The organism is Pseudomonas sp. 1152_12 (assembly GCF_052850675.1).
Genome location: NZ_VXCW01000015.1, coordinates 1 through 57,671, shown reverse-complemented (window position 1 = coordinate 57,671; position 57,671 = coordinate 1). Strand labels below are relative to the sequence as shown.

Here is a 57,671-nt window from a genome sequence, read left to right as displayed (position 1 = left end):
TGGGCGGAAAATGCACATGAATACCGCCTCACACCATGGCACAACGACCCTGTCACCGACCTGAGCGGCGAAGTTATTTATGTGCGTGATGAAGAGACCGGGCATTTCTGGTCCGCCACACCCAAGCCTTGCCCCGGGACGGGTAACTACCAGACGCGCCACGGTTTTGGCTATAGCGTTTTCGAGCATGAAGGAGATGGCATCAAGACCGAGTTGTGGGTTTACGTAGCGCTGGATGCGCCGATCAAGTTCTCACGGCTGATTCTGCGCAACCTGTCCGGCCGCAGCCGAAAACTCACTGTGACGGGCTACATCGAATGGGTGTTGGGCGATTTGCGCAGCAAGTCAGCGATGCACGTCGTGACCCAATCCGACCCGGCCAGTGGTGCACTGTTTGCCCGTAATGCTCACTCAGTCGAATTCGGTGAGCGTGTGGCATTTTTCGATACCGACGGCATTGACCACACCGTCACCGGTGATCGTAGCGAGTTCATCGGCCGCAGTGGCACGCTTCAATCCCCCGCCGCTATGCAGCATGCGGGGCTGTCCGGACGCCTCGGCGGCGGCATGGACCCTTGTGCGGCGATCCAGGTAGCGGTGGCACTTGCATCAGGAGAAAGCACGGAAGTGATTCTGCGCATGGGTGCTGAAAAAACCGGTCTCACAGCCACCCAATTGGTACAAAACTACCGGGGTGCGCAGGTCGCAGCCACGCAATTGCAGAAAGTTCGAGAACACTGGCGTTCGTTGCTTTCGGTGATCCAAGTGAAAACGCCGTCAGCCGGTTTGAATGTCATGCTCAACGGCTGGTTGATGTACCAGGTCATCGCCTGCCGGTTCCTGGCCCGAAGCGGCTACTACCAATCGGGGGGCGCCATCGGGTTTCGCGATCAGCTCCAGGACAGCATGGCAATGATTCATGCCGACCCTGCAACCGTACGTGCCCATTTACTGTTGTGCGCCAACCATCAATTTCAGGAAGGCGATGTTCAGCACTGGTGGCACCCGCCGCTGAATCGCGGCGTGCGCACAGCCTGCTCAGACGATTTCCTGTGGTTGGTGGCGGCCACCAACCGCTATGTGGAAGTCACCCATGATCTGTCGGTGCTCGCAGAGCCTGCTGGCTATCTGGCGGGACGCGCACTGAACAGTGGAGAAGAGTCGTACTACGACCTGCCGGGTATCTCGGACTTGCGCGAGCCCCTTTATCAGCATTGTGTACGGGCCATCGAACACAGTCTGCGTCGGGGCGAGCATGGACTGCCGTTGATCGGCAGCGGTGACTGGAATGATGGCATGAACCGCGTCGGTTATTTGGGACAGGGAGAAAGCGTTTGGCTGGGATTTTTCTCTTGTCATGTACTCAGAGGCTTCTCCAATGTCGCGCAACAGTTCGGCGATGAAGAATTCGCGCGACGCTGTGACGAACACGTCAAGCGGCTAAGCGACAGCCTGGAAAAATCGGCGTGGGACGGAGCCTGGTACCGGCGTGCATGGTTTGACGACGGCCAGCCCCTAGGCTCATCGGTCAACGACGACTGCCGCATTGACGCCATTGCCCAGAGCTGGTCAGTCCTGTCCGGCGTTGGCTCGCTAAAACGCCAGCACTTGGCAATGCAGGCGCTTGACCGGTATCTGGTAAAACCTGAAATTCGGGCCATTCTGCTACTCGACCCGCCGTTCGACAACGGCGTACAAGACCCTGGTTACATCAAGGGCTACGTGCCAGGTGTGCGAGAGAACGGTGGGCAGTACACCCACGCCGCAGTCTGGGCAGCCATGGCGTTTGCTCAATTGGGCGATGCTGCGAAGGCCTGGGAATTGATCAACTTGATCAACCCTGCGACCCCTCTTAACAGTGCAAGGATTGACACCTATAAAGTCGAGCCCTATGTGATGGCCGCCGACGTTTATGGTCTGGCGCCCCACGCCGGGCGCGGTGGCTGGACGTGGTATACAGGCTCGGCCGGCTGGATGTATCGCCTCGGTATGGAGTCGCTGCTAGGCCTGCAGCGCAATGGCAACCGGCTCAAAATAGAGCCATTGATCCCGCAGGACTGGCCCGGTTTCACACTGACTTACCGATTCGGCCAGACCGAGTACCATTTTGAAATAACCCAAGGCACCACCCACTCCACTTCAATGACGCTTGATGGCACACCAGTTGAAGGAGATGCACTCTTGCTAATCGATGACGCTGTTGAACACCGGGTTAACGTTGAGTGTCGTCGTTTCGCGAGGGGCGCATGAGCTAGAAAATGCGAAGGCGGGCGATCACTAGATGCCCGCCACGCGGGCGAGTGCCATGGCGGGCATCAAGCAATCACGGCAATAGGGCAAAACAGTTAAGCCCCCATGCCGATAGCTCGGCGCAAGCACCAACGGGCATGTTTGTTGCGCGTCTCGCTAAGGCCGAAAGGTTAACTGCTGGGTCGGCCTGTTCACCCCGACACCGGCTTTCGCCACACCCGCTAAACCGCCGTAGCTGAACCGACCCTGGCGCGCTTCGATCTGCGTTCCAACTGGCGGAGCTTCAAGAGCCAGAGCTCGCGTCCATCGACAAACCGGCGTGATGCCTCGATCGGGCCAAACATCCCGACGGGGAACTCGACACCAACGGCATAGCGCAGATCGCGACCTATGACGAAACCTGGACGCGGGGGTTGTCGCCCGGATGCTGATGATCCTACGCACAGCTAACCTCCATCGAAAATGTTGGCCCGCTCCGTGGGCACCTCAAAAAAGCATGAGGCTCGGAGGACGTCATTTGAGGCTACTGAATTGATATCATGGTGCCCACGTCGATGTCGCTCGGAAGTGTGCACGCTTATCCGGAAGCTGCGGGCTAGCAGATGTGGTGCGGACGGTGAGTCCATCAGTCCTGACGTGGCTAATCGTCTGAAATCAGGTTTGTAAAGTTTCTGAGGGAGAAATGACCATTTTCAACTGAAACTTTACTGATTTTTTTACACTACCTGCTGGTTGTCTTCTTCGGTAGAAGCTATCGCTCAATGGTACTGCTGGTTTACTTACTCGCTTGGTCGGCTTGATAGGCTTCGTGGTGAGTACAACCGTTCTGAGCATGCATGGGCAGATGCCGACAGTAATGACAATGCCGCTTGTAAATGTCACGCACAAAAAAGCGCCACTCATTGAGTGGCGCTTTTTTCTGAATCTTGGAGCGGGAAACGAGACTCGAACTCGCGACCCCGACCTTGGCAAGGTCGTGCTCTACCAACTGAGCTATTCCCGCGTCTTGGTGATGCGCATTCTATAGAATTATCAGAACCCGTCAACCCCTTGATTCAAAAAAGTTTTATTTCTTTTCAACGGTGGTGCGCAGATGTGGCCAGGCGGCGCGCAAATACTGGAGCATGGACCACAACGTCAGGCCGGCGGCGATGAGCAGCAGGGCGTAGCCGGTAAGGACCCAGAAGGAGAAGTCCGAAGGGTTCGCCAACAAAATCACCAGCGCGAGCATTTGCGCAGCGGTTTTCCATTTGCCCATGTTGGAGACGGCAACATGCGCGCGGGCGCCAATTTCCGACATCCATTCGCGCAGGGCCGAAACGACGATCTCACGACCGATGATCACAGCGGCCGGCAGCGTCAACCACAAGTTGCCGTGTTCCTGCACCAGCAGGACCAGGGCGACGGCCACCATGAGTTTGTCGGCTACCGGGTCCAGGAACGCGCCGAACGGCGTGCTCTGCTCCAGTCGACGTGCCAGGTAGCCGTCGAGCCAGTCGGTCGCGGCGGCAAATGCAAACACCGAGCTGGAGGCGGCATAGCTCCATTCGTACGGCAAATAGAACAACAAAATGAAAATTGGAATGAGTAGGACGCGTAGAACGGTGATCAGATTAGGGATATTCATCGGCACAACTGGCTACGAGGTGAGAAGGCATTCTACTCGCTGTGCAGATTTGCATAAATCAGCTCAGCGAGCTTTTTACTGATACCGGGAGCTTTGGCTATTTCGTCAATGCTGGCACGGGATAGCTCCTGCAAGCCACCAAAATGTTTAAGCAAGTCGCGACGACGGGTCGGACCAACGCCCGCCACCCCTTCCAGCGTTGAGGTTCGCCGGGTTTTACCGCGACGGGCGCGGTGGCCGGTGATGGCAAAACGGTGAGCTTCGTCGCGGATCTGTTGAATCAGGTGCAGCGCGGGTGAGTCCCCCTTCAACGTGAACTCATGGGCGGCATCATTCAAGTACAAAGTTTCGAAACCCGCCTTGCGCGTGGCGCCCTTGGCCACCCCAAGCAGGATCAGGTCGGGCACCGCTAGCTCGTTGAGCACGTCACGGGCCATCGACAGCTGCCCCTTGCCGCCGTCCACCAGCAAGATATCCGGCAGCTTGCCCTCGCCGTCCTTCAATTTGCTGAAGCGGCGCGTCAGAGCCTGGTGCATGGCAGCATAGTCATCGCCGGCGGTGACGCCTTCGATGTTGTAGCGTCGGTAATCGGACTTGATCGGCCCCTCCGGCCCGAACACCACGCAGGAGGCCACAGTGGCCTCGCCGCTGGAGTGGCTGATGTCGTAGCACTCCAGGCGCTGTGGCGGCTCGTCCAGGTTGAGGACTTCCGCCAGGGCGTCGAAGCGTGCAGCGACGTGCTGTCGATTGGCCAGGCGCGCGCTCAGGGCCTGCTCAGCGTTGGTTACCGCCAGTTGCTGCCAGCGGGCGCGGGTGCCGCGTACGCGGTGGCTGATGTCCAATTCGCGGCCACGCAGCTCATGAATTGCCTCGATCAGTGTGGGAAAATCTTCGTGCACCACGTTGACGATCAGTTCCGAGGGCAAGTCGCGTTCTGGGCTACTAACATAGTACTGGCCAAGGAAAGCGGCCATGACTTCGGCCACTTCCTCGTCGATCCCCGTCTGCGGGAAGAAATTCTTGCTGCCCAGCACGCGCCCACCGCGCACGCTGATCAGGTGCACACAGGCGCCGCCCGGGTTGACGAAGGCGGCGATCACATCGACATCACCGGTACCGCCTTCCATGCTTTGCTGGTCCTGTACGCGACGCAGCAGCGAGATCTGGTCACGCAACTCAGCGGCTCGCTCGAAATCCAAAGTGCTGGCGGCCTGCTCCATGGCACTGGAGAGTTCATCGGTGAGTGCATTGCTGCGCCCCTCGAGAAACATCACCGAATGGCGCACATCCTCGGCGTATTCCGCCTGTTCAACCAGGCCCACACAGGGCGCCTTGCAGCGCTTGATCTGGTATTGCAGGCACGGCCGCGTGCGGTTCTTGTAGAAGCTGTCTTCGCACTGGCGCACAAAAAAGGTCTTTTGCAGCAGACTCAAACTCTCCCGGATCGCGCCGGCGCTGGGGTACGGACCGAAATACTTGCCCTTCTGCTTCTTCGCGCCACGGTGAATGCTCAGCCGTGGGAAGTTGCCGTCGGATAAAAACACGTAGGGGTAGGATTTATCGTCGCGCAGCAGGATGTTGTAGGGAGGCCGCCACTCCTTGATCAGCGTCTGCTCAAGCAGCAGCGCCTCGGTTTCATTGGCGGTGATGGTGGTTTCGACCTGGGCGATACGCGCCACCAGCGCGGCGGTTTTCGGCGCCAAGCCGGTCTTGCGAAAGTAGCTCGCCAGGCGGTTCTTCAGGTTCTTGGCTTTGCCCACGTAAAGCAGGCGCGCCTCGCTGTCGAACATGCGGTACACGCCGGGGCGGCCACTGCAGGTTGAGAGAAAGGCACTCGGATCAAACGGTGTGGTCATGTCAGGCGCTGGCGTCCACCATGCCGTGGCGCACCGCGAGCAGGGTCAATTCAACATCACTGCTGATGGCGAGCTTCTCGAAAATGCGATAGCGGTAGGTGTTGACGGTTTTGGGCGACAGGCACAGCTTGTCGGAGATCGTCTGCACCTTCTGGCAGCCAACGATCATCAAGGCGATCTGGATTTCCCGCTCCGACAGCGCGTCAAACGGCGAGTCACTGGTGGGCTGGAACGACTTGATAGCCAACTGTTGAGCAATCTGCGGGCTGATATAACGCTGGCCGGCAAACACCAGGCGAATGGCTTGCACCATCTCCGCCAGGCCCGCGCCCTTGGTCAGGTAACCGGCCGCGCCAGCCTGCAGCAGGCGAGTCGGAAAAGGGTCTTCCTCGCACACCGTGACCACCACGACTTTAATGTCCGGATGGCTGCGCAACAATTTAGTAGTGGCGCCAAGACCGCCGATCCCAGGCATCTTGACGTCCATCAAAACCACATCGGGTTTCAACTCCCGGGCCTTGATCAGGGATTCCTCCCCCGACTCGGCCTGACCGACTACTTGCAGGCCATCGATGTCAGCCAGCATTCGTGTAATGCCTGTACGAACGAGATCATGGTCATCGACTACTAGCACCCTAATCAAGCAGACACCTCGCGATATGGTCTTATAGGTTGCTGAACACCTTAGCAAAAAACCAATGCGCAGACCTAGCTGCAAGTGTCATATATATAGAGTTTGCTCAGGATATAGGCCTACGCAGAGGGCCAGCCTGCGGATTATGCTGAGCAAAAGGTCAGGTTTGCGGAAACGCCGGCTTGGATTTCCCGTTCTGCGTCGCTGAATATTCCGCCAAGGTGGTGGTCAATCTGCGGATAGCGTCCTGGTCTTCCTTGAACATGGCGCGATAATTTTCGAGGATCTTTTCTTCAAGCTGACTCAGGTTTTCCAATTGAATCGGCGTCGGGCTCCCCGTGAGCACATATAGAAGGTCTACACCACGCTCAGCTACGCGTGACAGATAGTCCGCCTTGGGCGCGCGCCCCCCGTTCTCGTACTTGCCTTGGGCGTTTGCTTCAACGCCGCCGATTTCACCAAATATTTTCTGCGACAGGCCAAGACGTTCTCTTTCCTGTCTTAAGCGCGAACCGATTCCACTCATTTGGATGTATGATCCTGTCTGGCACACCCCAAGAGGTGACATACTCATCTCGTCTTTATACAAACTTGAACGGTTTTGAACTATGCCCGGTATTCGCACTGCTGCACAAGCCAAGGCTTGGTTGGAACATCAAGGAAAGTCAGTTCAAGCGTTCGCTCGTGAGCACGGCGTCGATCCGGCCACGACGTATCAAGTGCTCGCTGGGCGTAAAAAAGGACGGCGTGGGGAAGCCCATAAGGTGGCTGTCCTGCTGGGCATGAAAGAAGGGATAATCGTGGATGAGCCCGTTGCTCAACACCGCGATACGCAAGCGCTTTCCTGACAGTAGTATGCGCTTGTTCGTACAGCGCTCCTGTTTTAGTCCGATGGTGTTTCGTGACACTCACGCTCCATGCACCAGAAGCACCCCTCCTCCCCAGCGATGCTCAAACCCTGGCGCTGATAAAGCCTTCTAGCCGGATTAGTCTTGAACACGGTCAAGCGTAAAAGCCCCAACCCCTGTGCGCGCGCCTTGATTACCATTTGCTCCAGCACCCAACCGCCTGCGCCTTGCTTACGGCAGCTTTCCAGCAAGTGCAACTCGCGAATATAGAGCGACTCGCTGTCGCGATTCACGCTGACAAACCCCATCACGCTCTCATCCTTACAGATCAGCCAATTTTCCCGTCCCGCCCAGGCGGCGTCAAAGCACCGGTCAGACCACAATAAATCGTATTGCTGGTAGTAACCGCCCATGGCCTCAAGGGTCAGCGCTCGCGCAAATGGCAGATCCTCGCTTGTCGCTGCGCGCAGGTGAAATGTCATTTACAGCACCACCACGTGGCCAGCCCAATGCCCGTCAACGCGGCGGGCAATGACCAACATGTCGCCGATACCCGGCGCAGCGGCAAGTAAACCGCCATCCGCGGCCCAGATGGCACTGCGCCCCGCACAGGCCCAGCCACCCGAGGGGCCGCCATGATTGGCCATCAGCACCAGCAAGCGGTGCTCGGCGGCATAGCCTTGTAGCAACGCACTGTCGGTGGCGTAACCGCCCTCGCTAATCAGCACACCGGCCGCGTACACATTGGCGCCCGCTTGAGCCGCCTGACGCGGATGGCTGGCGTGGGAAAAGTCGGCGCAGACGGCCAGCGCAATGCGATCATCCCCATACTCGAGGGCTGCGCCGCCCTGCCCCGCGATAAACGCCGCATCTTCGCCCGGGTGCAAATGCTGCTTGGTATAGACCGCCAGCGAACCGTCCGCGCCCAACACCAGTGCGCCGATCAACACGCCCGCCTGCGGCGCCAAACGAATCGGCATGCCCACCACTGCCGTCAGCCGCAGCTCCCGCGCCATATCGCGCAGGGGTGCGAGCAGTGCATCCTCGGGGGCAATCGCCAACCCGGCTGCCAGCGTCGGCTCATACCCAGTCAATGACAGCTCTGGAAACACCAGCAACTGCACGCCGTGTTCCGCTGCTGCCTGCATAAATGCCAGGTGTCGCTGGATGTTGGCTGGCACATCACCTGCAATGGCGATGGTTTGAGCAGCAGCAAGGGTCAAAGCCGTCATGGTCGCGTCCCAGCAATCAATATAGAAGTATTACCAGCATATCGGCACTCACCCCATAGCCGTAAGTACCTCCCTCGATAGAAATTACTGATTGAATCCACCCCTGCCCCTCTAGTAAGCTCCTTGCATCATTTGGAGACATACCATGTTGCCACTCACCCACACTCAGGTTTGCCCTACTGCCAGCGCCTCGCGTTTGGTTTCGGCTACCCGCGTGAACGGTTTGAGCGCACTGGTCAGCTTTTATTTTGGGTATTGGTTTAGCCACTGGCGCGCCTGATACCTGAAATCGGCGCCCACTACTCAAGGGGTCGCCTGCCAGAGAAATCTAACCCCCGGTCGGCTCCCCGACCGGGGGTTTTGTTTTTCCGCCCCCTACATTTTGAAGAATACTGAGAGGAATAAAGACATGAACTACGCCACCTATTACCGCTACGACACGTGCACTGCATGGCGATTTAGCAAGCTCCGTTCGGGACAGCCTGCCGCCTCCGATCGGTCACCTATCGGTGGCATGCCAACACACGTAGCCAATACGGCCAATTGTCGAACACCCCAGTAGGGCAGAGCGTGCGGGAATCGCCCGCCGCTTGCCCAGGAAGCCTTGAATATGAACTCCTCCGTCGTCGCCTTGCCTGTGTCCAACCTGTCCAGCGCCAATGAAGCCCTGACCCAGCGCCTGCCCAGCTCCCTTGATTTGAAACACCAACTGCCGCTTAGCCCGTTCCTCAACGAACAGATCCACGCCCATCGCCAAGCCGTGCGCGCCATTCTTAATGGCGAAGACTCACGTTTGCTGGTGATTGTCGGCCCGTGCTCGATCCACGACCCGGAATCGGCCATGGAATACGCACGCAACCTGAAGAAACTGGCGCTTGAAGTCAGCGACCAGATGTTGCTGGTGATCCGCGCCTACGTTGAAAAACCACGCACCACCATCGGTTGGAAAGGCCTGGCCTACGACCCGCACCTGGATGGCAGCGATGACATGGCCGCAGGCCTCACGCTGTCCCGTGAACTGATGCGCGAAATGCTGCGCCTGGGTCTACCGGTGGCCACCGAGCTGCTGCAACCCATGGCCGCTGGCTACTTCGACGACTTGCTCAGTTGGGTCGCCATCGGCGCACGCACCACCGAATCGCAAATCCACCGCGAAATGGCCAGCGGCCTGGGCATGCCCGTCGGCTTCAAGAACGGCACCGACGGCGGCGTCGCGATTGCCTGTGACGCGATGCGCTCGGCCTCTCACCCGCATCGTCACTTCGGCGTCGACAGCCAGGGCCACCCGGCGATCATCCAGACCCCAGGCAACCCCGACACGCACTTGGTGCTGCGCGGCGGTCACCGTGGGCCTAACTACGATGCGCAAAGCGTGGCGCAGGTCAAGCACGACTTGGCCAAGTCCAAGGTGGCGGCGCGGATCATGATCGATTGCAGCCACGCCAACAGTGGCAAGGACCCGCTGCGTCAACCAGCAGTGTTCAACGACGTGCTGGAACAACGCCTGCGAGGCGACACCTCGCTGATCGGCATGATGCTTGAGAGTCATCTGTTCGAAGGTTGCCAGCCGTTGAGCGCGTCGATGAAATACGGCGTGTCGGTGACCGATGGCTGCCTGGGTTGGAAAGGGACTGAGCAACTGTTGCGCAGTGCGGCCGAACGTTTGCGCCAGCAACACTGAAGAAACTGTTCCATGCAGATCAACCATGTGAGAGGGGGCTTGCTCCCGATAGCAGCGTGTCAGTCACTGAATAGAATGACTGATCCATCGCTATCGAGAGCCCCTTCCCACATTTGAACAGTGCTCAGTTCAGGACAGTGGATACAGCGCCTCATCAAACTGCTCAAGCTTGGGAAACACCAAGGGCAGCTCATCCGCCAGCCCTTGCAGCCGCAGCTCGTATTCCAACAAAAATGCCTGGCGCGCCTCTGCGCTGATGTACGGCACATGCCACGCCACAAACGGCGCCAGCACGTCATAACCCACATATGCCAACGTACCGCGCAGAATCGGTCGCAGCATATCCTCCAGCGGCCCGTGAATTGCGCCCTCGCCGAACATGTGCTCACGCCCGCCCAAGGTCACCGTGACCAGCGCTCGCTTGCCGGCCAGGCCGCCCTGATCGTAAAAACGCTTGCCGCCGTAACACACCCCCGACACCAACACCCGGTCGATCCAGCCCTTGAGCATGGCCGGTGCCGAGAACCAGAAAACCGGGAAATTGAGGATCAGCAAGTCGGCCCACAACAGCTTGTCCAACTCGCCTTGGATATCCGCCGCGATTGACTGTGTCTTCACCCCCAGGCGTTGCTCCACGGCATACACCAGATACTCGGGATTCTCCCGCGTTGAAAAATCCGCAGCCGAGGCCACCGGGTTCCACTGCATGGCGTACAAGTCACTCACCTGTACCTCGTGCCCTTGGGCTTGCAGCGCGACGACAGCCTGGTTGCGCAAGGCGGCGGTAAAAGACTGCGGCTCAGGATGAGCGTGAACAATCAAAACGTTCATGTGAATTCCTCAAACGGTGTGCGCCGCCCGTTGGGCGAGTAAATGATCGAGCCAGTCCGGGTCCATTTCCGGCTCCGATGAAAACAGCAGGCCGGTGCAGTCCTGCTACGGCGGGGTAAAAATCGCGCCGCGGCTGCCCGGCTCGACCACCCCGCTCGGCTGCATCACCACCACTTGATCGGCCATCGCGCGCAGGGTGGCGACGTTGCGCATGCTGCCACCGGCCAGGCCCAGCACCCGGCTTGGGCGCTGTGCTTGAGGAAGGCTCGTCGGTGCATTGTTGGAGTCATCTTGTTGTTGTTTTCGCTCATGGCCTTGCTCCACTAAGGGTCAACAGGCATAGGCATGCTTCAGCTCGATCAAGGTCACGCCATTACGTTTGAAGCCGTTGCGCAAGTCCGTCTGCAATTCATCCAGGCTCTTTGGCTGGTTCACGGTGCACCCGAACGCCTGAGCCAACAACGCGAAGTCCGGGTTGCGCGGCAGCACGCCGATAGGCTCGATGTCCAGGCTGAGCATGTCGTCGCGGATCTGGCCGAGGGCGTCGTTGTTCCACAGCAGCACCACCAACGGGCTGTGCAACTCCTCTACGGCGGTAGCCAGCTCCTGGGCGGTGTAGAGAAACCCGCCGTCGCCCACCAGCACCAGCCCCGGCCGCTGCGGTGCGCCGAACTTGGCGCCGATGCCCGCTGGCAGGCCGTAACCCAAGGTGCCGTAGCCGGTGGGGTGCAGCCAACTGCGCGGGGCCCGGCTTCGGTAGGCATAGTTGCCGGTGTAGGCCAGTTGGGTCATGTCACTGCTGATAAAGGCGTTGGCGGGCAGTTCAGCCTCGATACGGTCGAGAATCGCTTGATGGATCGACTGCAATGGGCCGTGCCCCAGCTCAACGGCCTGGAGCAATGTGGCGACCGCTTTGATCGCCGTTTCAGGGTTACGCGGCACTGTCGGCAAGCGCTCCAGCAACGCCAAAACCGTTTGATTGGCATCGCCTTGCAACGCCACCGCGCACGGGTAAAAATCATTGAATTTTCGCGGGTCGATATCCACCCGCAGCAGCGGCGCGTTGATGGGCAAGCGCTCGCACCAATAATCAGTGTCGGCCATTTCCGTGCCGACCGCGAGCACCACATCCGCCTCGCTGATCAGTTGCCAACCAGGCTCGACGCAGAGGGTTGAACCGGCGTTCAGCGGGTCATCCATCGGCAACAACCCCTTGCCCGCGACACTGGTGAAAAACGGTGCCGCCAGTTGCGTACTCAACCGCTGCAAGGCCTCCCCCGCCGCCACCGCACCACCGCCGGCAATGATCATCGGGCGCTTGGCCGAGGCGAGCTGGGTGGCTGCCTGATCCAGTACCTCAGCCGCTGGCAAGCCACGCCCGGGTGCGCGCACCACGTCATTGCTCCAGTCGCTTTCAATCGGTGCTGCCAGCACATCCAACGGCACCGAAATATGCACCGGCCGTGGCCGCTCGCTGTCGAACACCGCATAGGCACGGGCGACCAGCTCGGGCAAATCCTCGGTACTCAAGGCCACGGCCGAAAACGCGGTGATGGGTGCAGTAATCGAGCGCTGATCCTGAGTCTCATGCAGGCTGCCCCAGCCCATTCCGAGGCTGGCCAGGTGATTGACGCTGGAGATCACCAGCATCGGGATCGAGTCGGCATACGCCTGGCCGATGGCGGTGGCGGCGTTGGTCACACCGGGGCCGGTGATCACAAAGCACACGCCCGGTTTGCCGCTGACCCGCGCATAGCCGTCGGCCATAAACCCGGCGCCCTGTTCGTGGCGCGTGAGCACATGGCGAATGCCGCTGGCCGGCAAGCCGCGATACAGCTCCAGGGTGTGCACGCCGGGAATGCCGAACACTGTGTCGACGCCATAATTGGCGAGCAACCGCACCAGGGCCTGGCCGCCCGTCATTGTTTTATCCTGCATAGCCATCTCCTAGACGAATCAATGCATCGACCGCCGTGGCGCCCCGGGCATTAACCAATAATGGGTTCACATCCAATTCCAGCAACTGCTCGGCATGGGCACAGGCGTAGTCCGCCACGGCGCGGATCGCCGCGACCAACGCGTCCATATCCGCCACTTCACGCCCGCGAAAGCCTTGCAGTAAGGCGACGCTGCGCAGGCTGAGCACGGCGTTGCGAATCGCAGCGTCGGTGGTCGGCAGCAACAGGCTGCGGCTGTCCTTGAGCAATTCCACGAGGATGCCGCCAGCGCCAATCACCAAGGCCAGGCCGAAGTCGTTTTCACGCTTGATGCCCACGATCAACTCGGCCAAGGGCGGTGCGGCCATGGACTCCAACAGCAATTGATCAAAGGCAACACCCGGGGCATGCTCCGCGATTTTGCGGCGCATATGCTCAAGCGCGGCCGTCAGGGCGAAGTCATCTTGCAGGTTCAATACCACTGCACCGGCTTCAGTTTTATGCGGCAAGTCAGCGCTGACGGCCTTGAGCACCAACGGGTAACCCAGCCGCTTGGCGTCCGCAACCGCCCGCCCCGGCGTACTCAAGACGCCCGCAGGCGTGCTCAGGCCAAAGGCACGCAAGGCTTGTTTGGATGCCCACTCATCCAGGGCCAGGACTTGATCCCCAAGGATCTTGGGGCAGAATGGTTCAAGCACCGACTCGCCCCGCTCAAGCAACACGCGACGATTGTTTTGGTAATCGGCAATCCGCCCCCATGCCGCCAGCGCATCTTCCACGCCTTGCAATGCGGCAATACCTTGGGCGTGCAGATACTCGCGGGCATGGCGCGGCAGTAATTCGGGAAAGGCGCAGGTGACAAAACCGGTCTTGCCGTGGCGGCTGAGCGCGCCGCAGAACAGCTCCAACAACAAGTCGCACTCTTTGCGCTCGCCGGTAAATTCAGCCGGGTAATCAAGCACCAGCATGGCCGCATTCGCGTCGGTGCGCAGGGCCGTGTCGAGCATGCGGTTGAGCGCGTCGCGGTCGCCCCAGATGGCGGTGGTGAAGTCCAGCGGGTTGACCAGGTTGGCGTAGCTGGGCAGAACCTGTGCCAGTTCACCACGCCGGTCGTTATCCAGTTTCGGCAGGGCCAGATGGTTGCGTTCGGCGTAGTCGGCAATCAACCCTGCATCACCACCCGAGCAGGCCAAGGCGATAAGGCTGTTGCCGGCTGGGAGATTGCCGCAGGCAGCGGCTTTCAGGGTTTCGACAAAACTCACTGGACCGCTGACCCGGATCACACCCAAGCGTGCAAACAGGCTGTCGTAGAGCGCATCGGAGCCCGAGAGCGAACTGGTGTGACTCAACGCCAGCTCGGCACCGATCTGCGACACACCGGTTTTCAACGCGATAATCGGGATGCCTTTTTCCAGGGCTTTGTGCGCTGCGCGGGCGAACCCCGGCACATTCTTCAAGCCTTCCAAGTGCAGGCCGATGGCGGTGACACGCGGCTCATCGAGCAACACGTCCATCAATTCGGCAACGCCCAGTTGCGCCTGGTTGCCGACCGATGCCATGTAGGCCACCGCAAGCGAGCGGTCGCTCATCGACAAGTTGTAGGCGAAATTGCCGCTCTGGGTCAGTACTGCAACGCCCTTATCCACCGTTTTACCGCCATGGGCCACCGGCCACAGGGCCGAGCTGTGCAGGTAATCGAGCAGGCCGTAGCAGTTAGGGCCGAGCAAGGCCATATCGCCTGCGGCGTTCAGCAACTGCTGTTGCAAGGCGGCACCAGTGGCACCGGTTTCGGCAAACCCCGAGGCGTAGCAAATCGCGCCGCCGGTGCCGATGGCGGCGAGTTCCGCCACGCAGGTCAGCGTCAGTTCACGGTGGATGGCGATAAACACCGCATCCGGGCCACACGGTAAATCGGCGATGCGGCGCACACACGGGATGCCGTCGAGGCTGTCGTGCTGCGGGTTGATTAACCACATCTGCCCTTCAAAGCCGCCGTCTGCGCAGCGCTTGAGCGCGCGCGCCATGCTGCGCCCGCCGACGAAGGCCAGGTGCCGGGGCGCCAGCAGGCGCTTGAGGTTGTCGCGAATTGCCTGAGACATAAGCGTTCTCCGCGCCGATCAGCGCAACAGCGGCCGCAACAGTTCGCGGGCGATGATATGGCGCTGGATTTCTGAGGTGCCTTCCCAGATGCGTTCGATCCGCGCGTTGCGCCAGATGCGCTCCACCGGCCCCTCGTCCATCAAGCCCATACCGCCAAATATCTGCACGGCTTCATCAGCAACTTTGCCCAGGGTTTCACTGGCAAACAGCTTGGCCATGCCGGCCTCGCCGTCGGTCATGCTGCCTTGGTCCATCTTCCAGGCGGTGTGCAAGGTCAGCAGCTCAGCGGCGCGAATCTGCGTGGCCATGTCCGCGAGTTTGAAACTCACGCCTTGGTAGGTGCCGATGGGCTGGCCGAACTGCTTGCGGTCCGCCGCCCATTGCAGCGACACATCCAGCGCGCGCTGGGCCTGGCCGACGCAGTTGGCGGCGACCATCACACGCCCGGCAGTCAGCCAGGCATTGGCAACATCCCAACCTTTACCGACTTCGCCAAGCACCTTGGACGCGGGCACGCGACAGTCGTCAAAGAACATTTCATAAGTGTGATAACCACGGTTGCTCACGCACTTGGGGCCACGGCGGATGGTCAGGCCCGGCGTGCCGCGATCGACCAGGAACGAGGTCACGGCATTGCGCTGGCGGCCGTTGTGTTCGTAGGTGTCGGTCACCGCAAACACGATGGCGAAATCGGCGTGGCCGGCATGGCTGATGAAATGCTTGCTGCCGTTGATCACAAAGTCATCGCCGTTGCGCATCGCGCGGGTCTTGATCGCATTCGCGTCAGAACCGGCGCCCGGTTCGGTCAGGGCGAAGCAGTCAATTTTCTTCCCCTGAACGCACGGCAACAGGTAGTCATCAATCTGCGCGCCGGTGCAGGCCATGAGGATCTTGGACGGGCGTGCGACGAACACATGCAGCGCCCACGAAACCTTGGACAGCTCGCGTTCGATCAGTGCCTGGGACAGGTAATCCAGGCCGCCACCGCCCACCTCTTCGGGCATGTTGAAGGCATAAAACCCCGCAGCGATAGCCTTGTCACGAATCTGCGCGGCAAGCTCGGGCGAGACCTCATCGACACGGTCCACCGCCGCTTCATGGGGCAGTAATTGCTTGGCGACAAAACTGCGTACCGCGTCCACCAGCATGTCTTGCTCTTGGCTGAGTTGGAAATTCATGGCGCTACCTGCTCGGGGGTGTTGTTGTTATTGGCCGCAGAAATTCGGTGAGCGTTTTTCCGTGGATGCGCGCAGGGCCTCGATACCATCGGCACTGCGCCCGCACAACAGCCCGGCGGCCAGTTCGGCCTGCAGTTGCTCGGGTAGGCTGCGGGCGCCGCCTTCGCGGATTAGGGTCTTGGTCTGGGCGAAAGCGAAGGTCGGGCCGTTGGCCAGGCGGCTGGCCAGCTCGGTGGCGTGGATGTGCAATTGCTCATCGGCGACCACCTCGCCCACCAGGCCAGCGGCCAATGCGCGGTCGGCGTTCCACAGTTCGTCGAGGAACAGCAGGCGCTTGGCCTGTTCGCTACCGATCAGGCGCGGCAAGTGCCAGCTGGCGCCGGCATCCGGCGAGTACGCCATGCTGGTGTAGCCGGCCTTGAAGCGCGCCGACTGGGCGGCGATGCGCAGGTCGCAGCACAGCGTCAGGTCCATGCCGGCACCCACAGCAGTACCGTTGATCGCGGCAATCGTGGGTTTGTTGAGGGTGTGCAGACGGCTCATCAGGGCGTGGGCGGTTTCGGTCCAGCCATAGGTTTGCAGGGCGCCGCGGGCTTCGGCTTCGGCCCATTCAGCCAAGTCGGCACCGGCGCAGAAACTGCGGCCGCTGCCGGTCAACACCACTGCGCGCACAGCAGGGTTGCTGTTGAACGTGTCGAGCACGGCATGCAAGTGCTTGAGCGTCGGAATGTCCAATGCATTGCGCTGCGGGCCACGGTTGAGCGTGATCCAGGCAACGCCTGCATGCACCTCGGTGAGCACGGAAGAATCGGCAGTCATGGCTTCCTCGAATTATTTTAATTGGCGTGAGGGGTGCGACATGGCGAGATACTAAACGAGTGTTCAGCAAGGAGGCAATCGGTAAGCAGCAAATAGTTTCAGAGGAGAATTACCGGCCTGAACATTGCGTCCAGGCGGTGAGAAAGGCTCAGGGTTTCAGCTGATAACGCTGGCGCCCACCACTCTGCAAGCCGTCGACCCAGGCCTCGCAGATCTGAACGCCCTGCTCCGGCGTGAAGGTGCCGGGGTTGAGCCCCGACTCCAGCCACAACCCGTCGAGCAAGGCGCTCAAGCCAATGGCGGCGAGGTCGGCGTCGAACGCCTGCCAACCCGCCTCCTCGGCCATGTCGGCCAAGGCGGAGCGCATGATGGTGCGGTACTCGCCATAGGAATGTTCGTGCGCCTGGTTGATCGCGGGTGCTGTCTTGACCGCGCCCCAGAACACCAGCCACGCATCGAGCAGTTGCGGGTCGAGTAACTCTGGAGAAAAGGAGCCCCGGAATAACGCTGACAACCGCTCACGAGGTTCCGGCGGCGCCGTGGCCATCGTCTCGCGCAACAGGCTCATGACTTGGGCCGTGATGGTGCGGTAGGCCTCGGCCACCAGCTCATCCTTGCCTGAGTAGTGGTGGCTGATCAGGCCCACCGACACCCCGGCCTCGGCGCTGATCTTACGGATCGAAGCGCCCTGGAAACCATCGCGCTTGAGGCACGTCAGCGTCGCCTGGACCAGGTTTGCCTTGCGCAATTGCGGCTCCATACGGGAGAAACGGGATTCCAGGGTCATGGGGCAGTGTCCTTGTTGAGTCGGCTGCTCGACTCTACATCAGTCGCGAAACCCCGGCGATATCAGCGTATTCGGTGAGGTGTTGCGTCATGCTCATTTCAAGGTGTTGAGTGCGCGCCGTAAGAAAGTTGACGAACGGTCAGTGGCGAGCGGGCTTGCCACAACAAACACACTGACAACAAGGCCGCTTGCCACAGAATTCGTGATTTGCGGTAAAGAGTCCTTTTCGGATTCGGCGGTTTTTCCAAATGAACGGCGGGCGGATACTCGACTCCATTGTTCACACCTCTTCAGGAGTTACTGATGTCTATTCCTAACCAAAACGTCCCCGCCTTCGGTCTCGGCACCTTCCGCCTACAAGGCCAAGTAGTGATCGACTCCGTGAGCACCGGCCTGGAGCTGGGCTACCGCGTCATCGACACCGCGCAGATCTATGAGAACGAAGCGGATGTCGGCCAAGCCATTACCGACAGCGGCGTACCGCGTGACGAACTGTTCATCACCAGTAAGATCTGGATCTCTAATTTCGCCGAAGGGCTGTTGATTCCCAGCCTTAAAGAAAGCCTGCACAAGCTCAAGACCGACTACCTGGACCTGACCCTGATCCACTGGCCATCGCCGGAAGACCAAGTACCTGTCGCCGCGTTCATGGGCCAACTGCTGGAAGCCAAGCGCTTGGGCCTGACACGCCAGATCGGCATTTCCAACTTCACGATTGAGCTGATGAAACAGGCCATTGCGGCGGTCGGTGCCGAAAACATCGCCACCAACCAGGTCGAATTGCACCCCTACCTGCAAAATCAGAAAGTGGTGGATTTCGCCACTGCCAACGGCATCCAGATCACCTCATACATGACCTTGGCCTACGGCGAAGTGCTCAAGGACCCGGTCATCCAGCAAATCGCCGCACGCCATCAAGCCACCGCAGCGCAAGTGACGCTGGCATGGGCGATGCAATTGGGCTACGCGGTGATCCCATCGTCGACCAAACGCGCCAACCTGGAGAGCAACCTGAAGGCCCAGCAACTGACATTGGATGCTGCCGACATGGCACAGATTGCCAGCCTGGAGCGTGGCCATCGACTGACCAGCCCCAAGGGCATCGCACCGAAGTGGGACTAGACCCCGGTTGCCGGTTGACGGGATAACTCCCGCAGCCACGGCAATACCCGCAGGCCGCGGGCGGCCTCGGGTGGGTCGATGATGTCCATGAAATGTTCGAGGTTGACGGTGTCCGGCGCGCCAGGTAGCCGTACCAACACCGTCGGCGTCGCACCGGCAACTGCGTTCAGGTCCTGGTGGTCGTAGACCAGCACGTGCCGCACCTGGGGCTGCGGGCCACAGGTATGGGCCGCCAGCCCTCCATTGATGATAAGTACATCAAAGGGCTCCGCCGGGGCGGCGGTAAGAATTTGGACTTCTTCGAAGGTTTGCACCGGCACAATCCGGTAGTACCCCAACTGGTTGAGCATTTTTTCGATGTACAGCCGTTGCAGGTGCTGTTCATCGGCAATCAGGATGGTCAGTGCTTTATTTGGCATGGCAGCTCCCAGGGCAGGCTGTACTCGTCAGTGAGCCTCGCCCATTTTCCAGACATATTCCGAAGACAGAATCAGGCTTATTCCCCCTTCACGTAGGAGTTCTCCCAAAACCACCGAATGGCCATCAACCACGCTCATCGCCGATTGCGATAAGTACTCAGGCGGTCGTGCAGATCGCCGATCGCCTTATCCACAGCTTCAGCCGCCAAGCCCAGTGCCTTGCGCTCCTGGCGTTGACAGATACCCTCCAGCGTTTCACAACAGGCGATCAGCGACTGGGCCTTTACCATTCGCGCACCGCCCTTGGCGCGGTGGGCCAAATCATGCAGCGCATGAAAATTGAACGACTGTAGCAACCTTGGGACAAGCGCACGGTCAGCTTCCAGGCTGTCGAGCAACGGTATGAGGAGTTCATTCAGCGCGGCGTGATCGTCCCCCGTCAATGAGATTAACGTGCTCAAATCAAACGCCACTTCGGCTTCAACTGCGCAGGAGCGGGTGGTGAGTGAGGCCAGCGCCAACCGCAAGTCTTCAAGCCCCGCTGGTTTGAACAGGCATGCATCCATGCCCGCCTGATGACAACGCTCGGTTTCTTCCGGTTGCGCATTGGCGGTGAACCCCAGTAACAGGCACGGTTGCAGACCTTGCTCACGTTCTTGCGTGCGGATGTCACGGGCCAAGGTGTAGCCGTCCTTGAGAGGCATGTTGCAATCGGTGATCACTGCATCCGGCCGCTTGGCTTTCCACAGCTCGAGCCCCTGGACACCTTCTTCGGCCGTGATGATGCGATGCCCCAGGAAGCTCAATTGCCGAGCCAGCAGCACGCGGTTGGCCGGGTAGTCATCCACCACCAGAATGTCCAGTGCATGCGTCGGCCGAGTATCCAGACCAAGAGCGGAAACCTCGACGGCTAACGCTGTGGTCCTGGCCAATACCAACGTCACATCGACCCGCGTCCCCTGGCCCAGCCCACTGCTCAACTGCAGGTTGCCTCCCATCATTTCACACAGGTTGCGGCTGATCACCAGCCCCAACCCCGAGCCACTGCGCGCGGACTGGTCGGTATTGCTCCCCTGGATAAATGGGTTGAACAGACGCTGCTGGTCTTCAGCGCTGATGCCTATGCCCGTGTCGTCTACCCATAACCTGAGGCTCATCTGCCCGGTGCCTGTTGCCGGCGAACTGCGTGCCCCTAACCGCACCTGCCCTTGGGACGTAAACTTGATGGCATTGCTCAGCAGGTTGGACACCACCTGCTTGAACCGCAACGGATCGGCCAGCACCTGGCAATCAATCAGCGGATCCAGCTCTACCTGCAGCGCCAGGCCCTTGGCCCGCGCCAGGCCCTCGAACACGCGCACCAACGACATCAACAGCTCATACAGATTGGCCGGCTCCAAGGCCAGCGACAGATGGCCGGACTCGATCCGGGCAATATCCAGAATGTCGCCAATCAACTCCAGCATGCCGTGGGACGCAACCGAAGCCACTTCCAGGGCATCGCGGTCGGCGCGGCCCTGCTCGGCGTTCGCAAGGGCCAGCTCGATCATGCCGATCACGGCATTCATAGGTGTGCGGATCTCATGACTCATGGTCGCCAGGAACGTGGTCTTGGCGCGGTTGGCGGCGTCGGCCTCTTCCTTGGCTTCCTGCAGTTGGCCCAATAGCCGTTGGCGCTCACTCACGTCCACCCAACCGGCAATCATGCCCACGACGTTATCGTCGCCATCACGGTAAGGCAGCATCCAGTGGTAAATGGTCAGCACCTTGCCACTGGGCAATTTGAGTACCCGATCATGAATCTGCGGCTCGCCACGCTCCATCAGTCGCAAGTAGTCCTCATGGAAAGACTCTGCCTGCGGAGGGTTGCCGGAATCGGTTTGCATGACCGTCTTGCCGATCACCGCTTCGAGCGTAAAACCAAACACCTCCAGGTAAGCACTGTTGCAGGCCATCAAGCGCCCCTGGCGGTCACGCACGTAGATCGGATGAGGAGTGCCGTCGATCAGTACGCCCATAAAACGCATCTGGTCGCTCAAGGCGCGTTCGGCCTGGGCACGCTTGCGTATCAGGCTGCGCAGGTAAAAAGCCCAGCCCAGGGTAATCAGCAGCAACAGCGCTGCCAGGCCGAAGCCTTGAATGATCGTCCTGCGATGGCGTAGCCAATGGTCTTCGACGATCACGTCAGCGCTCCACTGGTTGATCAGCTCATGCATTTCCTGGGGTGGGATGCTCAGCAGCGCCTTGTCCAGTATCGAGTACAACTCCAACTGGCCACGGTTGACCCCAAATGTCATACGCGCAGGTTCAGAGCCGACAGTGCTGGTTACGCGCAAGATGTCACGGTATTGGGCGATAAGGTAACGTGCATTGATTAATGAATTGACGGCAGCTTCGGCGGCTCCCGAGACCACCAACGCCATGGCTTGCGTCGGGTTTTTGGCTTCCACGAAATGAACGCCGGGGTAATCGCGATTGATCACCTCACGCAGCGCACTGCCGGTGGTTATCGCAAGGCGTTTTCCTGGCATGTCTTCCAAGGTCATCGTCGCGGGATCGTCGTTGCGCGTGACAAGCACCAGCGGATTGGTCAGGTAGGGCCGAGTAAAACGTACCTGCTCAGAGCCCTCAATACTCGGGGTGATCACCGCCATCATGTCCGCCCTGCCGGTGCTGACCGCGTCAATCTGTTGGGCCATCGAACCGCCCGGGACGACATCGAATTTCAAACCGGTACGCAGGCTGACCCGAGACAACACGTCAGCACTCAAGCCGTCCAGTTGCCCTTGTGCGGTAAAGGATGCCAATGGCAGCATCTGTTCGGACGCTACCACTCTGACCCGCGGATGCTTCTCCAGCCAACGCTGCTCGTTCTTACTCAAATGCAGCCGCTCGGCACCCAGCAAGCCAAGGTTGCCACCGCTCCAACGACGTAGTATTTCCATCTGTTCGTTAGCCGGAATTGCCCTCAGAGCCGTATTGACGATACGCAGCAGCCGAGTGTTGTCCCGGGCAACAGCGAAGGCGAAAGCGTTGGATTCCAACGTGGAAAAATCCGCCATTTGCACGTTGTTCAAATGGTTGCGATTGATCTGATAATTGGCGGTGATCGCATCGCCCAGATAGACATCGGCCCCACCAAACGCTACAGCGCCGATGGCTTCGAAAATAGACGGAAACAGTTGCAGGCTCGCCTTGGGATAGAACGCCTGTACCGCGTCGGGCGCCATATAGTGATAGAGCATTGCCACGCGTTTGCCTGCCAGATCAACGGTCAAGGCCTGGGCGTCGCCAGTGCGGGTGACCAGCACCGGTTGGTCATTGGCGTAGGAGCGAGACAGGACCAACTGCGGGTCGCCCGCCTCAAATCCGTTGGCCGTTCCGAGCAAGTCAATGGCGCCGTGCTTGAGCGCCTCGATCAACTCATCGCGGGTATCGTAGCGCCGAACTTCCACGCTGACGTTCAACGCCTGGGCGAGCAACCGTGCGTAGTCGGCCGTTATGCCTTCAAGCTCATCATTATTATTGGTCAGTTCGAAGGGGCCGTAATCGGGAGCGGACACCCCCAGCAGCAACGTACGACGCTCGCGCAACCAGTGCCAGTCCGCCTCTCCCAGCACCAGGGGGGGGCCATTCCCCTCAAGATTGGCGCGCCCCAACAAACGCAGGACGTGAGGCTCATCCAGAGCCGCCGCCAGCATCGGGAGCATGCTCACCAGCAAACCAAAGATGAACCGTCGAATGTGGGAAGGGTTCATTTCGAATCAGATCAGACCATTGCGATTAGCGAACTTGGCCATGTGCACAACGGACGACATGCGCAGCTTCTCTTTGAGCCGAGTCTTATAAGTACTGATGGTCTTGTGGCTCAGGAGCATTTGCTCGGCAATCTGGTTATTGCCCAGGCCCAGCGCCAGCATTCGCAAGACTTCCACCTCGCGGTCCGACAGTGACTCCACCAGTTGCAACTCCGTGGTCTGTAAATCGTCGCGGCGTACCGAACTGCTCGGCAAGCTGGGGAAACAACTGTAGTTGGACATCACGGCCTTGATCGCCTTTTGCAGCTCGTCCAGTTCCCCGGTCTTGGCGACATACCCCATGGCACCGGCGCGCATACAGCGCGAGGAAAAAAATTCCGGAATGGACGCCGTCAGTACCAGCATCTTGCATGGCACGCCTAACGCCTTTACTCGGCTGATCACTTCCAGGCCACCCAGTTTCGGGATGGCCAAGTCGAGAATAATCAGGTCCGGGCGCCCTTCCCTGGCCTTCTGCACAGCATCTGCGCCATTGCCCGCCTCATCGATTTCAGTGAACCCTTCCTGCTTGAGCAGGAACCGAACGGTTTGACGGATAAATGGATGGTCATCGACTATTAACGCTTTACTCATAAAACTCCCCCTGAGAGGTAAGTACCCTCACACACCACACGGGACACAGATACCTGTGAGAAATGACAGTGCCGACCAACGGCACTCTCCCCACTCAGGACGATAGCCAAGCTACGCCTGGTCCCTTCGATTGAAAAAACTGAACTCCTACAGCTAAACCGGAGCCTCCGGCTAGCTGCAAGTGCGCAACCTTAACAACGAAATAACGCTTCATCCGAAGGGGTAATCCCAAGCAAATGTAGGACTTATCCGGGCCAAGCGCCGTCAGTCGAGCGTGTGGCGACGCGTTCGGCGAGCAGCCTAGTCGGTGGTACTCGGACTCCAGAACGCCTGCACTACCAAGGTCGAGGTAGCAATACGCGCCACCAACGCATCCAGTTCGTCGCCGTCTACCGAAGTCGCGACCAACGTGGCTTCGATCTCCACTTCTTCACTGCCGAACGGCCGAACGTCGACGTCGCTGGCCGGGTAGTTGCACCGCGCCAGCTCGGCTTCCAGAAAGACCATCACTGCCTGTTGCTGGCTACGTCGCGCGATGACATAGAGGATATTGGTGACCTCGGCCGACACCACGTCCAACGGCTGGCGGTTGATGTTGTTGACGATCGGGCGCAACAAAGTGTTGGCCGCCAGTACAAACAGCGTGCCCAGCAGCGCCTCCAGAATCAGATCGGCCCCCGCACACGCGCCGACCGCCGCCGATGCCCAAAGCGTGGCAGCGGTGTTGAGCCCGCGCACGTTGCCTTCTTCGCGCATGATCACGCCGGCACCTAGAAAGCCGATGCCTGAGACCACATACGCGACCACTCGCACCGCCCCTTCCGCACCACCCAAGCGGTTGGCCATATCGACAAAAATCGCCGCGCCCACAGCCACCAGCACATTGGTGCGCAAGCCCGCCGTACGCTGGCGATACTGGCGCTCGAAACCGATCAAGCCACCGAGGATAAACGCGGCGGTGAGGCTGACGACGGTATCGACCAAAGAATTGAGGTTGATGTTGTTGAGTGCTTGCATAAGAAATCTCCCTGAACGCAGCAGCCTATTTAAGCCACCGCCGACCCGGAAACCTTCGTGCAGGTACAACCGTCTGCACCGCACCGGTGTTAAAGGCACAGTCAGCTCGGCCCGCCCACCGTAAAAGGCAGGCGCGTCCGTAGCAGCCTGAATGATTTCAGGTGCTGGTCAGCGTCGATGAGAGGGACTCGGGCAGGCGCCAGGACAGGCGCTGCCGGGATGCCGCTTCTCGCTTTTTTAGGCGAGACAACGGCATATAAACACTGCGCGTTACCTTGCCAAGTAGGTGCCGGTTACCACAACCGGTCGACAACTGTCACTCGAACAAGTACCCACTGAGGGTCTCCGCTATTGATGAAAACGCGCGGAGTTTACGCCGCGATTACAAGGGAGTAAACCGTAGGAAAATTTACCGATGAAGATTAGGCAGATTCTTCAGGGTAAGTTCAGGAACTGTATTTCTGGCTGACAGACCGCCATTGCAACAGAGGTATCCACACAACTGCTACGGCACACCGGGCCGATCCCGCTCAACCAATTCGAGGTATTCGTTCAGCCGCCCCCCCGCCAACGGCTTGACCTGAATCGACACCGTATTCACCTGCCGCCCCATCGTAATCCCCTCCCGCGTACGCACCTGCACATACCCAAGCTTGGGCCAGAAACGCTCCGCCTTGGCATTACCGATCACCACCGTCAGCCGCAAGCACTGAGCGCCTTTGCCCACAGCCCACGCCTCAAGCTCGGCATGCAGCCGCCGCGCCAACCCGCTGCCATGCAAGCGCGTATGCATCAGCAGCAGCCCGATATGCCACACCCCGGCAGCAAGCAGGTCGGCGGCGATGTTCACCACCGCGATCAGTTGATCATCCGCATCGCGGTAACCCAGCCAGTACAGGCGGCTGCAGCTCCAGCCTGGGGGCAGATTACCCTGCAACTCTTCGCGCGCTTCAGTCGGCGTCGCGGGTTCGCCGTTGACCGCGATGAAGTAGTCGGGGGCCTGCTCGAAGAAGTGCTGCAGCTCGGCCTCATCCGCCAAGGTGAGCGGCACCACCCGAAGATCCGGCGTGGAGCTCAGGGGCCATTCAGTGTCACAAACCACATCCATGAGGTGCTGTCCTTTCAAATGATTAGTCGACAATCCTGAGCTTCACGTGTGCGCCGTCAGGCAAATCTTTGATCTCAAGTGCCAGGTCACCGCAGAACCGAATCTGCTCCACATGATCAAGTTGACGCACATTGTCGATGGCGTACTCGCCGCCCAATACCGGCGAAATAACGAAGTGGTAAACCTGGCCAGGCGCCAACGACCCAAGCGCTTCCTCGGCCTGCGCCACCATCGGCTGCAAATACCAGTCGTGCAAAAAGGCCTGATCCCTGGAGATCTCATCCAAGGCTGCACGCGTCTGCGCGATCATCTCGCAATAGAGCCCTTCAGGACACAGCCGCCAATAGTGGCCCTGCGTATCCTCGATCATCACGTTGCCAAAGGCTGTGCTGCCCACCACCTCGACGGGGTCGATACCGACCCAGCGCCAGCTGTCGCGTATCGCTTGAATCATGTCCATACAGCCTCCTTGCGTCGAAGAACGTCAATCGTCCCGCGTCAGCACTTCCAACAACTCAATCTCAAAGCGCAAATTGCTGTTGGGCTTGATATGCGCGCCCATCGAGCGCTCACCATAGGCCAGGTGCGCCGGCACAGACAGCGTGCGTAAGCCGCCGACCTGCATGCCCATCAACCCCTGGTCCCAGCCCTTGATCACCCGCCCGGTGCCGATCACACACTGGAACGGCTTGCCGCGTTCCCAGGAGGAGTCGAACACCGTGCCGTCTTCCAGAGTGCCGGTGTATTGGGTGGTGATCAGCGCGCCTTTGACCACGGTTTTGCCGCTGCCCTGGCGCAGGTCGGTGACCTGCAGTTCGTCGTTGCTCATGGGGGTCTCGCTGAATGTGTAAAGGCTGGGTTTTCCCAGAGTTGAGTGGGTTTGGCAAGTGTAGGAACAGCCACCGCCCCACGCCTCTTCACTCCACCTACGAACGAACGCGACATTCCCTCGCCAAAAATCACACACTGCTTATTCTTACTCCGACGTGCCTGCATTCATCCTATGAAAAGACAATTGAGTCTAAATAGGGACTATCAGAATGACCATTGGTACCGGCTTTAATTATCCATCGGACATCGCCCAGCGGCATCATCGTGAAAAGCGCTCTGCCCATGACAAATGGAGAGCTAGATTCCCTAACCCGCCAGACTTGTGCTTTGACTATCGTGCCTTGGTAGAACAAGAAAATGGGGTTGCGCAAGCCACTCAAACCCAGCATAAAATCTGCATTATTGGCGCGGGCATTACAGGCTTAACCACCGCGCGGGAGTTACACAGATGCGGTTTCAAAAATATCACCGTTATTGAAAAGTCCAGGCGTATTGGCGGCAGGCATCTCACCGCACTCGGTAGACATAATACCCATTCGATTGGCAGGCCACCGTTTGAGATGGGCGCAATGAGAATGCCCTTCTTCAATAAATCAAACGAGCAACCCACCGACGGCCGCTCACTCATGGCCTATTACGCTAAGGAATTCGAATTAGTCCATTCTGACTTTCCAAACCCCGGCAGCCCAGCGGTCCGATCAACGGGCATATACCTGCGAGAAGGAAGCATCGATGGAGACGGCGAGCCCACCCTGCTCATCTGGAAAAACACCGACGGAAAAACACCTCCCCCAGGCCAAACATTAGGTACCGTCTTTACGAAATGGAAAAGATTTGCCGACCGCATGACCCTGCATGTCGCCGAGCATTATGGCTCCGAACACTGGGAATCCATGTGGGCTTCTATAGTCAGTCAATACGAGCACCTTTCATTTCGTGACTTGGTGAAAATGCCAGCCATCGATATTTGGCGCCAAGGTGACCCAGGGAATTTTGGCGGGATGGGTATGACAGCGCAAGAATCCGCTGTTTTCTACTCTATCGGAATTGGCGACGGCAGTTGGGGGGCCTTCTATGATGTTTGCGCGCTCTATCCTTTACGCACAGCAATATTCGGGTTCAGTAGTCACCTGCAATTGATCCATGGTCGGGTAAACTCGGATGGCACGCCCATGGATTCACCTTATTTGAACGCCCAATCGACCGTCGACTCAAAAGGGCTTATCTTCAACAAACCAAATTACATTGGACTCGGTGCGCTGGCGGAGTCTTTACTCTTCATAAAAGCGGACGAAACCCGCGAGTCGCTCTATGAACACTTGCTTAACAGTCAATCCGGGCTGCTGACCAGCAGCACAGTGACCAAGCTACAAAAACTGACCAATGGAAAAATACGCGTCCATTATGATTGGAACACCCTACAGCCGGGCAGATTAGAAAAACACTTCCACGACTTCGACTCCGTCGTGATGACGCTGCCGTCCTGGCTCATAGAGACACAAATTCTGCTCGAAAACTTTAACCAGGAAATGCTGCCGTTCGACATAGTAACCGCGTATAAAACCGCGCATTGGGAAACCAGCTGCAAGGTATACGCCCCCCTTAAAAAATCGTTTCTTTCTCACAACAAAAACATTCCTCAAACCATCGTGACTGATAGCTTCATACACGACGTTTACACCTACCGCTACAACGACAATCACGCCTACGACTGCATTCTACTCAGCTACACGTGGGAAGATGACGCGACAAAGCTTTCCTGCTTCAGTGATGACGAGCTGGTTGACAAGTGCATAGAAGAACTTGACCGAATCCTTTTAAAATCAACCAACATCAAACAAAAAATATCACCTTACATAGGCCATGAAGGCGCAGTCGTACAACGTTGGATGAACGATAAAAATGCGCTTGGGTGCGCAAAGCTCTACCGTGCAGGCACTTATTACGACGCTGTCAGCTTGATGAAATACAATCGAGACTTCTCCCACACTTCGGGACTTTATCTATGCGGCGAGTCTTTCTCCGTTGACGCTGGCTGGACCGAACCTTGTTTTAGGGGCGCCATTGATACCGTGATAAACATTTGCAACAAAACCAATGCCGATTTCAATGGTGGCTTTACGATGCAAGACTACCCCGAATACAAAGCCGATAATCAAAAATAAAAGAATCAGACTACACCGCAAGAGGAATCGCCCGACTTTCATACAAACACCTTGTTGACTCTTATAAACACTCAGCCAAATCCGGCTGCATAACAATAAGAGGTCACGTCGATGAGCGAACCAACCAGCCCGGCCCGTATAGCGGTTATCCAACTTGATCCTCAGGTCGGCATGGCCAACAGAGCTGACAACCTGCGCCAAAGCCTGGCACTGGCAACCGAAGCGGCCAATGGCGGAGCCAACCTGATCGTGCTACCTGAGCTTTCCAATTGCGGTTACTTTTTCAGCAGCCGTCAGGACGCGTTCGATCACGCAGAGGCCGTTCCCGACGGCGTCAGCGTGCGCGCGTGGATTGATTTCGCCTGCAGGCATCAGGTGTATCTGGTAGCTGGCCTGAATGAGATAGACGGCATGCAACTGTTTAATACCGCCGTCCTGCTAGGCCCCGACGGATATATCGGAAAGTACCGTAAAGCTCACTTGTGGAATCTGGAAAAGCTGTGGTTTACCCCCGGCAATACAGGCTTTCCGGTGTTTGAAACGCCGATTGGGCGTATCGGCTTACTGATTTGCTGGGATATCTGGTTCCCGGAAGTCACGCGCATTCTCAGCCAGCAAGGCGCGGACATCATTTGTAGTCTGAACAATTGGGTTTGGACACCACCGCCGCTATTCGATGACGCGGGCAAATGCATGGCGTCCTACCTGACGATGACTGCCGCCCATGTGAACAATGTGTTTATCGCAGCGGCCAGCCGCATTGGTGAAGAGCGTGATGCCCGTTACCTGGGGTGTTCGTTGATTGCCGGAACCAATGGCTGGCCGATCGGTGCGGTGGCGTCGGCCGATCGTCAGGAAATTCTGTTTGCCGATGTCGATATCACCAGCGCCCGCAGCGCGCCGATCTGGAACAGCTTGAATGATCTGCAACGCGACCGACGCAATGATCTCTACGATCAAATGCTCGGGTATTCCCAACACCCTGCTCTACCGCGTTGAGGAGGAGGGAAAACATGCAAACGCTCTTTACCCCTAAAACGCGCCACCCTTCACGCGCGGACATCACGGTCCTTCTCTTGGGGCTGATCAGTGCATTTCTGGCGCTCTGGGTGATCCTCAGTCATGGAGGTTCATGGCCAGGCTATGGCGAGATGGTCGCGAGCCTGCCCCATCCCGTTGCCTGGCTACGATGGATACTTGGAGATATCAGCGAGGTTGCCTTCTACAAACATGAACTCGCCTCACTCGGATTACTGAGCGGCGCATACCTGGCCTGGTGGGCGAACAAGCGCGGAAAAACCTGGCAAGGCTTTTCCATTTCCTACGGAACAGGCCTGTGGCCATGGCTGGTGACCAGCTCATTGTTGGGTCTACTGCTGAGTAACATTCTGTGGGGCTGGAGCGTTACCGCCGAGACGTGGCAACCTACGTTTGCGGCATTCGTTTCATTACCAGCGGCAATGGTGCTGATGTTTGGTGGTGGCTGGAAGATCACGCTCAACGGCGCACTATTGGGCGCGTTGCTGGTGACGCCAATGTGCTTGTTGATCGTGAACTTCGTGTGCGTACCCTTGGGCCTGCCCGTGGTGATCGGCAATGTAATGGGCATGGCCATCGGCAGTGTCATAGCGTTTGTACTGTGTCGCCGCGTGCCCTCCCTGGTGCGCTCGGACTACATCGCCCCTGCCAGATCAGTACCGCCCAAGCCGCCCACCTACGGTGTGGTCTGGAGCGTGCGGCGAGTTTTGGCAGACTTCTCCGAAGCCCCTTTTTTCGGAAATGAGCTGGCGAGCCTCGGGCTGCTGGCAGGCGTGTTGCTGGCATACGCGCTGAACCCCATCGGCCCGGCGTATGGATCAGGCCTGGTCCTGCCCCTACTCGCTGCACAAGCACTGACGTCGGCGTTGGGCGTGTTGATCTGGCGGCACCAGTGGATCAAACGGGGTTGGTATCCGACTTACGTTCCACTGGTATCGGTAGCCCCTGCTGCGGTGCTGACCCATGGCGGTAGTTGGACGGTGATAGGCTCAAGTGCACTACTGGGCGCGCTGATCGCACCGCCATTAGCCAATGCCATTGCAGGGCGACTGCCTGCTCACTTTCATCCGTACATCGGCAATGTGATTTCAATGGCGTTGAGTACGCTTCTGGTCGTGCCCCTGGTGGGCTGGTTACTTCAAATGTAAGCGTCTTTCCCACGCTGCATCCTTCATGCAGCGTGGCGCGGCAAACATTCCGGGTTGCTCACAACCAATGCCAAAACCGGCTCCAGAACCCGCGCCCCAAATCATCCTTGCATCGAGCATATTGCGCTGCATACAGCTGCGACCGCGCCTGCACTTTGCTCGCTACCGGCGGCAACCAGGCTTTGGCCGCATAGGTGCGCTGGCGATAGCCGCCCCAGCCTTCGTGGTAGTTCAAGTACTGGCCGTAGGCGTCGTATTTGTACACGCCATTAACGCTGTAGGTCTTGTCCATGTACCAGCCCACAAAGTCGATGGCGTCGTCGAAGTCCTGGCGGCTGGCGCCGCTGCGGCCGGTGCTTTTGCGGTAGTCGTTCCACACTTCATCCTTGGCCTGGGCGTAGCCGGCGGCGGTGGAAACGCGACCCCAAGGGATGATCCATAACAGGTATTTGCGGGGCGCCAAAGCATCCTGACGGAAGCCGGACTCCTGATACATGATGGCGAACGGCACCTGGATGGGCACGCCCCAACGCTTCTGCGTGACCTTGGCGGCGTCGTACCAATCGTCCTTTTCGCGAAAGATGCCGCAGATGTCATTCGGCGTGCGTGGCGGCGAAGTACCGCACGCCGCCAGCATGGAGGTGAGTAATAACAATCCGACGGCTTTGCCTGCGCTCAAGGGGCACCTTTGCGTGATTCGCGTAAAAAGCCGACATTTTACGCATTCATTGAGGCAGGTGGAGAAAAGGAAAAGCGGCCTCCTTGCCGCCCCTCCCGGTTTATCAAACCAGACTCATCAAGCCAAAGGCACGCGACGGTGAGTCAGTGCCATACGACCGACAAAGAAGCTCAGCGCTGCGCCCAACAACAACATCGCCAGGGTGCTCCAGGCAGCACGGGACAGTTGCTTGGCCGCCACTTCACCGGCTTCACGGGCTTTCTGTTCAGCCTGTTGTTTCAGCTCAGCCACTTTCTGCATGGCCTGCTCATAAGCTTGGGCATAGTTGTCAACGATCTGAGCGGCCTCCTCCTTGCTCTTGCCGGTGCGGGCGGCAACGATGTTGACCAGTGCGTCTTTGTCAGCGGCATTCAGCGCTGGCTCACCGGACGCTTTGACGCGTTCAAACCATTGCTTCAACGCATCGCCGGCCTGGGCCGGATCGGTCGCCGCAGCAGTAGCCGCTTGCTTGCCTTCGGCGCCCGCCTGGTCAGTTTTTTGTTCAACGTTGGCTGGGTCCAACTCAGGCTTGCCGCTTTGCTTGAGCAGGGTATCCAGTTCACCTTGCAGGCTGTTCCAGTCCAGCTGGATGCCTTGCTCGTTCAACTGTTGTTTGACGCTGCTACCAATGCCCGGCGCAGCCGCCGCGATACCGCTACCGGCAGCGGACAAACCTTTGCCCACCACGTTGCCGGCCGTACCGACCACACTGGCCGCCAAACCCGCCAGCAGCCAGGTGGTGAGCAAGGTGGTGACGGTCCAGGTCAACACGCCGTGCAGGCCGCCGCGGTCTGGCGCAGTGCGCCCCGCCACGAAGGCACCCACGCCGATGGCGATCAGTGTCGACACAAACAACCAGATCCCGGCACCGGTGCCGAAACCGCTCAGCGGGTTACCCGCTTGCATTGGGTCGACGGCACTCGCGCCGATGGCCGTGCCCAGCACACTCAGCACCAGGTAGGTCACCAGGGCAATTGCACTACCGGCCAATACCGAACTCCAGGACACACGAAACAGCGAATGATTGGTTTCATAGACAGTAGTCATACAGAGGTCCTTCACACGTTATGAGAGCAAGGCAAAATGCCTTGATGGTTGGGAGTTTGGCCAAAGGGCATATGTTCAGTCTTGGCCCAAATGCACCAGTCTTCCTGGTGCATTCGTACTTCCTCACCTGCACATTCTCTGCACTATCCTCAACCTCGGGTGTCGTACCCCCATATGCCGCCTACCGGGAGAAACCATGAGCCAGGATGTCCTCACTCAAGAAACCAACCGCCGCCAATTGCAGCAAATCATCTCCGGGTTGTCTGACGGCGTGATACTGGCCGAGGTCGACCAGACCATCCTCTGGGCCAACGACGCCGCATTGACCATGCACGGCGTCAGCGAGGTCGAGGCGCTCGGTGCCAACACCGAGGAGTACGCCCAGCGTTTTGCCCTGCGCTACCGCAACAACCATCCCTTAGCGCTGGACAGCTACCCGCTCAGCCGGGTGGCGGCCGGTGAAGAATTCAGCGATGTGGTGGTTGAAGTCACCCCCACCACAGGCGAAGACCGCAGTTGGGTCCACCGCTTGCGCAGCCTGGTGCTGACCGACGCTCAGGGTGAGCCGGAACTGTTGGTGCTGATCCTCAGCGACGCCACCGAGTGGGCCAGTGCCGAGCAACGCTTCGAGAAAACCTTCAATGCCAACCCGGCGCCCGCCGTGATCTGCCGCTTGAGCGACCTGCGCTACATCAAGGTCAACCAGGGTTTTTTGGAGATGACCGGCTACAACCGCGATCAGGTCATCGGCCGCTCGGTGTATGAACTGGATGTACTGGAACAGGCCGAGCGCAAGGACCTGGCCATCCAGCGCCTGAGCGAAGGCGCGACCATCCCGCAGATGCAGGCCGAGCTGCGCCTGCCCGAGGGCGGCAGCAAGCTGGTGATCGTCGCCGGCCAGCCGTTGGACATGAACGAGGAAGACTGCATGCTGTTTTCCTTCACCGACCTGGAGCCGCGGCGCAAAGCGGAAATTGCCTTGCGCCAAAGTGAGGAACGCTTCGCCAAATCCTTCCGCCTGACACCGGTGCCGACCTTGATGTGCAGCGCCGCCAACCGGCAGGTGGTGGATATCAACGAAGCGTTCATGAACATCACCGGTTTTATCAGCGAAGAGTTGATCGGCAAAGCCATCGAGGACATCCATTTCATCGACAGCGCCCAGGCTTGCGCGCAGTTGTTCGCCACCCTTGAAAAAGCCGGCAACCTCGAAGGCCAGGACCTCAAGGTGCGTAAGAAAGGCAGCGAGGTGATCGACTGCGTAGTCTCCGCCGACACCGTGATCATCCAGGACGCGCCCTGCTACCTGCTGGTGATGATGAACATCACCGAACGCAAACGCTCGGAGCTGGAACTGGTGGCCGCCATCGAGGAAGTGATGCAGGACGCCTCGTGGTTCAGCCAGACCTTGATCGAAAAACTGGCCAACGCCAAAAGCGTCAGCAGCCCCAACCTGCCGAACGTGGCGTTCACCGACCTGACCGCCCGTGAGCGCGATGTACTGGGTTTGATCTGCGAAGGCCTGGCCGACAAGGAGATCGCCTCGCGCCTGAAACTGGCGCCCAATACCGTGCGTAACCATGTGGCCACGGTGTACTCCAAGCTGGGAGTGCACAGCCGCAGCGCGGCCATCGTTTGGGCCCGTGAGCGCGGGCTGTTTGCCGGTGAATTGCGGGTCAAAAGCAAGAAATAAAGTGCAAATGCACTAGTTGGACCGGTGCAAATTCGCCTTATTTGCGCATGACGCGGTGCTTAACCTTGAAAGAGTGGGCACAGGGCCTAGGGCCCCGTGCCGTGATGATTTGATCTCTTGAAGGAATGCACCATGAAAAGCGAACAAGTCAAAGGCGCCGTAGAGAAAGTCGCGGGCAAGGCCCAAGGTTTTCTCGGCGACCTGACCGGTGATGGGCAGTTACAAGCCGAAGGGGTCGCCCGCCAAGCCGCCGGCCAGTTGCAGCAAACCTACGGCGACGCGCTCGACACTGTGAGTGATTTTGCCAAGCACAAACCACTGGCGACAGTGGCCGTCGTCGCCGGTATCGGCCTGTTAGTAGGCTTGTTGTTGCGTCGTCGCTGAGGAGGCTAAACACATGTTTACCCTCTCCCAACTGCGCAACTGCATCGAAGAAGCGCTGATGCCATTGACCTGTGAATTCACCCTGTGCCGGGATGCCTCGCTGACCTTGAAGGTGTTCGATGCCCAGAGCGGCCGGGTGGACTTAGTGGTGACGGGCATCAGCGTCAACAAGTTGCAATCCGCCCACGCAGTGGAAAAGATGGTGGAAGAACTGCGCTATGAACTGCAGAGCAACACCATGGGACACCTGACCCTGGACGACCTGCCAACGTCGCCTTCGGCCTCGTGACCGCGTTGGCCGTGGTTTCAACGACGCACCCATGAACTAAAACACCCTCGCTCCCGACGATAAACGCCCCAAGCGTGTAAACCATGAAGTGGGCCGGCAGGCTGGCCAGCACCAGCCCACACAACGGCAGGCCCAGCGCCTCTTAGTACCTGCCCCCTAAGTGGTCCGGGGCAATTGGGTCGATAAACAGGAGCAAGCCTGCGATCAGCCACCGGTCAGGGTGACGATGCGAGGGTAATCTTAGTGTGGCAAGCATCCTGTTCTCGCTATGGGAAGGTAACGCGACCTGTGTGGCCCGTTACCTTTATGCAAGCGCCAGGAAAAAGACCGATCACTTCTTCACGGGGGTGATCTCGAGAATGGTGCCGTTGGTGGTTTTGAGCAGCACAAACTTGTCACCCACACGGGCCCATTGGCTGTCTGCTTCAGGCTGCTTCAAACCGCGTTTTTTCCAATCGCTGACCGCCGACTCCTTGCGCATCAGCATATCCGGGGCGCGGTCGCCTTCTTTCAAATCGCGCGCGTTGATGCTTGAAGGCGGCACGGTTTCTTGCGGGGTATCACCGGCCTGCACGACAACGCTGGTGGTGGACAGGCCAGCGGTGAGCAGCAGGCAAGCGGCTAGGGTTTTAGACTTCATGGGTGCTCCTTCAATGAATGATGCGTACCCAGGTTCCGACCGCGGGCGCACGGAATCATCCCATCTGAATAGAGAGGTTGCACTCCATGACATTTACTATCGATTTTATGTCGAAGAGTTCAAAAAACTGTCAGATCTGACAGCTGAAAGGGAAGGCTCTCATTCAATTATGGACATTCTCTGATTCATCCGGGGTCTGCTCATTGCCCGAGTGAAATAATTCCTGTAATTTTTCATGAAATTTATAGGCATAAATTTCATGAACCAACAACAAGAACTTGACGCCCTGGCCGTGCTGATCCACGACCTGCGCAAGCACAAGAAACTCACCCTGGCGCAACTCGCGCAAAAAATCGAGCGCTCGGTGGGTTTCCTGTCCCAGGTCGAACGCGGCCTGTCGCGCCCCACCGTGGCCGACCTGACCGCCATCAGCCACGCCCTCGATGTGCCTACCACCTACTTCTACAGCCTGCCCAAACCCAAGGCGGTGGATTGGGTCACCCGCCCCAACGAACGGCGCACGGTGTATTACGCCAACGGCATCACCGACATCCTCGTCTCGCCCAGCATGAACGGCGCCTTTTCGATGCTCGACAGCTTGCTCGCGCCCGGTGCCAACAGTGGTGAACACACCATGAGCGACCGCGCCGAGCAGGCCGGTTTTGTGCTGGAGGGCGAGTTGACGCTGTGGGTGGAAGGCGAGCCGGATTCGGTCACCCTCGGCCCTGGGGACAGCTTCCACCTGGCCAGTTTCGCGCATTGCCGCTACGCCAACCTGACTGATCTGCCCGCCCGCGTACTGTGGGTTTACAACTAGGAGCAACACCCGTGAAAAACCAGTCTTCCACGTTGCTGGCCGAAGTACGGACCTTTCGCCAGAACCACCCCGACGTGCGTTACGTCGACCTGATCGCCCTGGACATTCCCGGGCATTTCTACGGCAAGCGTTACCCAGTGGAGATGCTCGAAAAGGTCGCCGCCGGCAGCCCGCTGAAGCTGCCGCAAAACGCCGTGCTGCTCGGGGCTCAGGGTGGGCTGTTCAAGATTGGTGACTATTGCTTTCACGACGGCGACCCGGATGCCAACCGGCGCCTGGTGCCGGGCACGCTCAAGCCGGTGAGCTGGGAGTCGCAGCCGCTGGGGCAGATGTTGATCACCTCGGATGGCACCGAAGCGCCGATCGAATTCGAACCTCGCGAAGTGCTGGCCAAGGTGCTGGAGCGCTTGCAGCACAAAGGCATTCATCCGGTGGTGGCCTTTGAGCTGGAGTTTTACCTGTTCGATAAGAAGCTCGACAACGGCCTGCCGCAATTCGCCCGCGACCCGCTCAGCGATGACGCCGATGACCAACCCAACCTGCATATCGAACGGCTGTCGCGCTTCAGTGAGGTGCTCGACGACATGGCGCAAACCGCCAAGGACCAGGGCATCGACATCACCGTGATCACCGCTGAGATCGGCCCCGGCCAGTTCGAAATCAACTTCGGCCACCTCGAAGACGGCCTGCGCGCCGCCGACTGGGCCGCCCTGTTCTGCCGCAGCACCCGTGGCGTGGCACTTAAGCACGGTTACCGCGCCAGCTTCATGGCCAAGCCTTACCTGCAATTTCCCGGCAGCGGCATGCATGTGCATGTCAGCCTCTACGACGCGGCCGGTAATAATTTGCTCGCCGCACACCAGCAGCAACCGCTGCGCCACGCCGTGGCCGGTTGCCTGGAACTGCTGGCGCATTGCATGCCGATCTTCTCGCCCAACCACAACGCCTTCCGCCGTCTGGGCGGTACGGTCAACGCGGCAACCCGCGCCAGCTGGGGCTTTGAGGACCGTGATGCGTGCGTGCGCATCCCCGAGTCCGACCCGCGCAACCTGCGCATCGAGCACCGTCTGGCCAGCGCGGATGCCAACCCGTATCTGGTGTTGGCGGCGATTCTGGCAGGGCTTGAGCATGGCCTTGAAGCCAAGCAAGAACCCATCGCGCCGTTGAATGAGGACCGCCTCAGCGGCACCGATTTCCCCGTGGAAATGCTCGATGCCGTGCGCGCCATGCAGCATCACCCGGTAGTGCGCGATAAACTGGGCGCAGAATTTGTCGACGTGTATTGCGAGAACAAACGCCAGGACCACCTGGCCTTTCAACAAGAGATCAACGCGCGGGAATACCGCTGGTTTCTCTAACCTCTGGAACCACCGACGACCGAGCCCCATCAATGACCGAGCAGAGCACCCCGGCCCTCAAGGAAATCTTCAGCGTCGGACGCCTGCAACACAGGCCAGTGAAGGCTCGCGTCCTCGCCTGCCGTGGTCCTTTCGCCTGGTCCAAGTGCAGGCCAACGTGTTCAAACTCAAGGCATTTACCTTCGGCGCGGGCGAGCATCAGAGCATTCGCCGCGAACAGCACATTCGTGAACTGACCACACGCAAGCACTACCCCAGCAAGCATTGGGTGCATGTGCTGGTCAACGGCGAGAAGCTCGCCAGCGCCGAGTTCGAACTGCACTAACCATGAAAAAATTCAAAGAAAAGGCTCTAGCACAGGGCTTTCAGCCAAATAGATTGTCGAACAATCCTGGATTTTTTTGTTGCGATCCATTATCATCCGCCGTCTTCTCACTACCCGTCGGGTAGTTGTTTCAATGTGTCACCCGAGGCGCCAATGTCCCGTTTGTACCGATTTTCGTGTCACCGCTCTTTAATTGCTATCAGCCTGGGGCTGGTTACCCATTCCGTCAGCGCCGCACTGCAACCCTTGGCCGAAGCCCCGCTGGCCAGCGACACCGAGCTGCATTGCCACTTCAACCGCGACGCCAGCACCGACTGCACCACCACCCAGCACTACACCATCCTCAAGCCCAACGGCCGCGAGATCCTCTCGCGCATCGACTTCGATTACTCCGAAGGCGACACCTTTGAAGTGGTCAGCGCGCAATCCACCCAACCTGGCGCCAAGCCGGTCGCCTTGGGTGCCGCGCAAATCGACACGCGCACCGCGCCCAACCCTGACCAGGGGTTCAGCCGCGACAAGCAGACCTCACTGGCTTTCCCCAACCTGCGCGTGGGCACACAGATTCGCTACACCGTGCGCGAACATCGCGCCGCCAAACCGTTGGTAACCCAGTTTCACTATGCCCTTACGTTTGGCCCTAGCGCGTTCCGTCGGGACCACGTCAAGGCGCGCTTTACCGCCGAGCGTCCGATCCAGTGGCGCAGCGAACTGTTCGACGGTTTCACCGTAACCCCGTCGGCCAATGGCAAGACGCTGGACGTAGTGCAAAAAGCCCCGACCTATCTCAACTACATCAACGAATCTTCCAGCGCCGCGCTGTTACGCATTCCGCGCCTGGAAGTGGGCAGTGCCCTGGAACGCCAGGCGTATTTCGGTGATTTCGCCCAGCGTTACAACCAGATCCTCGCCGCCAACCTGCCTGCACAAGCGGCCGCCGCCGTGGCCGCCGCAACCCCCTTGGCGCCGGCTGAACGGGTCGCCGCGCTGATGCAGCACATCAATGATCACTACCGCTACCTGGGTGACTGGCGCGCCACGGAGCGCGGTTATGTGCCGTTCAACCTGGCTGAAATCGAGCAGCATGGTTATGGCGATTGCAAAGACCTGGCGACCTTGCTGACCGCGATGCTCAAGGCCAGCGGCATCAAGGCTGAGACCGCCTGGGTCAGCCGCGGCGACGTGGCGTATGCATTACTGATCCCCGGCACCAACGCGCCGAATCACGCGATCGTGCGCGCCGAAGTGGACGGCCAGGTCTGGTGGTTGGACCCGACCAACCCGGTGTTCGCCCCGGGCCAGACCATGCCCGACATCCAGGACCGCTGGGTGCTGGTCAACAATGCTCAAGGTCAAGTACGCGAGGAACAGATCCCGCTGGAACGCCCCGAAACCACCCTGCGCCTGGACAAACAGGTGCGCTTCGACAAACAGGGTAACGGCGCAACCCAGGCCACCATCACCTTCAGCCGCCTGCCGCTGATGCAAATGAGCGTGGCCGACCGCCAACAAGGCACCACCGCCACCGACCAGAACCTCTGCGCCCACTTCGGCAACGACATCAGCGACTGCCAGATCAGCCGCCCGCCCACCGCCTTTGTGGTGCACGACGGCTACACCGTCAACGCTACCCTGAACGACCAGCGCGCCCTGGAAAAACTGGCGAATGACTACGTCTATACCGATGAGTCGCTCAAAGGCCGCTGGGATGGTTTCATCAACTACCGCCGTCACGATCAGCAGGCCGACCTTTACTTGGGCAACCCTGAGACCTACGACTACAGCTTTACGCTGACGGGCGGGAAAATGGAAAAAGCCATTCCCGGCTGCCAGGTACGCTCGCCGTGGTATGACCTGGACCTGGAAGGGAAACGATTGGATGACGGGCTGCGCTATCACTATCGCCTGAGCCAGAAGACGCGTTGGCTCACCCATGCTGAGATTGCCAGTGAGGCGTTTGGGAAGATGATTGAAGAGGCGCGGGCGTGTGCCGAGCAAGTGCATCAGGTGGTGAAGCTTTAAGGTAAGTGAGCCCCCTTGGGTCCTGTAAACGCAGAACCCATGTGGGAGCAGGCTTGCCTGCGATACAGGCACTTCGGTCTATCAGTGACACACCGTTGATGCCATCGCAGACAAGCCAGCGCCCACATTTTTATCCAGCCTACTCAGTGAGATTCACCCAGTAGCAACCCTCGCTCGCGCGCACACAACTCCACCACGTAATCCCACAACACCCGCAGCCGCACCGACTTGTGCAGCTCCCGGCGCGAGCTGATCCAGTAGCTGCGCTGAATCCCCTCGCCCGGCAACAACGCCACCAACTCAGGATCGCCCGCCGCCATGAAGCAGGGCAACACAGCGATGCCCAAACCCGAACGCGCCGCCTGGTGCTGAGCGATCACGCTGGTGCTGTGGAACACCACCTTGGGATTACGGCAAAAACTGCTGAGGAATTTGAGTTCCTGGCTGAACAGTAGGTCATCCACGTAATCAATCCAGGCGTGCGCAGCGAGGTCTTCGCGTTTTTCGATAGGCGGGTTGCACGCCAGGTAAGCGCGGCTGGCGTAGAGCGCGAGGCGGTAGTCGGTGAGTTTGCGTGTGACGAGTTGGTCGACGCTGGGCCGCTCCAGGTGAATGCTGATTTCCGCTTCACGGTTGAGAATACTGACAAAGCGCGGCACGGCCACCAGCTCCACCTCCAGCCCTGGATAACGCTCGAACAGCCCGCCCATGCGACTGGCGAGGAACATCACGCCTAAACCTTCGGCCACACCGAGGCGAATCTTACCCAGCGGCGCCGCGCAATGGGTGAGTTCGTCTTCGGCCAGCAGCGCGACGTTTTCCATGGCTTCGGCGTGTTTGAGCAGGGCTTCGCCGGAAGGCGTTAGCTCATAGCCCTGGGCGTGCTGCACGAACAGCGCAGTGCCGAGACTCTTCTCGATGGCCTCAATGTGCCGAGCCACGGTGGCGTGCGTGGTTTTCAGGCGCTGCGCGGCGGTAAGCAAGCGGCCACTGCGTTGCAACTCGAGAAAAAACCGCAGGTCATTCCAGTCGAACATGTCGCCTCCAATGCGAGAGCCTGAGCCGCGCTGTTTAAAAACGCACAGCAGCTGGGTAAAAACTAACATTTTTAAGACGAAAACTAACAACTAGGATGGAGCCAATAAGAAAAACAAGCGAGACCTCAGATGCCCATTGCAGCTGCTGAATACGATTACGTGGTAGTAGGCGCCGGCCCCGCAGGCTGCCTGCTGGCCAATCGACTGTCCGCCAACCCCGCCCACCGCGTGCTGCTGCTCGAAGCCGGTGGCCGCGATAATTACCCCTGGATCCATATCCCCGTCGGCTACCTGTTCTGCATCGGTAACCCGCGCACCGACTGGTGCTTCAAGACCGAAGCCCAGGAAGGCCTGCAAGGCCGTGCGCTGAGTTACCCACGCGGCAAGGTGCTGGGCGGCTGTTCGTCGATCAACGGCATGATCTATATGCGCGGCCAGGCTCAGGATTACGATGGCTGGGCGGCCCAGGGCAACCCGGGTTGGGCCTGGAAAGATGTGCTGCCGTTGTTCAAGCAGAGCGAAAACCATTTTGCCGGCGGCTCGGAATTTCACAGCGATGGCGGCGAGTGGCGCGTTGAACAACAGCGCCTGCACTGGCCGATCCTGGATGCCTTTCGTGATGCTGCGGCGCAAAGCGGCATCGCGCCGATCAGCGATTTCAACACGGGCGATAACGAAGGCTGCGGCTACTTCCAAGTCAACCAGAAGGCCGGGGTGCGCTGGAATGCGGCCAAGGCGTTTCTCAAGCCGATCCGTCAGCGGCCTAACCTGACTGTGCTGACCGACGTCGAAGTGGACCGAGTGGCGCTGGAAAACGGCCGCGCCTGCACAGTGCTCGGGCGTCAAAACAGCCAACACGTGAGCTGGAAAGCGCGCAAGGAAATCGTACTGTGCGCCGGTTCCGTGGGCTCGCCGGGCATCCTCCAACGCTCGGGGATCGGCCCCTCCAACGTGCTCAAGCCGTTGGGCATCGACGTGGTGCACGAACTGCCGGGCGTGGGCGGCAACCTGCAGGACCACCTGCAATTGAGGCTGATCTACAAACTGGAAAACGCGCGCACCCTGAACCAGATCGCGGGCACCGTGTGGGGCAAGATGGGCATGGGCCTGCGCTACCTGTATGACCGCAGCGGCCCGCTGTCGATGGCGCCCAGCCAGCTCGGCGTGTTTGCCCGCTCCGGCCCGGAGCAGACCTCGGCCAACCTTGAATACCATGTGCAGCCGTTGTCCCTGGAGCGCTTTGGCGAACCTTTGCACGCGTTCCCGGCGTTTACCGCCTCGGTCTGCGACCTGCGCCCGCAAAGCCGTGGCCGTATCGATATTCGCTCGGCCAACCCAGCGGATGCACCGTTGATTCGGCCCAACTACCTCAGCCATCCGGAAGATTTGCGCGTAGCTGCCGATGCAATCCGCCTGACTCGGCGCATCGTGGCCGCACCCGCCTTGAGCCAATTCAAACCGGTGGAATACCTGCCGGGCGATTCACTGCAAACCGAAGAGCAGCTGCACGAAGCCGCCGCGCGTATCGGCACGACGATCTTCCATCCGGTGGGCACCTGCCGCATGGGCAACGACAAAGACGCGGTGGTCGATGCCCAACTGCGCGTGCATGGCGTGCCAGGCCTGCGTATCGCCGATGCCTCGGTGATGCCACGCATCACGTCCGGCAACACCTGCTCACCGACACTGATGATTGCGGAGAAAGCCGCGCAGTTGATCCTTTCGCCGAACACAAGGAGCCTCGCCCCGCAAAAAGAAACGGTTAATGCAATCTGAATAGCGGCGCCACGCCCGGCGCCGACAGTGGAACAACAATAAATAATCACTGTGAGGGTTACCCGATGTCAGAACATGCTCAACCCCTGAGCTCGGCCGTCAGCGCGAGCACCGGCAGCGAATCAAGAAAAGTCATCTTCGCCTCGTCCCTGGGGACGGTGTTCGAGTGGTATGACTTTTTTCTCTACGGCGCCCTGGCGGCCGTGATCAGCAAGCAATTCTTTGCCGGGGTCAACGACACCACGGCGTTCATTTTTGCCTTGATGGCCTTTGCAGCAGGCTTTGTGGTGCGGCCGTTCGGCGCGCTGGTGTTCGGCCGCTTGGGCGACATGATCGGGCGCAAGTACACCTTTCTGGTCACCATCATCCTGATGGGCGTGGCGACGTTCTGTGTCGGGCTTCTACCGACCTACGCCAGCATTGGCGTTGCCGCGCCGATCATCCTGATCGTACTGCGCATGTTGCAAGGCCTGGCATTGGGCGGTGAGTATGGCGGCGCCGCCACCTACGTGGCCGAACACGCACCGGCCGGCAAACGCGGCTTGCACACCAGCTGGATTCAATCCACCGCCACCCTCGGCCTGCTGCTGTCGTTGCTGGTGGTGCTGGCCTGCCGCTACTTCACCGGCGACCAGTTCGAAGTCTGGGGCTGGCGCATTCCGTTCCTGTTTTCCATCGTGCTGCTGGGTATTTCCACCTGGATCCGCATGAGCCTGCATGAGTCGCCCGCGTTCCTGAAAATGAAAGAGGAAGGCAAGGCCAGCAAATCACCGATCCGCGAATCCTTCGGCAAATGGGAAAACCTCAAGGTGGTGCTGATTGCGCTGTTCAGCATCAACGGCGGGCAAGCGGTGACGTTCTACGCGGCGCAGTTCTACGTGCTGTTCTTCCTCACCCAGTTCCTGAAGATGGACCCGGCCCTGGCCAACATGCTGCTGATTGTCAGCGTGGTGATCGGCGCGCCGTTCTTTATCCTGTTTGGCTGGCTGTCGGACAAAGTCGGCCGCAAACCGGTGCTGATGCTCGGTTTGCTGCTGGCGACCGCGTTGTACTTCCCGATCTTCAAGGGCCTGGCGCACTACACCAACCCGGCGATGGACCAGGCCAGCCAGCAGGCCCCGATTACCGTACTGGCCGACCCGGCCACCTGTACCTTCCAGTTCGACCCGGTCGGCAAGGCGCGGTTTGACAGCCCGTGCGACAAGGTCAAGACCTTCCTGGTCAAGCAAGGCCTGCCCTACAGCAGCAGCGCCGCGCCAGCAGGCAGCCCGGTGCAGGTGAGCGTGGGTGACGTGCGCATCGACGGTTTCGACGAAGCGGCCCTGCGCGGTGCGGTGACGCTGGCCGGCTACCCGACTTCGGCTGATGTGGCTCAGGTCAACAAGGTCATGGTGGTGGTACTGATCGTGGTGCTGATCCTGATCGCCGCCATGTGCTATGGACCGCTGGCGGCGCTGATGGTGGAACTGTTCCCGACGCGTATTCGCTACACCTCGATGTCGCTGCCCTACCACATTGGTAACGGCTGGTTTGGCGGGTTCCTGCCGACCGTGTCGTTTGCTTTGGTGGTGTACACCGGCGATATCTTCTATGGCCTGTGGTACCCGGTGGCGGTCACCGGCGTGAGTCTGATTGTGGGGTTGTTCTGCCTCAAAGAAACCCGGCACGTGGACCTTGATAACAACTGATCTTCAAAGCGCAGAAGATCCCTGTGGGGGCGGGCAAGCCCGCGCCCACATAATTTGCTGTACATCCATACAGATAAAGGTTGCTCAAATCCTTCTGACTAAGCATCCTGCAAGGCATCAACCTGATCTGATGTGATGACCATGCGGCTGTACCTCTGTGAAAAACCCTCCCAGGCCAAAGATATCGCGGCCGTGCTCGGCGCCAGCCGGCGCGGCGACGGTTGCTGGTTGGGCAGTGGCGTCACAGTCACCTGGTGCATCGGCCACCTGCTGGAAACCGCCCCGCCCGATGCCTATGACGTCAAGTACAAACGCTGGGTGCTGGCCGACCTGCCGATCGTCCCGGAAAAATGGAAGATGCAAGTCAAGCCCAAGACCGCCAGCCAGTACAAGGCGGTCAAGCGTTTACTGGGAGAAGCTCAAGACCTGGTGATCGCCACCGACGCCGACCGTGAGGGCGAGATGATCGCCCGGGAGTTGGTCGAGCATTGCCGTTATCGCGGGCCGATCCAACGATTATGGCTGTCGGCGCTGGATGACGCCTCCATTCGCAAAGCCCTGGCCGCGCTCAAACCGGGCGCCGAAACCTTCAGCCTGTATCACTCGGCCCTGGGTCGCTCCCGTGCTGACTGGCTGATCGGCATGAACATGAGCCGCCTGTTCACCTTGCTTGGGCGCCAATCCGGCTATCAGGGCGTTCTGCCGGTGGGCCGAGTGCAAACGCCGACCTTGCGCCTGGTCGTAGACCGCGACCGCAGCATCGCCGATTTTGTGCCAGTGGCTTACTGGGCCATCGATGTCGACCTGCGCTCCGAGCGCATGACCTTCACCGCTCAATGGCGCGCCGCTGAGGATGCGTGTGACGACCAAGGCCGCTGCCTCAACCCGCAGTTGGCCAAGGATGCTGCCGACGCAATGCGCAATGCCGCCAGCGCGCGGCTGGTTAAGCTGCGCACCGAGCGCATGCGCGAGGTGGCGCCCCTGCCCTTCGACCTCGGCACGCTGCAGGAAATCTGCTCCAAGAAACTCGGACTCGGCGCCCAGGAAACCCTGGATATCGCGCAATCCCTTTACGAAACCCACAAGGTCATCACCTACCCGCGCAGCGATTGCGGCTACTTACCGTTAAGCCAGCACGTTGATGCGCCGACGATTTTGGCCGCGTTAGGCCACGCCGATCCGGCAGTGAACGCGCTGATGCCGCATATCGACCCCCAACGACGTTCGCGAGCCTGGAACGACGCCAAAGTCAGCGCGCACCACGGCATCATTCCCACCGGCGCTGGCAAGGACGTCGGGCAGCTCACCGGTAAACATCGCGCGGTCTACACCCTGATTCGTGCGCGCTACCTGGCGCAGTTCCTGCCCAACCATGAATACGATCGCACCCAGGCGGATTTCGACTGCGCAGGCCAAGCCTTGCGTGCGGTAGGCAAAGTCATCATCGAACCCGGCTGGAAACGCGCCTTGCCTGAAGCGCTGGCACCCACCAAAGGTCGCGAGGCACCCGCGCCGCAATCCTTACCGACGCTGGTGCAGGGCCAGGATTACACAGTGGACAAGGTCAACCTCAAGGACCTGTGGACGCAGCCGCCCAAGCCGTTTACCGAAGGCGACCTGATCAAGGCGATGAAAAACGTCGCCAAGCTGGTGGAAGACCCACTGCTCAAGCAAAAACTCAAGGACACCACCGGCATCGGCACCGAAGCGACACGCGCCGGGATCATCCAAGGTCTGTTGGATCGAGGTTATCTGGTGAAGAACGGCAAGGCGCTGTCAGCGACTGCGGCGGCGTTCAGCCTGATCGACGCGGTGCCACGCGCCATCGCCGACCCGGGCACCACCGCGATCTGGGAACAGGCACTGGACATGGTGCAGAGCGGTGAAATGAGCCTGGAGGAGTTTGTCTCCAAGCAGGCGGCGTGGATGAGTAAGCAAGTGGCGCGCTGCAATGGCATGCGCATGACCATCACCGGCCCGGCCAGTCCCGCTGGCCGAGGCGCCACACCGTGGAAAAACAAACGCAAGGCCGCGCCCCGAAAGGCTACAGGCGCGCCCAAGCGGGCAAAAAAGCCGACAAACGCCGGGTAAAACGTTGAATAAATCCAGGGAATGACGTTTTTCGACGGGTTTAATGCCGCTTTGGGCCTTGTTCCGGCGTGGGCCGTCTAGGATTCTTTAGGGACCTGCTGACTACCTAAAAACAACACCGGAGTGGCCGTCATGAAAACCGTCGCACAAATGCTCAAAGCCAAGGACCAGAAAAACCAAGAGGTCCACACCATCAAGTCGCACCAGACGGTGATGGAGGCATTGATCCAGATGGCAGCCAAAAACGTCGGGGCCTTGCCCGTCGTGGACGAAGGCAAAGTCGTCGGCGTGATCAGTGAACGCGACTACGCACGCAAGCTGATCCTCAAGGGCCGGTCTTCCGCGACAACCGCCGTGAGTGAAATCATGAGTTCGCCGGTCATCACGGTCGACAAGCACCAAAGTGTCGAAAAGTGCATGAACATCATGACGGACGGTCACCTGCGCCACTTGCCGGTGGTTGAAGATGGCAAGCTGATCGGCCTGCTGTCCATTGGTGACTTGGTGAAAGAAGCGATTGCCGAACAGGCTGACCTGATCAAGCAACTGGAGCAGTACATCCGCGGCGAATAGGGGCCCCCATGCTCGACACGCTGGAACATCAAGAAGACCATCTCGACACCCTGTACCGGGCCTTGGCTGAACGGCGCTTAGTGGTACTGACCGGCGCGGGAATCAGCACGTCGTCGGGCATCCCGGATTACCGCGACAGCGAAGGCGTGCGCCGAGGCAAAGCGCCGATGATGTACCAGGAGTTCCTGGCCACCCCACACGCGCGGCGCCGTTACTGGGCGCGGGCAATGCTGGGTTGGCCGCGGGTGCGCATTGCACAGCCGAACAAGGCGCACCTGGCACTGGCGACGCTGCAGCAACGCGAGCACATCAATGGGCTGATCACGCAAAATGTCGACACCTTGCATGATCAGGCCGGCAGCCATGATGTGATCGAACTGCACGGCAGCCTGCATCGGGTGCTGTGCCTCGATTGTCAGCAACGCAGCGAGCGCGATGTGATCCAGCGGGTAATGGAAGATCAAAACCCGTACCTGGCCGGTGTCGATGCTGTGCAGGCGCCCGATGGCGATACGCTGCTCGATCCAGCCTTTGAAGAGCGCTTCCAAGTCCCCCACTGCCCGCACTGCAACGGTCAACGGCTGAAACCGGACGTGGTGTTTTTTGGTGAAAACGTCGCCCAGCCAACGGCGGCCAAAGCCATGGCTGCAGTTCAGAACGCTGAGGGCTTACTGGTGGTTGGCTCCTCGCTGATGGCCTACTCGGCGTTTCGCCTGTGCAAGGCGATGGTGGCGCAAGGCAAGCCGGTCATTGCCATCAACCTGGGCAAAACGCGCGGGGATGAGCTGTTGCAGGTGAAGATCGAGGCGTCGTGTGAGCGGTTGTTGCCGTTGCTGGTCGAGCGATTGGGGTAAATACCCAAGCTACGTGTGGAATACAGCTTGTGGTTGCAAGCCCGCTCGCCACGGTAGCCTAAACACCCCCAAAGAAACTTTTCGCACTTGACCTGCACCTCCAAAAAATGACGCCTAAGTCACGTTTTTCCGCATTCTCCCGTCCCCACTGCGATTTATGTAGTGCTATAAAAAAAATCACTACATAACCGTTGACGTAACCTTTTTGTCCTTGCATTATCGAGACGTCTCCCGGATCGGGAGCGTTGGTAACAAGCGTTTTGAACAAGCTCGTCTGACCGCCGAGCTGTTTTTTCCGGATGTGCACTGCCCATAAGGCAGATTGATGAAGCTGACCGGCCCGCAAGGATCGGTACAAGGAGCTCAAAGGCTACTTGTCTTCGTTATGAAACCATTGCGTAGCAGTTCATCAGCAAGACTACATGCATCAGGTTCAAGACCCTGCCCGTATTCGGCAGACAGTCGCTGACGCCCGATTTTCGCAACCGCAGACATACGCAGTTTTAACGAATCAACTGATAGATCGCCAACTGGTCAAGGGGCTTACACATGAATTTGAACAACCAACCTACTATTGATGAATTGGCTGAGATGTTCGCAGCGCAGAAAGACACACTCGACGACCATATTCTGTGGATTGGTAAATCGGGTGAAGTCAACATTGACTGCCTGGCGCCCCATACCGAAGAAGCCGAGTTCGACCGCAATCACCGTGAACTGGCGGCGCGCCTGAAGATGTACCGCCGCGGCCAGGGTTATGTTGGTAAGAAAGCGGCTGCCGATCGCAACTTTATCGAGCAAGTTTTCCACACACTTAATACCGAATGGCAGAACCTCAAAGGCCAATCGCAGGTAAAAGTGATTGATAGATACTTCTGATCACTGCGCATTAAACATTTAAGCCCGCTTGTTTATTCAAGCGGGCTTTTTAATACCCAGCTTTAATTAACTTTATATTAAAGCCGGAAACCGGCCCTGCCCTGCTTCATCGCGGAAAATATCAAACAACACCTGCGCTGCTGCCGACAGTTCATGCCCGGGTTTTGTCAGAACTCCAATTGGCCGCTCGATGACCGGGTCGGTCAAGGTGATGCACTGGGCGCCCGCTTCCTCCATCTGCCTTGCACACAGTGCCGGTACAGCGCTGACGCCCAGACCACTGGCGACCATCTTGCCTACCGTTGCCAACTGATGGCTTTCGAGCGCCACCGGCAATTTCATCTGCAAGGCGCCCAGGTGCTCTTCCAGCATGACTCTGACTGTGGAGGGCCGCTGCAAGGTAATAAACGGCTGCGCCAACAAAGTCTTCCAGTCGATTTCGGTACGCTGAGCCAAAGGTGAATCACCCGGCACTACCGCAACAAACCGGTCCAGGTACAACGGCGTAAATGCCAATGAGGAGCCTTCGGACGGTTCGAACGCCACGCCCAACTCCACCTGACGGTCGCGGACCATCTCCAGCACCTGCTCGTTGATCAGGTCATGCACCGTCACGTTCACCTGAGGGTAACGTGCGCGGAATATCTTCAGGATCGGCGGCAGCAAATTGCCCGCAAACGACGGCATCGCCGCCACCGTAACCCGACCACGCTGCAGGGTGAAGCGCTGACGCAGTTCATCCTCGGCATTGTCCCAATCGGCGATCAAGCGACGCGCCAATGGCAGCAACGACTCACCTTCAGGCGTCAGCGCGACATTGCGCGTGTTGCGGCTGAACAAGCGACCGCCCAAGCCTTCCTCCAACCCCTTGATGGTCAAGCTAAGCGCCGACTGGGAAAGGTGCAGACGCTCACAGGCGGCGGCGAAACTCAGGCTCTGGGCCACGGCGAGAAAGGCACGCATCTGTTTGACGGTCATGAGGCTGCTCCGGAGGACGGGTCGACTATGCTGTTTTCTAAATCAATCAACCTTAAAAAACAACTTAACAAATCAATCCGTCGGCGCAACACTCAAGGCATTGGCTGGCCCACAAACAATAAAAGAGGTGCATATGGCAGGTTTCGATAAACGCGTGGCGTCCTACGAAGAAGCGCTGGCAGGCCTGGAAGACGGCATGACCGTGCTCTCCGGTGGTTTTGGTCTGTGCGGCATCCCGGAAAACCTCATTGCCGAGATCAAGCGCAAAGGCACCCGCGACCTGACCGTGGTTTCCAACAACTGTGGCGTCGACGGTTTTGGGTTGGGTGTGCTACTGGAAGAAAAACAGATCAGCAAAGTGATCGCTTCCTACGTCGGTGAAAACGCCCTGTTCGAGAAGCAATTGCTCAGCGGCGAAATCGAAGTGGTGCTGACCCCTCAAGGCACCCTGGCGGAAAAAATGCGCGCAGGCGGTGCCGGCATTCCGGCCTTCTTCACCGCCACCGGCGTCGGCACCCCCGTCGCTGAAGGCAAGGAAACCCGCGAATTCAACGGCCGTCCGTATCTGATGGAAGAGTCCATCACTGGCGACTTCGCTATCGTCAAAGGCTGGAAAGCCGACCACTTCGGCAATGTCATCTACCGCCACACCGCCCAAAACTTCAATCCGCTGGCCGCCACCGCAGGCAAGATCACCGTCGTCGAAGTTGAAGAAATAGTCGAACCGGGCGAGCTGGACCCGGCGCATATCCACACCCCAGGGATTTACGTCGACCGGGTCATTTGCGGCACCTTCGAGAAGCGCATCGAACAGCGCACCGTCCGCAAATAATCCGTCAGCCCAAATAATAAGGAGACAATCAATGGCGCTCACCCGCGAACAAATGGCTCAACGCGTCGCCCGCGAAATGCAGGACGGCTTCTACGTGAACCTCGGCATCGGCATTCCAACCCTGGTGGCCAACTACATTCCAGAAGGCATGGAAGTGATGCTGCAATCGGAAAACGGCCTGCTCGGCATGGGCCCGTTTCCGACCGAAGAAACCATCGACGCCGACATGATCAACGCCGGCAAGCAGACCGTGACCGCGCGTATCGGCGCCTCGATCTTCTCCTCCGCCGAATCCTTCGCAATGATTCGCGGCGGCCACGTCGACCTCACCGTGCTGGGCGCATTCGAAGTAGACGTTCAGGGCAACATCGCTTCGTGGATGATCCCCGGCAAATTGGTCAAAGGCATGGGCGGTGCCATGGACCTGGTGGCGGGCGCGGAAAACATCATCGTGATCATGACTCACGCGTCCAAGGACGGGGAGTCCAAGTTGCTCAGCCAATGCAGCCTGCCGCTGACCGGCGCCAAGTGCATCAAGCGTGTATTGACTGACCTGGCTTACCTTGAAATCGAAAATGGCGCTTTTGTCCTCAAGGAACGCGCACCTGGCGTCAGCGTTGAAGAGATTGTGAGCAAGACCGCCGGTAAACTGATCGTCCCGGACCACGTTCCAGAAATGCACTTCCAGTGAGGACAGATTCCATGCAAGACGTCGTGATTGTTGCTGCCACCCGCACCGCCGTGGGCAGCTTCCAGGGTTCGTTGGCGAACATTCCGGCACCGGAATTGGGCGCCGCCGTCATCCGTCGCCTGCTGGAGCAGACCGGCCTGGAACCGGCTCAAGTGGATGAGGTCATCCTCGGCCAAGTACTCACCGCAGGCAGCGGCCAGAACCCGGCGCGCCAGGCGTCGATTCTGGCTGGCCTGCCCCACGCCGTGCCCGCGTTGACCCTGAACAAAGTCTGCGGCTCGGGCCTCAAGGCCCTGCACCTGGGCGCTCAGGCGATTCGTTGTGGCGACGCGCAGGTGATCATCGCCGGCGGCATGGAGAACATGAGCCTGGCGCCGTACGTGTTGCCCGCTGCACGCACGGGTTTGCGCATGGGCCACGCCAAGATGATCGACAGCATGATCACCGACGGCCTGTGGGATGCGTTCAACGACTACCACATGGGCATTACCGCCGAGAACCTGGTGGACAAGTACGGCATCAGCCGTGAAGCGCAGGACGCTTTTGCCGCCGCATCCCAGCACAAAGCCACTGCGGCAATCGAGGCCGGACGTTTTGTCGATGAGATCACCCCGATCCTGATACCCCAGCGCAAAGGCGACCCGGTGGCCTTCGCCGTGGATGAACAGCCGCGCGCCGGCACCACTGCAGAGTCACTGGCCAAGCTCAAGCCCGCGTTCAAGAAAGACGGCAGCGTCACCGCCGGCAACGCTTCGAGCCTCAACGATGGCGCCGCTGCGGTGTTACTGATGAGCGCCGACAAGGCCAAGGCCCTCGGCCTCCCCGTTTTGGCGCGTATCGCCAGTTACGCCAACGCCGGCGTCGACCCGGCCATCATGGGTATCGGCCCGGTCTCGGCCACCCGCCGTTGCCTGGACAAAGCCGGCTGGAACCTGGGCGAGCTGGACCTGATCGAAGCCAACGAAGCCTTCGCCGCACAATCTTTGGCGGTGGGCAAAGAGCTGGAATGGGACGCCGACAAGGTCAACGTCAATGGCGGTGCCATCGCCATCGGCCACCCGATCGGCGCATCAGGCTGCCGCGTACTGGTGACCCTGCTGCATGAAATGATCAAGCGCGATGCCAAGAAAGGCCTGGCGACCCTGTGCATCGGTGGCGGTCAGGGTGTCGCCCTCGCCCTCGAGCGCATCTGATTTAAAGAGCAACATGAGAAAAGGCCCGATTCCACGAAAAATCGGGCCTTTCCTTTTTGCACGGTATCCCTGAAAAACCACGGTTGATCTCCATTACTAGTCAGTCCAAGGCACCGCAAACACCGCGTTCGCCCGCGCAACTACCTTTTCCCCCACCTGCAAGCTCACTGTCGCGAACGCCATCTGCCGCCCTCGCTTATGATGCTCCAATCGCACCACGATCCATTCCCCCACCTGTACCGCCCCGAGGTAATCCAAGGTCATACTCGCGGTAATCAACGGCAACGGCGGCTCACTGGAAAACGCCATCGCATAGCCCATGCCGATGTCCGCCAGGGTCGCCAACACCCCGCCATGCACAGTGCCGCGCCCATTGGCATGGCGGTTGTCGGCGCGCAGGCCGATTTCCAGCTGAAGGCCTTCGCCCCGACAATACGCCGGGCCTAGCAAGTCAAGAAGCGGGCTACTGCGTGGCAGCGAGACAAACCCTTCGGGCACAGCGTGAGCGATCATGGCGAATTCTTCCTTGGAGTAAGGCCTGAGGTGTACGCCTGACCCCACGCGGCGGCCATCACCATCAGTCACGCAAATCCTGCGCGATCCTTTGCGTAAATACGCCAGACCCGATTTAATCGCGCTTAATTTCCCGAGTACATCCCAAGGAACTGCAATGCGCCACTTGGACGGCACACCAAAACCACTTCTTCTGATCTTGTTGGCCTGCCTGGCCCTGGCCGGTTGCTCGCCTAAGGAGCACGCTCGCGCCACAGCGATCAACGGCGAACAAGGCCGCGCGGGCGCGCAATTGGCCTATGAGCATGAGCTGACCCTGGCGCTACCCGGCACCCTGCTTGCACCGCGCATGCAGGCAACGCGAGAAGCCTGTGAATCGGCCCGCTTCGGCGCCTGCAATATCCTGGGCATCACCGAAGATGGCAACGGCGGCGAGATCATCCTGCGTATTGCGCCCACCGGCGTAGAGCCGATGGTCGCCCTGGCCGCCGAAGGTGGAAAGCTCGGCCAGCGCATCACCACCGCCGAAGACCTGGCCGACGCAGTCGCCGATGTGCGCCGTCGCCAGGATCGCTTACAGGCCCAGCAGCAACGCCTCGACGAGCTGGCCAAGCGCAAGGACATCACCGTCAGCGACCTGATCGCCTTGAGCAAGGAACAAGCGAGCATCGAAAACGAACTGCAGGAACTCGCCCAGGTCGCCGCTGGCCAGCAGCGCCGCCTTGATACCAACCGCGTGACCCTGAACTTCCGCTCCTCCGATGGCGCGAACCAGCCGTCACGCTTCAGCCGGATGTTCAGCAACCTGGGCGACAACCTGGTGGACGGCACGGCAGACGCTATGGAACGGGCCAGTTATGTGTTGCCGTTCGTGATCCTGGCGTTCCCGGTGGTGTGGCTGTGGGTGTGGGTATGGCGCCGCTTTGTTGTGGCTGGCCGGTCTGGTGTGGCGAGCGGGCTTGTCGAATCGTCGCACCGCCCGCGTTGGGCTGCGAAGCGGCCCCAAAACCAGACGCCGAGTGATGACTGACAGAACAAGCCCGCTAGCCACAGGGAGCCCGCTCGCCACGATGATCAGCGCTTCATACAGCGCTGATACCGCTCATCCACGCGCTTGGCAAACCAGGCTGTCGTGAGTTTGCGAGTGATCTTCGGGCTCTTGAGCACGATGCCCGGCAAAATCGCCCGTGGCATCGGCTTGCCCGCAGCTTTATCCGCCAGTGCATACACGCGTTTGTAGAGGGTGGTTTCCTCAAAGTCCAGTTGCTCGCCCTTCTCCAACTGGCTGCGGATGCTGGGGTTGCGCATGTCCAACTTGGCGCCCAGGGAGCGCACCGCCAGCTCGGTGGTGCCCGGCAACAATGAGCCATAACGAATCAAGTCCCCATCTAGCGCCAGCTCGGTACCGGTGACACGGCTGACGGCAGCCTGGAACGCGGCGTTGCGGCTGGCGTACCAACCAGCGTTGAAGTCAGCAAAGCGGTATAACGGCTGGTCATAATTGACCGGGTAGCCCAGCAAGTGGGCGATACCGAAATACATGCCGCCGCGACGCGTGAAGACCTCCCGGCGAATCGTGCCATCGACCGTGTAGGGATAACCCCGCGCCTGTTTCTGCGCAAAGTCGATGCTAACCTGCATGGGGCCTGCGGTATGCACCGGGTTGAAACCGCCAAACAAGGTATTGCCCAAGGGCACCACGCTGATGAAATCGTCAAAGATCCCACTCAGGTCCTTCTCCGTGCGTGCAGCTTTCAAGCGATCGGCGTAGGACTTGCCCGTGGGCGAACGTAATTGTAAGGCGCTACGTACCACAAACGCGGGCACATGCACCGAGCCGGCGCGCCGCAGGATTTCATCCTGGGCGATCTTGCCCATGTTTGGCACCGCAGGGTCAACCTGGTACGTGGACTCTTGCTCGGTCACCGCCAGTACGGCGCAGATATTTTCGGTGCTGGGGTAGATCTTCTGGGTGTCAAAGGCGGTGTAGATATCCTGGGCCCAGCCTTTACGGTCCGGTACCGATGCCGGTAGCAGCCGCACAATCTGCGCGGTCACCTCGGCCTCGCTGCGCTCCGGCTGTTGCGGGCTGCGTGAAGTGGAGCAACCGGCCAGCACCAGTAACGTGGTGAGGCACAGCATCAGGCGGCTTGAATACATGGGGTTTCCTTGGCTAACGACGGGCCAGCATTGCGGATATCGACAGGTAAGTCTAACCGGGGTTCGCCGACATGCTGCACTCGCCAGCCGCAAACTAACGTGACAGGATCTGTCATCGACCATTCCTACAAGGAGTTTGAATGCCATGCTCAGTGTGAACTTCTTCGTCACCTGCCTGATCGTCGTGCTGATCCCCGGCACCGGTGTGATCTTTACCGTGTCCACCGGCCTCACCGCCGGCAAGCGCGCCAGCGTGTTCGCCGCGCTGGGCTGTACGGCGGGCATCCTGCCCCACTTGCTGGCGTCCGTGCTTGGCCTTTCGGCGCTGCTGCACACCAGCGCGTTGGCGTTTGAAGCACTCAAATATGCGGGCGTCGCCTACCTGCTCTACCTGGCCTATGCCACCTGGCGTGATCGCTCGGCCTTCACCATGAATGACGCCCCCACCGCAGCCACCGCGCGCAGCCTGATACTCCGGGGTTTCCTGTTGAACATCCTCAACCCCAAACTGACGATTTTCTTCCTCGCCTTTCTACCCCAGTTCGTCACCCCAGGCAGCACCGCGCCCGCCGTGCAGATGCTGGTATTGAGCGCAGTGTTCATGGCGATGACGTTTGCGGTTTTCGTGATCTATGGCCTCCTGGCTAATGGCTTCCGCCGCGCCGTGATCGAGTCACCACGGGTGCAGAACTGGCTGCGCCGTAGTTTTGCGGCAGCCTTCGCAGGATTGGGGTTGAATTTGGCGTTTGCGCAGCGCTGACAAGGACTACCGAAACGTCCCACATGACAGCGGGATAAGCTCTACAGGTACCGCCTGAAAACCTCTGCAAAGTCCTTCGCCTGATCACACAGTGCGAGGGATTGCAGATGGTTTTTTTCGTTAAAGCTCCGTTTGTCGGAGCTGTCTTTTGATCGCCGCCACCAGCCAAACCATTGGCCTTCTGGTGCTGGCAGCCATGGATTCAAAGACGCGAGACGTCGAATCCGTTCTCAGCGATTTCAAACACTGCCTCAATACCTACGACACCTGGGCCGAAAGCTTCTTCAGCTTTTCGGCGCTGGATGTCGAGCAGGTATTCAAAGTCGGGGATGAAGTGGCGCTCGTCGCGCCGATTGATCGCTCTATCCTGCCCAGCAGCACCGTTGCAGCGTGCAAACAAGACGGCACCTTGACTTTGGTGCATATGTTCCAGAGTGCTCGATTCGTGCCCATTGGCAACACGCCCGTGGTGTTGCAACGCATCGACCCCAACGGTGGCCCGCTTGGCGACCCCATCCATAAAACCATCGGGCCCAGCGGCATTCTGCAAATCACCGAGTGTGATCGCAATCAGAAGTACCGCGTCAACTTCTACCCCAACGTTTCCAAAGAGCACTTCAAGGCGCTGTATGCCTCCTATCAGTCGGTCATCGAGCCGCTGGAGGGATGGCTGCGCGGCGAGTGGAACGGCAGGTTCGCGCCGCTGTGGAAGAGCTACGCCGAAGCTAACTACCTCAAACGCTACCTCTCGCTGCACCAGGCCTATGCCAAAGGGTTTGGCGATGCACTGACCTCGCTTTGGGACAAGGTCAAGGAGCTGGTTGAGTGGCTGGCGCACCCATTGGCGAACGCCGAAAAACTGCTGCACTACCTGACCCAGGCCGAACTCGAAAAACTGCTCAAGGTCAGCGCCGAAACCCTCGCCAAAGGCCTGCTGGTACTGAGCGATGACCCGCTGCTGTTCATCTACTTGGCGGCCATGGTCAGTTGGATGCGGATGATGCCGCCGCCGTATATGAACGAGTTGCTGGGGTCGATCAGCGCCGAAGTGCTGATCAACCTGTTGCTGGGCCTTGCCGGTGGTGGGATGGGTATTGCGCTACGCATGAGCACCAAGGTGCTGGGCGGCATCAAGTCTCGCCGTGCGCGCGAGTGGCTGGAACACATGGCCAGCCAGTTCAGCAAATCTCGCCTGGATGCTCATGTTGAGGCGGCTAAGCCGATATTACTCGGCGGGCCGGCGACTTCGATCAACACGGTGCCGGTTGTACCGTTGAAGGCTGGGGATCAGTTGGTCTCAAACCCGGTGCCTGCGGTTCGCAGCAAGAGGCAAC

Annotated in this window: 49 protein-coding genes, 1 tRNA gene and 5 pseudogenes (1 of these 55 running past the window's edge); 26 read left to right on the top strand and 29 right to left on the bottom strand. The window is 59.3% G+C overall.

All coding sequences use genetic code 11. The features are described 5' to 3' along the window. Positions 1–2,250: pseudogene (locus FW764_RS24010) on the top strand (GH36-type glycosyl hydrolase domain-containing protein); its annotated part reaches 3,105 nt to the left of the window's first position; the annotation flags it as partial. A gap of 927 nt (positions 2,251–3,177) precedes the next feature. On the opposite strand, the gene FW764_RS24005 reads toward FW764_RS24010, so the two are convergent. From FW764_RS24005 to FW764_RS23985, 5 genes are all read right to left on the bottom strand, one after another. Beyond that, positions 3,178–3,253 (bottom strand) — tRNA-Gly (locus tag FW764_RS24005). A gap of 63 nt (positions 3,254–3,316) precedes the next feature. Continuing rightward, positions 3,317–3,877 carry a CDP-diacylglycerol--glycerol-3-phosphate 3-phosphatidyltransferase gene (gene pgsA / locus FW764_RS24000; RefSeq protein WP_446436047.1) on the bottom strand — a complete coding sequence of 187 codons (561 nt, stop codon included), beginning with the start codon at positions 3,875–3,877 and terminating at the stop codon, positions 3,317–3,319. A 32-nt stretch (positions 3,878–3,909) separates the two neighbouring features. Beyond that, positions 3,910–5,733, bottom strand: coding sequence for an excinuclease ABC subunit UvrC (uvrC, locus tag FW764_RS23995; RefSeq protein ID WP_083359127.1), 1,824 nt, complete (start codon positions 5,731–5,733; stop codon positions 3,910–3,912). Position 5,734: 1 nt separating this feature from the next. After that, complete coding sequence (gacA, locus tag FW764_RS23990) at positions 5,735–6,376, bottom strand: response regulator transcription factor GacA (protein WP_003190387.1); 642 nt, start codon at positions 6,374–6,376, stop codon at positions 5,735–5,737. A gap of 151 nt (positions 6,377–6,527) precedes the next feature. After that, positions 6,528–6,893, bottom strand: a complete 366-nt coding sequence (locus tag FW764_RS23985; protein ID WP_446436046.1) for a helix-turn-helix domain-containing protein — start codon at positions 6,891–6,893, stop codon at positions 6,528–6,530. An 82-nt stretch (positions 6,894–6,975) separates the two neighbouring features. On the opposite strand from FW764_RS23985, the gene FW764_RS23980 reads away from it, so the two are divergent. Continuing rightward, positions 6,976–7,215, top strand: a complete 240-nt coding sequence (locus FW764_RS23980) for a DNA-binding protein (RefSeq protein ID WP_446436045.1) — start codon at positions 6,976–6,978, stop codon at positions 7,213–7,215. Positions 7,216–7,250: 35 nt separating this feature from the next. On the opposite strand, the gene FW764_RS23975 is transcribed toward FW764_RS23980, so the two are convergent. Both FW764_RS23975 and FW764_RS23970 read right to left on the bottom strand, forming a co-directional pair. Next, positions 7,251–7,697 (bottom strand): GNAT family N-acetyltransferase, encoded by a 447-nt coding sequence (locus FW764_RS23975; protein ID WP_446436044.1) that lies wholly within the window; start codon positions 7,695–7,697, stop codon positions 7,251–7,253. Continuing rightward, positions 7,698–8,447, bottom strand: coding sequence for a carbon-nitrogen hydrolase family protein (locus FW764_RS23970; RefSeq protein ID WP_446436043.1), 750 nt, complete (start codon positions 8,445–8,447; stop codon positions 7,698–7,700). 610 nt (positions 8,448–9,057) lie between these two features. On the opposite strand from FW764_RS23970, the gene FW764_RS23965 reads away from it, so the two are divergent. After that, positions 9,058–10,128 (top strand): 3-deoxy-7-phosphoheptulonate synthase, encoded by a 1,071-nt coding sequence (locus FW764_RS23965; protein WP_446436042.1) that lies wholly within the window; start codon positions 9,058–9,060, stop codon positions 10,126–10,128. Positions 10,129–10,257: 129 nt separating this feature from the next. Here the strand turns inward: FW764_RS23965 and FW764_RS23960 are convergent, their stop codons facing one another. From FW764_RS23960 to FW764_RS23930, 7 genes and pseudogenes are all read right to left on the bottom strand, one after another. Then, positions 10,258–10,959 (bottom strand): NAD(P)H-dependent oxidoreductase, encoded by a 702-nt coding sequence (locus tag FW764_RS23960; protein WP_446436041.1) that lies wholly within the window; start codon positions 10,957–10,959, stop codon positions 10,258–10,260. Positions 10,960–10,968: 9 nt separating this feature from the next. Then, positions 10,969–11,166: pseudogene (locus tag FW764_RS23955) on the bottom strand (ABC transporter); the annotation flags it as partial. Positions 11,167–11,289: 123 nt separating this feature from the next. After that, complete coding sequence (locus FW764_RS23950) at positions 11,290–12,897, bottom strand: 5-guanidino-2-oxopentanoate decarboxylase (protein ID WP_446436040.1); 1,608 nt, start codon at positions 12,895–12,897, stop codon at positions 11,290–11,292. Further along, a complete protein-coding gene (locus FW764_RS23945; RefSeq protein ID WP_446436039.1) occupies positions 12,887–14,995 on the bottom strand; it encodes an acetate--CoA ligase family protein in 2,109 nt (702 codons plus the stop codon). Before FW764_RS23945 ends, FW764_RS23950 begins: the two co-directional genes overlap by 11 nt. Before the next feature lie 18 nt (positions 14,996–15,013). Further along, a complete protein-coding gene (locus FW764_RS23940; protein ID WP_446436038.1) occupies positions 15,014–16,174 on the bottom strand; it encodes an acyl-CoA dehydrogenase family protein in 1,161 nt (386 codons plus the stop codon). 27 nt (positions 16,175–16,201) lie between these two features. Beyond that, the gene (locus tag FW764_RS23935; RefSeq protein WP_446436037.1) at positions 16,202–16,993 is read right to left on the bottom strand and encodes an enoyl-CoA hydratase/isomerase family protein; all 792 of its coding nucleotides are present in this window, start codon (positions 16,991–16,993) and stop codon (positions 16,202–16,204) included. A 148-nt stretch (positions 16,994–17,141) separates the two neighbouring features. After that, positions 17,142–17,780 carry a TetR family transcriptional regulator C-terminal domain-containing protein gene (locus tag FW764_RS23930; protein WP_446436036.1) on the bottom strand — a complete coding sequence of 213 codons (639 nt, stop codon included), beginning with the start codon at positions 17,778–17,780 and terminating at the stop codon, positions 17,142–17,144. A gap of 303 nt (positions 17,781–18,083) precedes the next feature. Between FW764_RS23930 and dkgB the strand changes: the two genes are divergently transcribed. Next, on the top strand, positions 18,084–18,902 hold the full coding sequence (dkgB, locus tag FW764_RS23925; RefSeq protein WP_446436035.1) for a 2,5-didehydrogluconate reductase DkgB: 819 nt from the start codon (positions 18,084–18,086) through the stop codon (positions 18,900–18,902). On the opposite strand, the gene FW764_RS23920 is transcribed toward dkgB, so the two are convergent. The 7 genes from FW764_RS23920 to FW764_RS23890 all read right to left on the bottom strand — a co-directional run bounded on the left by FW764_RS23920 (position 18,899) and on the right by FW764_RS23890 (position 26,666). Beyond that, on the bottom strand, positions 18,899–19,321 hold the full coding sequence (locus FW764_RS23920; RefSeq protein WP_446436034.1) for a chemotaxis protein CheY: 423 nt from the start codon (positions 19,319–19,321) through the stop codon (positions 18,899–18,901). The genes dkgB and FW764_RS23920 overlap by 4 nt on opposite strands. A gap of 134 nt (positions 19,322–19,455) precedes the next feature. After that, a complete protein-coding gene (locus FW764_RS23915) occupies positions 19,456–23,079 on the bottom strand; it encodes a transporter substrate-binding domain-containing protein (protein ID WP_446436033.1) in 3,624 nt (1,207 codons plus the stop codon). 6 nt (positions 23,080–23,085) lie between these two features. Then, the gene (locus FW764_RS23910; protein ID WP_446436032.1) at positions 23,086–23,712 is read right to left on the bottom strand and encodes a response regulator; all 627 of its coding nucleotides are present in this window, start codon (positions 23,710–23,712) and stop codon (positions 23,086–23,088) included. A gap of 300 nt (positions 23,713–24,012) precedes the next feature. Then, entirely contained in the window at positions 24,013–24,729 is a 717-nt protein-coding gene (locus FW764_RS23905) for an MgtC/SapB family protein (RefSeq protein ID WP_446436031.1), read from the bottom strand. Positions 24,730–25,234: 505 nt separating this feature from the next. Beyond that, the gene (locus FW764_RS23900; protein ID WP_446436030.1) at positions 25,235–25,837 is read right to left on the bottom strand and encodes a GNAT family N-acetyltransferase; all 603 of its coding nucleotides are present in this window, start codon (positions 25,835–25,837) and stop codon (positions 25,235–25,237) included. Positions 25,838–25,859: 22 nt separating this feature from the next. After that, a complete protein-coding gene (locus tag FW764_RS23895; RefSeq protein WP_446436029.1) occupies positions 25,860–26,297 on the bottom strand; it encodes a T6SS immunity protein Tdi1 domain-containing protein in 438 nt (145 codons plus the stop codon). A 24-nt stretch (positions 26,298–26,321) separates the two neighbouring features. Further along, entirely contained in the window at positions 26,322–26,666 is a 345-nt protein-coding gene (locus FW764_RS23890) for an FKBP-type peptidyl-prolyl cis-trans isomerase (protein ID WP_446436028.1), read from the bottom strand. 211 nt (positions 26,667–26,877) lie between these two features. Here FW764_RS23890 and FW764_RS23885 point away from each other — a divergent pair, with 211 nt between their 5' ends. From FW764_RS23885 to FW764_RS23875, 3 genes are all read left to right on the top strand, one after another. Beyond that, a complete protein-coding gene (locus FW764_RS23885) occupies positions 26,878–28,833 on the top strand; it encodes a flavin monoamine oxidase family protein (protein WP_446436027.1) in 1,956 nt (651 codons plus the stop codon). Positions 28,834–28,944: 111 nt separating this feature from the next. Beyond that, entirely contained in the window at positions 28,945–29,832 is an 888-nt protein-coding gene (locus FW764_RS23880) for a nitrilase family protein (protein ID WP_083359148.1), read from the top strand. 14 nt (positions 29,833–29,846) lie between these two features. Continuing rightward, complete coding sequence (locus tag FW764_RS23875) at positions 29,847–31,019, top strand: hypothetical protein (RefSeq protein ID WP_446436026.1); 1,173 nt, start codon at positions 29,847–29,849, stop codon at positions 31,017–31,019. 58 nt (positions 31,020–31,077) lie between these two features. On the opposite strand, the gene FW764_RS23870 is transcribed toward FW764_RS23875, so the two are convergent. Continuing rightward, complete coding sequence (locus FW764_RS23870; protein WP_446436025.1) at positions 31,078–31,698, bottom strand: transglycosylase SLT domain-containing protein; 621 nt, start codon at positions 31,696–31,698, stop codon at positions 31,078–31,080. A gap of 117 nt (positions 31,699–31,815) precedes the next feature. Continuing rightward, positions 31,816–32,784, bottom strand: coding sequence for a hypothetical protein (locus FW764_RS23865; RefSeq protein ID WP_446436024.1), 969 nt, complete (start codon positions 32,782–32,784; stop codon positions 31,816–31,818). 196 nt (positions 32,785–32,980) lie between these two features. Between FW764_RS23865 and FW764_RS23860 the strand changes: the two genes are divergently transcribed. From FW764_RS23860 to FW764_RS23850, 3 genes are all read left to right on the top strand, one after another. Beyond that, a complete protein-coding gene (locus FW764_RS23860) occupies positions 32,981–34,477 on the top strand; it encodes a PAS domain S-box protein (RefSeq protein ID WP_446436023.1) in 1,497 nt (498 codons plus the stop codon). A 132-nt stretch (positions 34,478–34,609) separates the two neighbouring features. Beyond that, positions 34,610–34,861 carry a CsbD family protein gene (locus FW764_RS23855; RefSeq protein ID WP_407020516.1) on the top strand — a complete coding sequence of 84 codons (252 nt, stop codon included), beginning with the start codon at positions 34,610–34,612 and terminating at the stop codon, positions 34,859–34,861. Positions 34,862–34,874: 13 nt separating this feature from the next. After that, entirely contained in the window at positions 34,875–35,150 is a 276-nt protein-coding gene (locus FW764_RS23850; protein ID WP_446436022.1) for a DUF1652 domain-containing protein, read from the top strand. Positions 35,151–35,165: 15 nt separating this feature from the next. On the opposite strand, the pseudogene FW764_RS23845 reads toward FW764_RS23850, so the two are convergent. Both FW764_RS23845 and FW764_RS23840 read right to left on the bottom strand, forming a co-directional pair. Next, positions 35,166–35,340: pseudogene (locus FW764_RS23845) on the bottom strand (MFS transporter); the annotation flags it as partial. Positions 35,341–35,481: 141 nt separating this feature from the next. Next, positions 35,482–35,790 (bottom strand): RcnB family protein, encoded by a 309-nt coding sequence (locus tag FW764_RS23840; RefSeq protein ID WP_446436021.1) that lies wholly within the window; start codon positions 35,788–35,790, stop codon positions 35,482–35,484. A 259-nt stretch (positions 35,791–36,049) separates the two neighbouring features. On the opposite strand from FW764_RS23840, the gene FW764_RS23835 reads away from it, so the two are divergent. The 4 genes and pseudogenes from FW764_RS23835 to FW764_RS23820 all read left to right on the top strand — a co-directional run bounded on the left by FW764_RS23835 (position 36,050) and on the right by FW764_RS23820 (position 40,312). Beyond that, positions 36,050–36,607 (top strand): helix-turn-helix domain-containing protein, encoded by a 558-nt coding sequence (locus FW764_RS23835; protein ID WP_446436020.1) that lies wholly within the window; start codon positions 36,050–36,052, stop codon positions 36,605–36,607. An 11-nt stretch (positions 36,608–36,618) separates the two neighbouring features. Next, a complete protein-coding gene (locus FW764_RS23830; protein WP_446436019.1) occupies positions 36,619–37,965 on the top strand; it encodes a glutamine synthetase family protein in 1,347 nt (448 codons plus the stop codon). Between the two features lie 151 nt (positions 37,966–38,116). Continuing rightward, positions 38,117–38,290: pseudogene (locus tag FW764_RS23825) on the top strand (DNA alkylation repair protein); the annotation flags it as partial. Positions 38,291–38,452: 162 nt separating this feature from the next. Further along, positions 38,453–40,312 (top strand): DUF3857 domain-containing transglutaminase family protein, encoded by a 1,860-nt coding sequence (locus tag FW764_RS23820; protein WP_446436120.1) that lies wholly within the window; start codon positions 38,453–38,455, stop codon positions 40,310–40,312. A 143-nt stretch (positions 40,313–40,455) separates the two neighbouring features. On the opposite strand, the gene FW764_RS23815 is transcribed toward FW764_RS23820, so the two are convergent. After that, complete coding sequence (locus FW764_RS23815) at positions 40,456–41,349, bottom strand: LysR family transcriptional regulator (protein ID WP_446436018.1); 894 nt, start codon at positions 41,347–41,349, stop codon at positions 40,456–40,458. A gap of 129 nt (positions 41,350–41,478) precedes the next feature. On the opposite strand from FW764_RS23815, the gene FW764_RS23810 reads away from it, so the two are divergent. From FW764_RS23810 to FW764_RS23785, 6 genes are all read left to right on the top strand, one after another. Next, complete coding sequence (locus tag FW764_RS23810; RefSeq protein ID WP_446436017.1) at positions 41,479–43,125, top strand: GMC family oxidoreductase; 1,647 nt, start codon at positions 41,479–41,481, stop codon at positions 43,123–43,125. A gap of 65 nt (positions 43,126–43,190) precedes the next feature. After that, a complete protein-coding gene (locus FW764_RS23805; RefSeq protein WP_446436016.1) occupies positions 43,191–44,813 on the top strand; it encodes an MFS transporter in 1,623 nt (540 codons plus the stop codon). Between the two features lie 141 nt (positions 44,814–44,954). Beyond that, the gene (locus FW764_RS23800; protein ID WP_446436015.1) at positions 44,955–46,904 is read left to right on the top strand and encodes a DNA topoisomerase III; all 1,950 of its coding nucleotides are present in this window, start codon (positions 44,955–44,957) and stop codon (positions 46,902–46,904) included. Between the two features lie 132 nt (positions 46,905–47,036). After that, complete coding sequence (locus FW764_RS23795; RefSeq protein ID WP_446436014.1) at positions 47,037–47,477, top strand: CBS domain-containing protein; 441 nt, start codon at positions 47,037–47,039, stop codon at positions 47,475–47,477. An 8-nt stretch (positions 47,478–47,485) separates the two neighbouring features. Then, complete coding sequence (locus FW764_RS23790; RefSeq protein WP_446436013.1) at positions 47,486–48,331, top strand: NAD-dependent protein deacetylase; 846 nt, start codon at positions 47,486–47,488, stop codon at positions 48,329–48,331. A gap of 549 nt (positions 48,332–48,880) precedes the next feature. Continuing rightward, entirely contained in the window at positions 48,881–49,210 is a 330-nt protein-coding gene (locus tag FW764_RS23785; RefSeq protein WP_083359164.1) for a hypothetical protein, read from the top strand. Between the two features lie 72 nt (positions 49,211–49,282). On the opposite strand, the gene FW764_RS23780 is transcribed toward FW764_RS23785, so the two are convergent. Next, positions 49,283–50,188: a LysR substrate-binding domain-containing protein gene (locus tag FW764_RS23780; protein WP_446436012.1), complete on the bottom strand. Its 906-nt coding sequence runs from the start codon at positions 50,186–50,188 to the stop codon at positions 49,283–49,285. Between the two features lie 133 nt (positions 50,189–50,321). On the opposite strand from FW764_RS23780, the gene FW764_RS23775 reads away from it, so the two are divergent. From FW764_RS23775 to FW764_RS23765, 3 genes are read left to right on the top strand one after another with little or no spacing between them, the layout of a single operon-like run. Beyond that, positions 50,322–51,020: a CoA transferase subunit A gene (locus FW764_RS23775; protein ID WP_017135012.1), complete on the top strand. Its 699-nt coding sequence runs from the start codon at positions 50,322–50,324 to the stop codon at positions 51,018–51,020. Positions 51,021–51,051: 31 nt separating this feature from the next. Beyond that, the gene (locus FW764_RS23770; protein ID WP_017135011.1) at positions 51,052–51,711 is read left to right on the top strand and encodes a CoA transferase subunit B; all 660 of its coding nucleotides are present in this window, start codon (positions 51,052–51,054) and stop codon (positions 51,709–51,711) included. Between the two features lie 11 nt (positions 51,712–51,722). Continuing rightward, positions 51,723–52,904, top strand: coding sequence for an acetyl-CoA C-acetyltransferase (locus tag FW764_RS23765; RefSeq protein ID WP_446436011.1), 1,182 nt, complete (start codon positions 51,723–51,725; stop codon positions 52,902–52,904). A 96-nt stretch (positions 52,905–53,000) separates the two neighbouring features. Here the strand turns inward: FW764_RS23765 and FW764_RS23760 are convergent, their stop codons facing one another. Next, complete coding sequence (locus FW764_RS23760; protein WP_446436010.1) at positions 53,001–53,417, bottom strand: PaaI family thioesterase; 417 nt, start codon at positions 53,415–53,417, stop codon at positions 53,001–53,003. Between the two features lie 157 nt (positions 53,418–53,574). On the opposite strand from FW764_RS23760, the gene FW764_RS23755 reads away from it, so the two are divergent. Then, on the top strand, positions 53,575–54,447 hold the full coding sequence (locus FW764_RS23755) for a DUF4349 domain-containing protein (RefSeq protein WP_446436009.1): 873 nt from the start codon (positions 53,575–53,577) through the stop codon (positions 54,445–54,447). A gap of 44 nt (positions 54,448–54,491) precedes the next feature. Here the strand turns inward: FW764_RS23755 and FW764_RS23750 are convergent, their stop codons facing one another. Continuing rightward, positions 54,492–55,577, bottom strand: coding sequence for a DUF1615 domain-containing protein (locus FW764_RS23750; RefSeq protein ID WP_446436008.1), 1,086 nt, complete (start codon positions 55,575–55,577; stop codon positions 54,492–54,494). A 145-nt stretch (positions 55,578–55,722) separates the two neighbouring features. On the opposite strand from FW764_RS23750, the gene FW764_RS23745 reads away from it, so the two are divergent. Both FW764_RS23745 and FW764_RS23740 read left to right on the top strand, forming a co-directional pair. Then, positions 55,723–56,337 carry a LysE family translocator gene (locus FW764_RS23745; RefSeq protein ID WP_446436007.1) on the top strand — a complete coding sequence of 205 codons (615 nt, stop codon included), beginning with the start codon at positions 55,723–55,725 and terminating at the stop codon, positions 56,335–56,337. A 196-nt stretch (positions 56,338–56,533) separates the two neighbouring features. Then, positions 56,534–57,671 (top strand): annotated as a pseudogene (locus FW764_RS23740) (type IV secretion protein Rhs); the annotation flags it as partial.

Excerpts from the sequence above, each read along its gene's own strand:
- FW764_RS23890 (WP_446436028.1), bottom strand. The coding sequence starts at position 26,666 with ATGAGCAACGACGAACTGCAGGTCACCGACCTGCGCCAGGGCAGCGGC.
- FW764_RS23810 (WP_446436017.1), top strand. The coding sequence starts at position 41,479 with ATGCCCATTGCAGCTGCTGAATACGATTACGTGGTAGTAGGCGCCGGC.
- uvrC (WP_083359127.1), bottom strand. The coding sequence starts at position 5,733 with ATGACCACACCGTTTGATCCGAGTGCCTTTCTCTCAACCTGCAGTGGC.
- FW764_RS23775 (WP_017135012.1), top strand. The coding sequence starts at position 50,322 with ATGGCAGGTTTCGATAAACGCGTGGCGTCCTACGAAGAAGCGCTGGCA.
- FW764_RS23980 (WP_446436045.1), top strand. The coding sequence starts at position 6,976 with ATGCCCGGTATTCGCACTGCTGCACAAGCCAAGGCTTGGTTGGAACAT.
- FW764_RS23765 (WP_446436011.1), top strand. The coding sequence starts at position 51,723 with ATGCAAGACGTCGTGATTGTTGCTGCCACCCGCACCGCCGTGGGCAGC.
- FW764_RS23800 (WP_446436015.1), top strand. The coding sequence starts at position 44,955 with ATGCGGCTGTACCTCTGTGAAAAACCCTCCCAGGCCAAAGATATCGCG.
- FW764_RS23865 (WP_446436024.1), bottom strand. The coding sequence starts at position 32,784 with ATGACTACTGTCTATGAAACCAATCATTCGCTGTTTCGTGTGTCCTGG.
- FW764_RS23790 (WP_446436013.1), top strand. The coding sequence starts at position 47,486 with ATGCTCGACACGCTGGAACATCAAGAAGACCATCTCGACACCCTGTAC.
- pgsA (WP_446436047.1), bottom strand. The coding sequence starts at position 3,877 with ATGAATATCCCTAATCTGATCACCGTTCTACGCGTCCTACTCATTCCA.
- FW764_RS23935 (WP_446436037.1), bottom strand. The coding sequence starts at position 16,993 with ATGACTGCCGATTCTTCCGTGCTCACCGAGGTGCATGCAGGCGTTGCC.
- FW764_RS23795 (WP_446436014.1), top strand. The coding sequence starts at position 47,037 with ATGAAAACCGTCGCACAAATGCTCAAAGCCAAGGACCAGAAAAACCAA.
- FW764_RS23975 (WP_446436044.1), bottom strand. The coding sequence starts at position 7,697 with ATGACATTTCACCTGCGCGCAGCGACAAGCGAGGATCTGCCATTTGCG.
- FW764_RS23965 (WP_446436042.1), top strand. The coding sequence starts at position 9,058 with ATGAACTCCTCCGTCGTCGCCTTGCCTGTGTCCAACCTGTCCAGCGCC.
- FW764_RS23895 (WP_446436029.1), bottom strand. The coding sequence starts at position 26,297 with ATGGACATGATTCAAGCGATACGCGACAGCTGGCGCTGGGTCGGTATC.
- FW764_RS23905 (WP_446436031.1), bottom strand. The coding sequence starts at position 24,729 with ATGCAAGCACTCAACAACATCAACCTCAATTCTTTGGTCGATACCGTC.
- FW764_RS23970 (WP_446436043.1), bottom strand. The coding sequence starts at position 8,447 with ATGACGGCTTTGACCCTTGCTGCTGCTCAAACCATCGCCATTGCAGGT.
- FW764_RS23915 (WP_446436033.1), bottom strand. The coding sequence starts at position 23,079 with ATGAACCCTTCCCACATTCGACGGTTCATCTTTGGTTTGCTGGTGAGC.
- FW764_RS23900 (WP_446436030.1), bottom strand. The coding sequence starts at position 25,837 with ATGGATGTGGTTTGTGACACTGAATGGCCCCTGAGCTCCACGCCGGAT.
- FW764_RS23860 (WP_446436023.1), top strand. The coding sequence starts at position 32,981 with ATGAGCCAGGATGTCCTCACTCAAGAAACCAACCGCCGCCAATTGCAG.
- FW764_RS23745 (WP_446436007.1), top strand. The coding sequence starts at position 55,723 with ATGCTCAGTGTGAACTTCTTCGTCACCTGCCTGATCGTCGTGCTGATC.
- FW764_RS23880 (WP_083359148.1), top strand. The coding sequence starts at position 28,945 with ATGAGCGAACCAACCAGCCCGGCCCGTATAGCGGTTATCCAACTTGAT.
- FW764_RS23815 (WP_446436018.1), bottom strand. The coding sequence starts at position 41,349 with ATGTTCGACTGGAATGACCTGCGGTTTTTTCTCGAGTTGCAACGCAGT.
- FW764_RS23785 (WP_083359164.1), top strand. The coding sequence starts at position 48,881 with ATGAATTTGAACAACCAACCTACTATTGATGAATTGGCTGAGATGTTC.
- FW764_RS23885 (WP_446436027.1), top strand. The coding sequence starts at position 26,878 with ATGACCATTGGTACCGGCTTTAATTATCCATCGGACATCGCCCAGCGG.
- dkgB (WP_446436035.1), top strand. The coding sequence starts at position 18,084 with ATGTCTATTCCTAACCAAAACGTCCCCGCCTTCGGTCTCGGCACCTTC.
- FW764_RS23780 (WP_446436012.1), bottom strand. The coding sequence starts at position 50,188 with ATGACCGTCAAACAGATGCGTGCCTTTCTCGCCGTGGCCCAGAGCCTG.
- FW764_RS23850 (WP_446436022.1), top strand. The coding sequence starts at position 34,875 with ATGTTTACCCTCTCCCAACTGCGCAACTGCATCGAAGAAGCGCTGATG.
- FW764_RS23855 (WP_407020516.1), top strand. The coding sequence starts at position 34,610 with ATGAAAAGCGAACAAGTCAAAGGCGCCGTAGAGAAAGTCGCGGGCAAG.
- FW764_RS23940 (WP_446436038.1), bottom strand. The coding sequence starts at position 16,174 with ATGAATTTCCAACTCAGCCAAGAGCAAGACATGCTGGTGGACGCGGTA.
- FW764_RS23950 (WP_446436040.1), bottom strand. The coding sequence starts at position 12,897 with ATGCAGGATAAAACAATGACGGGCGGCCAGGCCCTGGTGCGGTTGCTC.
- FW764_RS23760 (WP_446436010.1), bottom strand. The coding sequence starts at position 53,417 with ATGATCGCTCACGCTGTGCCCGAAGGGTTTGTCTCGCTGCCACGCAGT.
- FW764_RS23920 (WP_446436034.1), bottom strand. The coding sequence starts at position 19,321 with ATGCCAAATAAAGCACTGACCATCCTGATTGCCGATGAACAGCACCTG.
- FW764_RS23835 (WP_446436020.1), top strand. The coding sequence starts at position 36,050 with ATGAACCAACAACAAGAACTTGACGCCCTGGCCGTGCTGATCCACGAC.
- FW764_RS23960 (WP_446436041.1), bottom strand. The coding sequence starts at position 10,959 with ATGAACGTTTTGATTGTTCACGCTCATCCTGAGCCGCAGTCTTTTACC.
- FW764_RS23910 (WP_446436032.1), bottom strand. The coding sequence starts at position 23,712 with ATGAGTAAAGCGTTAATAGTCGATGACCATCCATTTATCCGTCAAACC.
- FW764_RS23770 (WP_017135011.1), top strand. The coding sequence starts at position 51,052 with ATGGCGCTCACCCGCGAACAAATGGCTCAACGCGTCGCCCGCGAAATG.
- FW764_RS23945 (WP_446436039.1), bottom strand. The coding sequence starts at position 14,995 with ATGTCTCAGGCAATTCGCGACAACCTCAAGCGCCTGCTGGCGCCCCGG.
- FW764_RS23750 (WP_446436008.1), bottom strand. The coding sequence starts at position 55,577 with ATGTATTCAAGCCGCCTGATGCTGTGCCTCACCACGTTACTGGTGCTG.
- FW764_RS23840 (WP_446436021.1), bottom strand. The coding sequence starts at position 35,790 with ATGAAGTCTAAAACCCTAGCCGCTTGCCTGCTGCTCACCGCTGGCCTG.
- FW764_RS23755 (WP_446436009.1), top strand. The coding sequence starts at position 53,575 with ATGCGCCACTTGGACGGCACACCAAAACCACTTCTTCTGATCTTGTTG.
- FW764_RS23875 (WP_446436026.1), top strand. The coding sequence starts at position 29,847 with ATGCAAACGCTCTTTACCCCTAAAACGCGCCACCCTTCACGCGCGGAC.
- FW764_RS23985 (WP_446436046.1), bottom strand. The coding sequence starts at position 6,893 with ATGAGTGGAATCGGTTCGCGCTTAAGACAGGAAAGAGAACGTCTTGGC.
- FW764_RS23930 (WP_446436036.1), bottom strand. The coding sequence starts at position 17,780 with ATGACCCTGGAATCCCGTTTCTCCCGTATGGAGCCGCAATTGCGCAAG.
- FW764_RS23805 (WP_446436016.1), top strand. The coding sequence starts at position 43,191 with ATGTCAGAACATGCTCAACCCCTGAGCTCGGCCGTCAGCGCGAGCACC.